Below are 56005 nucleotides of genomic sequence, written 5' to 3' on the forward strand. Positions count from 1 at the left end.
TCCCGTGGTGTAGTGGTTAACATGCCTGCCTGTCACGCAGGAGATCGCCGGTTCGACCCCGGTCGGGACCGCCATTTATGTTGGCTCGGTAGCTCAGTCGGTAGAGCAGAGGACTGAAAATCCTCGTGTCGGCGGTTCGATTCCGTCCCGAGCCACCATTTTTTTTATGCCGGCTTAGCTCAATTGGTAGAGCAACTGACTTGTAATCAGTAGGTTGGGGGTTCAAGTCCTCTAGCCGGCATCATTTAGGGGCATAGTTTAAAGGTAGAACTGAGGTCTCCAAAACCTCCAGTGTGGGTTCGATTCCTACTGCCCCTGTAAAGTATATGGGCCTATAGCTCAGCTGGTTAGAGCGCACGCCTGATAAGCGTGAGGTCGATGGTTCGAGTCCATTTAGGCCCACCATAATTATTCCGCAGTAGCTCAGTGGTAGAGCTATCGGCTGTTAACCGATCGGTCGTAGGTTCGAGTCCTACCTGCGGAGCCATGGCCCGTTGGTCAAGTGGTTAAGACACCGCCCTTTCACGGCGGTAACACGGGTTCGAATCCCGTACGGGTCATACAAAAAAGAGTCAGCATTATGCTGGCTCTTTTTTATTTTGTTGATCCTTTTTATCATTTTACTTTCCAGAAATAAATAAAGGAATTTTGGAAAAGCTATGGTATGTATAAAAAGGAGGAAATAAATAATGACACGAGTTAGAGACTTAATGAGTACCCATATTGTACATTGTACACCGCTAGACAATGTATATGAGGCAGCTGTAAAAATGAAGGAAGAATCGGTTGGGTTAATTCCTGTTGTTGAAAATGAGCAGGTTGTTGGGCTTGTTACTGATCGAGATTTAGTTGTTCGAGGGATTGCTGAAAAACATCCTGGATCTAATAAAATTACAAATGTAATGACAACAAATATTATCTCAGTTTCTCCAAATGATTCTATTGAAAAAGCTACAGAGCTAATGGCACAGTATCAAATTAGACGGTTACCAGTAGTTGATAGTGGTCAGCTTATTGGCATGTTAGCACTAGGAGATTTAGCTATAAGGGAATCGGCAGATGATCAAGCTGGATTTGCCTTGAGCGAAATCTCAGAGCGTACAGAGTAAATTGAAACTTTAATTAACCGAGATTTTAATGGTCACTCATAAAGAGCTAAATTATATATAAAGTTCAGATGCATTATTCTAGTATATATGGATAAAACTAATATGTTAGCGTGATGTATCTGAGACATTATATAATAAGGATATGGTTAATAATTTCCACAGTTTTTTAATATTTGTTATTCTTCATTTTTAATAAGAGAAAAGATGATATACTGATAGATATAAGTATTATGAGAGATTTCGAATATAACAATATTAATTTTTAGTGGTACGATAATAAATTAATATTTCCTACATAGATGAAAAGGGAAGGGGAATTATATGAAGGCTGTACAGGGCGATCCAAATTGGAATTTGGTTACAGATACATATATAGAACCAAATAATTTTGCTGAATTATTTTCTTTGCTTGTACCTTGTCACCCAAAAGGTGAGGGGAAAGAACGAACTATATTAGTATGGAAAGAGAAAGAATTTTATAAAGAAGAAAATTTAGCGGCATTTATCGTATATGGCATGAATAAAGTAAAGAATTTACCGCAGTTTCATAAAGATGAAATTCCAACTTTAGTGCGTATTCTTCGCTTATGCCAAGAGATTGGTTGGTATGAAGAGGCAAATGCTTTTATGATAGCACAAGGATTAGCTGAGTTTGTTCATACTTCATTGGAATATGAAACATGGGATCTTTTGACGCAATCAGTTGCTTTAAACTATTTAATTATTAAATATCGTATAGGTGAATTGACAGATAGGGATATTGAAATTTGGGATAGAGTTAAATTTAATGAGAAATGTATAACCGATTGTAAACATTTATTATCTCATAAAGAAGTATTGGAATTTACATTCTTTTATATGTGCAAGAAAGCGAAATCATTATCAAAAGAGCAATTAAATAGTGATATGATGAGTTTAGCAATGTATTGTAATACTTTCGTATATGATTTATATACACATGATTTATTACGGAAATATCGTAAGTGTACAGATTTCCTATCATATTATGGACCTAGTCAGGCAGTTTTAGCATGTCAAAGAGCTGTATTATCTCAAATTTCCGATCGCTTAGACCCATTAAAGACAACACATGTAGATGATTATTTATATGTAATGAAAGAAATGATGGAGCATATGACGATAGGAGTAATGGATCGATACGGTCATTTTATTGGAAAGCTACTATCTTATGTGCCATTTTTCGAGATGATACAAGTTCCACAGCATGCATATTATTGTGAAGAATTACTGTATATTTGTAAGGGCATTGAATATAAAGAAGAAACACTACGCAATTATATATTTATACAATTACATGATTGTTTACCATCATTCTTTAGGCTATTTCTTAAAAATAAGCGTTACGCAACGATTCATGATATTCTTTTCTATTGGTGCGATGACGAACAACGAATGAGCTTAGAGAAAAAATATAATCTGAGCTTTATTTATGAAAAATATGCTTGTGGATAAACAATATTTTCGATATGAAAAATTAATATAAATTAAAAAGGATCTCCAGTTTATGTGAGATCCTTTTTTGTTAGTAAAACAAGGAGAAAGTGATTAAAACAAGAAACAACATTCCATATAGGAGAAGTTGTGCAGTATAACTTCCTTGTATACCAAAAAAAGTATTGGCTTTCTTATACAAAAGCAATATGTATTTTATTGGAGTATCTTTGAAAGATTGGTACACAGTGTCTCCTCTTTCTAAGCTTCTTGTTCTTGTTTTTGTTTTTGGTTATAAGGGACATTAATATATCTAGCTACAAATAATAAAACAGCCATAAAGAATACTGGAAATACAGTAGATAAATAAAAGCCATTACTAATTATATTTGTTATGAGAGCACTCAAAAGAAATATAGCGTTATAAATATGGGCAATTTTTTGTTTTAGTTGCACTTGAAATGATTCCATCATAATTTCTAATGCAACAAAAGCAATAATAATAGATAAAAATACAATGTTTGTATTGTAAATGATTAAACAACAGATTAAACCTAAAAAGGCTGCGTATTCAATTATAAGAGGTATATTGCGCGGCATACAATTTACCTAACTAAATATGGCAGTGGATTTACTGCATTTGTTTTTTCAAAATTCCATTCTCCATTATGTAATTCAAAATGAAGATGTTGCCCGTATGAATGACCTGTGTTGCCCATATGACCTACTAATTGTCCAGCTTGTACTTGATCACCAGTTTGTACAGTGCGATCCTTCATATGAGCATAAACAGTTGTATATAATTTCCCATTGATTTGATGCGCAATGAACACAACATTGCCATAGCTAGCTGAATAATAAGATTTCACAACTTTACCTGCAGCAGCAGCTTGGATAGAGACGTTCCCTGGAGCAGCAATATCTATACCATAATGCATTTGTTCCCAGCGTATATCAAAGGTTGAGCTAATTCTTCCTTGAGCAGGGAATTTGAAAGCAGCTGGAATAGATGAAGGCTGATCTGTTTTAGTCTGTGGTTGATTTTGTACTACATAGTGTTTTGCTACATATCCGTATCCTGTGCCAAAACGAATTTTATACCAAGTTCCTACAGTTTCTACTACTTGTACTTGTGTACCGTTTTGTAATGAACCGAGTAGAGCGCTACTTGTACTAGTGTTGCTACGTACATTCAGATTAGGTGTTGCAACAGTATATTTTGTATTATTTTGAACGGTGATTCCTTTTACTAAGGGTTGTGAACCATTAGAGATGAATGCTTTTTGTACGTAACCCGTTTGGCCATTATGTGATATTTTATACCATTCGCCTTGATCTTCTTGAACGGTAATAAACTTGCCATTTGGTAATACATCTAAAATGGAAGATTCTAAATTAGGTTCAGAGCGAACGTTTAATGCATTAGCATTGACGATGTATTGATCATTAGATTGAAGTTTGTTTTTTAGTAAAATAGCACCTTTTTGTACATAACCTACTTTATTATGAACAGATACTTTATACCAACCATTAGTTGTTTCAAGGATGTTCACTTTTGTATTAAAGCGAATTGTATCAATTGATGTGCTCTTTACGTTATCTTCTGTATGTAATGCTACTTGATCGACTTTGACATACCCAGTTTTAACATTAGATAATTGTTCAGCGTTTGCTTTTTGTACATTTGTTTCACCCATAGAAGGAAGTAAAGAAGCAATCGCTACAGTAGTTGCTGTTAAAGCAGTAGCTTTCATATTCATGGAATAGAGACCTCCTCTAGTTGTATAGTTGTAATTTTATTATAGTATAAAGATATAATATAGTGGGTGTATTCACATAAATGTAATATGAAATCAATATAAAAATAAATTTTTTGAGGATAATGATTCCTTTTTAAACAATTAATTGGAGTTTTATTTTCTAAAATAGAATGTATGTATTGTATAACTTTAATTTTTTGTTGATAATTAAGAAAATTAAAATAGTTGATGATGTCTTATTAGGGTGTTATACTGACAGTGATAATTTTATAGTTTGCTAGGAGAGCTGGTGTTGCCAGCTGAGAGTAGGCCGTAAGCCTTTGATCCTTTTTATTACCTGATCTAGATTATGCTAGCGTAGGGAAGCAATTCGGACACTAACAATGAGTCCCCGTTTCTTTGCGTATAGAAACGGGGCTTTTTTATTTGAAAATTTCATATTGAAACCACTAGGGGTGCTTGATTTGCTGAGAGAGGAATAATCCTTAACCCTTATAACACCTGATCTAGGTAATACTAGCGAAGGGAAGTGGAACATCGAATAAATGTATAATTTTATTTGCTGTAACCACTTCTTATATATAGAAGTGGTTTTTTATTTAGATACATATATTGAAAGGGGATAGAGAAATGAAATTTTGCGATAGATTATTAGAAACTGTGCAACCGGTTTGGGAGATGAGTCATAATCATCCGTTTGTAGTGGGTATGGGAGATGGCACGTTAGAAAAAGATAAATTTCAGTATTATATTATTCAAGATTATTTATATCTGCTAGATTATGCAAAATTATATGCGATTGGTGTTGTAAAAGCAACGAATCCACAAGTAATGGGAAAGTTCGCTGAACAAATTGATGGAATATTAAATGGCGAAATGACAATCCATAAACAATATGCAAAAAGACTTGGAATTTCTATAGAGGAGATAGAGTCTGCAAAACCATCTGCTAAAAATTTAGCTTATACAAATTACATGATGTCTGTATCTCAAAATGGCACACTTGCAGAATTAATAGCAGCGCTTCTTCCATGTATGTGGAGCTACTGGGAAATTGGAAAGCGTTTAAATGATATTCCTGGAGCAAGAGATCATGAGTTTTTTGGTGAGTGGATTCAAGGATATAGTTCGGAAGAATACGGTAATCTTTGTATTTGGTTAATAGATTTATTAAATGAAATGGCAGTTGGAAAGTCTGAGAAAGAACTAGATAGATTAGAGGAGATTTTCTTATATTCCAGTCGATTTGAATATTTATTCTGGGATATGTCCTATCGTAAGGAGATGTGGGGATTTGAGGAGCAAGAACATACTACAGTTTCATAATGTTTCTTTTCATTACGATGAGAAACCAATCATCCATGAATTAAATGCTTCTATACATGAGAAAGAGTTTGTCAGTATTATCGGACCGAGTGGATGTGGGAAAAGTACTTTATTTCGCCTTATTACAGGCCTAGAGAAGGTAAGTACTGGAAAGATAGAACTGACAGAAACAAAGCACCATCCTGTAGGATATATGCCGCAAAAAGATATGCTTTTGCCGTGGAGAACAATTATTGAGAATGCTGCTCTGCCGCTAGAGTGCCAAGGTGTACAGAAGAAAGAAGCACAAGTAAAGGCAAAGGAACTGTTATATAAATTTGGTTTACAAGGATATGAGACAAAACATCCGAAAGATTTATCTGGTGGTATGAGGCAACGCGTATCTTTTATCCGAACTTTGTTAACGGGCGGGGAGATATTGTTATTAGATGAACCGTTTAGCGCGTTAGATGCTTTAACGAAGGCCTCTTTGCAAGAATGGCTGTTTGAACAATGGCAAGAGTGGGAAAAAACAATTTTATTCATTACTCATGATGTTGAAGAAGCGTTATTTCTTTCGAACCGAGTTTTAGTAGTGGAACAGCAGCCGATAACGACTTTGACTGAGCGGATTGTACCACTTGATCATAACAGAACACGAAAAGATTTATATAAACCGGAAGTATTAGCGCTGAAAGATGAGCTTCTTAGTATGTTACAAAGGCAGGTACTTGTGTGATGAACCGATTGAAAGAATTAGTTCCTGCTATTACACTTTCTAGTATTTTACTAGCTGTGTGGGAAATAGGAGCAAGAATTGTAGATGAGATGTACATTTTACCGTCACCGTCTGCGATTGTAATGAAGATATGGAAACTAAAAGACATATTATTTACGGTTCATTTACCTGCAACGTTATACGTCGTTTTAATAGGTGTTGTTATTTCTATCGTATTAGGTGTAGGGCTAGCGATGTTAATGAATGCGAGTACATGGATGGAAAGAGCATTTTATCCATTATTAGTTGCTTCACAAACGATTCCGATTACTGCGCTTGCTCCGCTATTTGTTTTATGGTTTGGATACACAATTTGGAGTAAGGTTGTTGTCACAGTTTTAATTACGTTTTTCCCGATTGCGGTCAACACGTATGATGGACTGCGTAGTACGAAAAAAGAATGGGAGGAGCTCTTAGTTACATATGGAGCAACGAAAAGAGATATTTTTCTTAAATTAAAGTTGCCGTCTGCTCTTCCTTATTTTTTCTCAGCTTTAAAAATTGCAGTTCCGCTTAGTGTTATCGGAGCAGCAATTGGAGAATGGCTCGGTGCACAAGCTGGACTTGGATATTTCAGTAAGAGAATGATGACGCAGTTAGATGGAGCTGGCGTATTTGCACCCATTGTATTGTTATCATTATTAGCTATTTTCTTCGTCGTACTTATTTCCATATTAGAAAAGAAATTCATTAGTTGGAGGAAGCATTCATGAAATTTTTAAAGCGCATCTTTGTATTTACATTATTAATTGCAATGATTGCAGGATGCTCGAGTAATTCAGCATCAGACAAAAGTAAAAAAGAGAAAGAAATAACAGTCATGTTAGATTGGTATCCAAATGCGGTACATAGCTTTATCTATGCAGCAATTGAAAAAGGATACTTTAAAGAAGAAGGTGTAAAGGTAAATATTAAATTCCCTTCTAATCCGACTGATCCATTAACATTGGCAGCAGCAGGGAAGGTGACAGTTGGCTTGTATTATCAGCCAGATGTTGTTATGGCAAGAGCAAATGAGCAAATTCCAGTGAAATCAATTGGGGCTGTCGTACGTTCACCATTAAATCATGTCGTATCGCTGAAATCAGCGGGTATTCAATCACCGAAAGATTTAGAAGGAAAAACAGTAGGATATTCTGGAACACCTTTAAGTGAGATGTATTTAAAAACGATGGTAAAAGAAGCTGGTGGTAATCCTGATACAGTGAAAGTAGTTGATGTTGGATTTGATTTAGTACCAGCCTTAATTACGAAAAAAGTGGATGCGATAACAGGGGCATACATTAATCATGAAGTACCGGTTATGCGTCATGAAGGCCATGAACCAGCTTACTTTAATACAGCTGATTACGGAGTACCGAACTATCATGAACTTGTGTTTGTAACAGGTGATAAAACGTTGAAAAAAGATAAAGAAGCGTTGCAAGCTTTCTTACGTGGTACGAAAAAAGGCTATGATTTCATGAAGAAAAACCCAGATGAAGCATTGAATATTTTATTAAATCATCAAGAAAAAGAAAACTTCCCACTTGTGCCAGAAGTTGAAAAGGAAAGTATGAAAATTTTATTAGAGAAGATGGAAATGAAAGATGAGCCATTTTTATCAGATTCAAAAGAATCTTGGGAGAAACAAAATAAATGGCTGAAAGACAAAGGAATGACGAAAGAAACCGTTCCAGCCGATGAACTATTCGAAAATATTTTAAAGTAGGCGAATGAATATGAAAAATGAGCTCCACGTAATCTCAAATGGCCATATGCCATTCGAAGAGTTAGTGAATGTAGCGATGCAAATTGAGAGTGAGATTGATTATTTGCATATTCGTGAGCGTGAGAAGAGTACGAAGGAGTTATATGAAGGTGTGGAAAGTCTTTTAATGGAAGGCTTTCCGGCTTCTAAAATTGTCATAAATGATCGAATTGATATTGCAATTTTATTAAATATTCCTCGTGTTCAACTAGGGTATCGAAGCACAGATGTAAAGTCAGTGAAAGAAAAGTTTTCGTATTTGCATGTCGGTTATTCTGTGCATTCGCTAGATGAAGCGATAGTAGCATTTAAAAATGGAGCGGATTCACTCGTTTATGGTCATGTATTTCCGACAGATTGTAAAAAAGGTGTGCCAGCGAGAGGGCTTGAAGAAATTTCTGACATTGCAAGATGTTTATCTATACCGATTACAGCAATTGGAGGAATTACTCCAGAAAACGCAGTGGATGTCCTTACTAACGGTGTAAGCGGTATAGCAGTTATGTCCGGAATTGTAAGTAGTAGTGACCCGTATAGCAAAGCGAAATCTTATAAGGAATCAATAAGAAAGTGGGCGGAAAAACATGTGTGAGAAGTATGATGTAGCGATTATTGGTGGTGGTGTAATTGGTAGTTCAGTTGCACATTTTCTAGCAGAAAGAGGACATAAAGTAGCGATTGTAGAGAAGCAAAGAATTGCATCGGAAGCTTCAAAAGCAGCTGCTGGTCTACTTGGTGTTCAGGCAGAATGGGATGCGTATGATCCGCTATTTGAACTTGCTAGAGAAAGCCGAGCTATATTTCCACAACTTGCAGCAGTTTTACGTGAAAAGACGGGTATTGATATTGGATATGAAGAAAAAGGAATTTATCGTATTGCTCAAAATGAAGATGAGAAGGAAAGAATTCTTCACATTATGGATTGGCAGCAAAAAACAGGTGAAGATTCCTATTTTCTAACGGGAGACCATGTGCGGGAAAAAGAGCCGTATCTATCCGAATCTATTATAGGAGCAGTATATTATCCGAAAGACGGTCATGTTATTGCACCAGAGCTTACGAAAGCATTCGCACATTCTGCGGCAATGTCAGGTGCTGATATATATGAACAGACAGAAGTGTTTGATATTCGTATTGAAAATAATAAAGTGACTGGAGTTATTACAAGTGAAGGTATTGTCACATGTGAGAAAGTCGTTATTGCAGGAGGTTCATGGAGCACGAAGTTACTCAGTTATTTTCACTACGATTGGGGGACATATCCAGTTAAAGGAGAAGTGGTTGCGGTAAGAAGTAGAAAACAACTTTTAAAAGCACCTATTTTTCAAGAAAGATTTTACATTACTCCAAAGCGCGGTGGACGTTACGTAATTGGGGCAACAATGAAGCACCATACGTTCAATAAAACTGTGCAGCCAGAAAGTATAACTTCTATATTAGAGCGTGCTTATACAATATTGCCAGCTTTAAAAGAAGCAGAATGGGAAAGCACGTGGGCAGGATTAAGACCACAATCGAACCATGAAGCTCCTTATATGGGAGAGCATGAAGAAATAAAAGGTTTATATGCTTGCACGGGCCATTATCGAAACGGTATTTTATTAAGTCCTATTTCTGGCCAATATATGGCGGATTTAATAGAAGGAAAGCAAGAGAATTATTTGCTAGATTCATTGCTTTCTAGAAGAGTTTAGAAAGGGGATGGAAGTTTGAATTTAAAAATTAATGGTAACCAAATTGAAGTGCCAGCGAGTGTAAAAACAGTAGCTGAGCTACTTACACATTTAGAACTAGATAACAGAATTGTTGTAGTAGAGCGTAATAAAGATATTTTACAAAAAGATGATCATACAGATACATCTGTTTTTGATGGAGATCAAATTGAGATTGTAACTTTCGTAGGAGGCGGTTGATTATGTTAAACATTGGACCATTTTCATTTCATTCTAGACTGTTATTAGGAACAGGTAAATTCCCTGATTTTGACGTACAGCAAAAGGCAATTGACGTTTCTGAAGCTGAAATTTTAACGTTTGCAGTACGTCGTATGGATATCTTTGATGCAAAGCAACCTAATTTATTAGAGAAACTTGATGTGAAAAAATATACGTTATTACCAAATACAGCAGGGGCAAAAAACGCTGAAGAGGCTGTTCGTATTGCAAAATTAGCAAAAGCTTCTGGGCTTTGTGACATGATAAAGGTAGAAGTTATTGGTGATGATAGAACGTTATTACCGGATCCGGTAGAAACGTTAAAGGCATCTGAAATGTTACTGGAAGAAGGATTTATCGTACTTCCGTACACATCTGATGATGTTGTATTAGCACGTAAATTACAAGAGCTTGGCGTGCATGCGATTATGCCAGGAGCATCTCCAATCGGATCAGGACTTGGTATTGTAAATCCATTAAATTTGGGCTTCATTATTGAACAAGCGACAGTACCAGTTATCGTTGATGCTGGTATTGGTAGCCCAGCTGATGCGGCATTTGCAATGGAATTAGGAGCAGATGGCGTGTTATTAAATACAGCTGTATCAGGAGCAAAAGATCCTATTAAAATGGCACAGGCAATGAAACTAAGTATTGAAGCAGGACGTTTAGGATTTGAAGCAGGTCGTATTGCACGTAAGCGCTGTGCAACTGCAAGTAGTCCTTTAGAAGGAATGAGCGTAGTTGAATAATCGATATTCTCGCCAAGAACTATTTTCTCCAATTGGAGCAGAAGGGCAGCAAAAGATAAGAGAAAAGCATGTACTTATTATCGGTGCAGGTGCATTAGGTAGTGCAAATGCAGAGATGTTTGTAAGAGCGGGTGTTGGCAAGATAACAATTGTTGACCGTGATTATGTAGATTGGAGTAATTTACAAAGACAACAATTGTATGCAGAGAGCGACGTAAAGAATAATCTCCCAAAAGCTATAGCGGCTAAAAAACGTTTAGAAGAGATTAATAGCGATGTAACAATAAAAGCTCTCGTTCAAGATGTAACAGCTGAAGAGCTAGAAGAACTTGTTACAAACGTTGATGTAATTATTGATGCGACTGATAATTTCGAAACACGCTTTATTGTGAATGATATAGCACAAAAATATTCTATTCCATGGATTTACGGTGCATGTGTAGGTAGTTACGGTCTTTCTTACACAATCCTTCCTAGTAAAACACCATGTTTATCATGTTTATTACAGTCGATTCCGCTTGGCGGGGCAACATGTGATACAGCGGGTATTATATCACCTGCTGTATCTCTTGTCGTTTCTCATCAAGTAACAGAAGCTCTTAAACTGTTAGTAGAAGATTACGAATCACTTCGAGATGGGCTTGTATCGTTTGATATGTGGAAGAATGAGTATTTATGTATGAATGTACAAAAGCTTCGCCAGCATAATTGTCCTTCATGTGGAGAGAATGCATTGTATCCATATTTAAATAAAGAGAACACATCAAAAACAGCGGTTTTATGCGGGCGAAATACAGTTCAAATTAGACCACCTCATAAAGAAGAAATGAATTTTGAACAATATAAAGAGTTGCTGGAAGGTCGCGTGAATGATTTAAATGTAAATCCATATTTACTATCATTTTCTGTTGAAGACAAGAGGTTAGTCGCCTTTAAAGATGGCCGTGTGCTCGTACATGGAACGAAAGATATAAGCGAAGCAAAAACGATTTATCATCGCTATTTTGGATAGAAAAGGATGAGTGGGATGAAAGTGAATAAAGCTTTAACAATTGCAGGGTCTGATAGCGGCGGCGGTGCTGGAATTCAGGCAGATTTAAAAACATTCCAAGAGCTTGGTGTATACGGAATGACGGCTATTACGGCAATTACTGCTCAAAACACGCTTGGCGTTCAAGGGGTATATCCTGTTCCGTTAGAAGGTATTACAGAACAGCTGAATTCAATTGGTACGGATTTAACACCAGATGCAGTGAAACTAGGAATGTTATTTAGTAGTGAAATAATTCAAATTGCTGCAGAACAAATTAAAAAATTTGGCTGGAATAATATTTTGCTAGATCCCGTTATGATCGCAAAAGGCGGTGCATCATTATTACAGCAAGAAGCAGTTCATGCATTAAAAGAATATTTATTACCAGTAGCAACCGTTATAACACCGAATGTTCCAGAAGCAGAAGTGTTAACTGGGATGGAGATTCATAATGTTGAAGATAGTAAGGAAGCTGCAAAAGTATTGCACAAATTAGGTGCTAAATATGTGCTTATGAAGGGCGGACATGCAGAATATCAAGGTAATGAAGTAATTGATTTCCTCTTTGATGGAGAAGAATTTATTGAGTTTAGAAGCGAGCGAATTCCTTCAAAGCAAACGCACGGAAGTGGGTGCACATTTGCTTCAGCGGTTACAGCAGGACTTGCGAAAGGATACTCAATTGAAGATGCTGTTCAAGAAGCAAAACGATTTATTAGTATAGCAATTGAAGAGCCATTGAATATTGGTAGTGGTCATGGACCAACGAATCATTTTGCGTATAAAGTGAATAGAACGCGTGTATAGATAAGTGAAAAGCCAGTTTTATAACTGGCTTTTTTTCTGTTTACTTTTTCAAAATACAGGAGTAATATATCAGCCAGAATATATTTTTTTGTAAACGCTGAGTCCAATTATATGGAGCGGAGGAACCAATTTGTGCAGTGTCACTAGGGGTGAATCTTTCAAATTTGAAAGTAGGGCTACTCTCAAAGCCCGAATCCGACAGCTAACTTCGTAAGCGTCTTGAGAGAGGACGGTGCCATGATGGATACATCACTTCATCGATCTGATTAGTATAGGGGAATATCAATCTATGTTTGATTTCTTTTATACTAAGGAGGATGAGGTACATGGAACTAACACTTATTTGTGTTGGAGAAGAAAGTAAGGTAAATAGTTTAAGAGATCTAGTTGCATTTCAACATGAGTTAGTTATTTTTACAGCAAATGAAGAGGTAGCGGCTGAAGTTAGGAATTGTGGGTTTGATTGGACTTATAGTTGTAGTAAGGAGCAGGATTTTACTAGTATTTGTGAGTGTATTAAGAAGGTCATTTTACTAGGGGATGAGCTTCCAATCGTTAGTTTCTTCACAGAACACATTCGTTTTTCTTTTCAAGCACCTATTACTGTTGTTACAAGGAATAAACGATATCCAGCGAGGCTCTATGAAACAATTGGAGCTAAGTTTGTCGTGTTTACAAATTGTGATAATATTTCTTTTTTATTTTTTGAATAGGGCGGGGGAAGAAATGATGAAGGTACTATTACTTGGAGATATAGCAAATCGTTGGGCAGTATCGGTAGAGCGAGTTCAAGAATTGGTCCAGATTGATCCCCTTTTTCCAGGGCCATATATTATATTACCATCAAAAGATGCTTTGTATTTAGAGATGGATATTACCGAGTATGAGCAGCTACATGCAGAATTGACACAAGTTTATATTCGTGGGAGAAATTTACGTGCATTTTTACGAGGAGAATAAAGGTTGAATAAAAAAGAGCGAATGCTGAGTGCAACAAGCTATGCACTTCATGTCATTCGCTCTTTTTATTTCATATTTAAAAGGTCATTTTTAAGAAAAGAGAAGAGAAATAAAGAAAATAGATGAAATGATAGTAATAAACTCCAATGTAAGCGTTTAAACGAATGTAAATATTATTATTTTCAGAAATTTATCCCTTTACAAGTGAAAAATAGAGGAGTATATTTACTCTCATAAATCATTCATAAAATTTCCAAAAAAACCTAAAATCGCTGAGTTCCAGAAATGGAGCGGGGGAACCAATTTTGTGCATCGTCACTTGGGGTGAATCTTTCAGTTTTGAAAGTAGGGCTACTCTTTAGGCCCGAATCCGACAGCTAACCTCGTAAGCGTTTAGAGAGGAGGTTTACTTTTTGTTGTTCATTTTTTGAACACTGAGTAGAGCTCAGTGTTCTTTTTAATATTTTAATGGTAAATTTTTACAAAAAGAAGAGAGGGATAGTTATGTTAGATGTTGTAATGGTCGGGATTTTTATTTTATTAGTTGCATCGATGGCAAGTCTTGCAAGTTGGTCAGATAAAGTTGTGAAAGAAGGAAAGCAATCATGATGATTGTCTTATCGGTTATTGTCGCAGCAATTACAGTGTATTTAGTGTATGCATTATTAAATCCAGAGAAGTTTTAATTAGGGGGAATCATTCATTATGATTTGGGTTGCAGTCATTATTACAATGCTCTTGTTTATTTTAGTAGCAAAGCCAACGGGGATTTATTTAGAAAAAGCTTTTCAAGGTAGCAAAACGTTAGATAAAGTATTCGGGCCTTTTGAAAAACTTATTTTTAAAATTACGGGTGTAAAAGCATACAATCAAACGTGGAAACAGTACGCATTATCATTAGTTTTATTAAATGGATTTATGATCGTTGTCGTATACTTCATTTTCAGATTACAAGGTGTGCTGCCACTAAATCCAGCGCATATTGAAGGGATGGAGCCTACGCTCGCTTTTAATACAGCAATTAGTTTTATGGCTGATACAAACTTACAGCATTATAGCGGTGAAAATGGTTTATCTTATTTATCACAATTAATCGGAATTACATTTTTAATGTTTGCGGCACCAGCAACGACATTAGCGCTCGTTATGGCTTTTATAAGAGGACTTGCTGGAAAAGAACTTGGTAACTTTTTCGTTGATTTTACGAGAGCGTTAACGAGAGTGTTTCTTCCTATCGCATTTATTGCGGCACTAGTTTTTGTCGCACTTGGTGTACCACAAACGTTAGATGGGGCGGTTACAGCACAAACGATTGAAGGTGCAAAGCAAAGTATTTTACGTGGACCTGTTGCATCATTCGTTTCCATTAAGGAACTTGGAAATAACGGCGGTGGATTTTTCGGAGCAAACTCTACGCATCCTTTCGAAAATCCAGGACAAATGAGTAATATTTTGCAAATGATGCTTATGATGTTATTACCAACAGCACTTCCATTTACGTACGGACGAATGGTCGGAAATAAAAAACAAGGCCGCATCCTTTTCGTGTCACTTTTTATGGTATTTTTACTAGGATTTATAACGATTACGACATCTGAACTAAACGGGAATCCGGCATTAAATGGAATGGGTATCGAACATGTACAAGGAAGTACAGAAGGGAAAGAAGTACGATTTGGAACAGTATTTTCTTCACTATACGCAACAGTAACGACAGCTGCTGAAACAGGCGCTGTTAATACGATGCATGATACGTTAACACCAATTGGTGGTCTAGTTCCCCTCGTAAATATGATGTTAAATACAGTGTATGGCGGAGTTGGAGCAGGCTTTGTAAACATTATTATGTATGCAATTATCGCGGTGTTTATATCTGGGTTAATGGTTGGACGGACACCAGAGTTTTTAGGTAAAAAGATTGAAGGTAAGGAAATGAAATTAATCGCAGTCACGATTTTATTTCATCCATTGCTCATTTTAGGATTTTCGGCATTAGCTCTTTCAACAAATTTAGGAACGGATGCTATTTCTCATTCCGGTTTCCACGGTTTAACACAAGTTGTATATGAATATACATCGTCAGCTGCGAATAATGGATCTGGATTTGAAGGATTAGGAGATAATACACCGTTTTGGAATATTACGACTGGTTTAGTTATGTTTTTAGGACGTTACTTCAGTTTAATTACGATGCTAGCTGTGGCAGCTTCGTTGAAAGAAAAAACGGTAGTGCCAGAAACAGTCGGAACGTTCCGCACAGATAATAGTTTATTTGGTGGTATCTTCATCGGAACAATTGTAATTGTCGGTGCATTAACATTCTTCCCGATGTTAGTACTCGGACCAATTGCAGAATTTCTTACATTGAAGTAATGGAGGGTAAATGATGAGACCGGTAGTAGTAAAAGAAAAACAAGTAAATGAGACACAAATACATGCTGTAGAAGATGAAGTTAGACAAGCGAAAACGATGGATCGTGATATCGTAACACATGCGATGAAACAATCCGTTGCGAAATTGAATCCGAAAGTCATGATAAAGAATCCGATTATGTTCGTTGTGGAAATTGGGTTTATCATTACGTTCATTTTATCTTTTCTTCCAAGCAGTTCTAGTAGTATACCAGGATGGTTTAATATAACAGTTTCTCTTATTCTATTATTTACAGTTTTATTTGCGAATTTTGCAGAAGCATTAGCAGAAGGTCGCGGTAAAGCGCAAGCCGATTCTTTAAAACAGTCGAAGAAAGATGTGTTTGCAAATGTTGTAAAAGAAAATGGAGACATTGTCCAAGTTTCAGCAACTGATCTTAGAAAAGGTGATGTTGTTATCGTAAAACAAGGAGAAATGATTCCGAATGATGGTGAAGTAATCAAAGGATTAGCGTCTGTAGATGAATCTGCAATTACAGGAGAATCAGCTCCTGTAATAAAAGAAGCGGGTGGTGATTTTTGTTCCGTAACAGGTGGAACGATGGTGGTAAGTGATGAAATTACAATTGTTATTACGAGTAATCCTGGTGAATCATTTATCGACAAAATGATTTCTTTAGTAGAAGGAGCTGCTCGTCAAAAAACGCCGAATGAGATTGCTTTAAATACAGTATTAACGAGCTTAAATCTTATCTTCTTGATCGTCGTTGTGACGTTGCCGATTTTTACAAATTATTTAGGTTTTCAAATTGATACAGCTGTACTCGTAGCATTGTTAGTATGTTTAATTCCAACGACAATTGGTGGTTTGCTATCAGCGATTGGTATTGCTGGGATGGACCGGGTGACAAAATTTAACGTGCTAGCGATGTCAGGGAAAGCAGTAGAAGCTGCGGGCGATATTAATACAATTATTTTAGATAAAACAGGTACGATTACTTTTGGAAACCGGATGGCTCATACATTATTGCCTGTAGGAAATGAAACGATTGAGCAAGTTGGAAAGTGGGCTGCTATTAGTTCTGTTTTAGATGAAACGCCAGAAGGTCGATCTGTTATCGAGTATGTGCAGGGAAAATCTATATCATATAATAGAGAACTTGCAGAACAAGGGGAGTTTGTTCCGTTTAAAGCAGAAACGAGAATGAGTGGTGTTGATTTACAAGACGGAACGAAAGTGAGAAAAGGTGCTGTCGGTGCCGTTATTGAATGGGTTGGGTCACAAGGTGGAACAATTCCGAAAGATGTAAATCAAAAAGCAGACTTAATTTCAAAAGAGGGCGGAACACCACTTGTAGTTGCAGTAGATAATCGTATTTATGGTTTAATTTATTTAAAGGATACAGTAAAACCGGGTATGCGTGAGCGTTTTGAACAGTTGCGCCAAATGGGGATTAAAACGGTTATGTGTACAGGTGATAATCCGTTAACAGCAGCAACGATTGCAAAAGAAGCAGGAGTAGATGAATTCGTTGCCGAGTGTAAACCAGAAGATAAAATTGCGGTTATTAAAGCAGAGCAAGATAAAGGGAAACTTGTAGCGATGACAGGTGATGGTACAAATGATGCTCCGGCATTAGCACAGGCTGACGTTGGATTAGCGATGAATAGTGGTACGACAGCTGCGAAAGAAGCAGCGAATATGATTGATTTAGACTCGAATCCAACGAAAATTATTGAGGTTGTAGGAATTGGTAAGCAATTGTTAATGACACGTGGTGCGTTAACGACGTTTAGTATTGCAAATGATATAGCGAAATACTTTGCGATTATTCCAGCGATGTTTACACTTGCAATTCCGCAAATGGAAGCATTGAACATTATGAAATTAACATCACCACTGTCAGCGATTTTATCAGCATTAATATTTAACGCTGTTATTATTCCATTACTCATTCCGTTAGCGATGAAAGGTATCGCATATAAACCGATGAGTTCTAATGCATTGCTTAGCCGAAACTTACTTATTTATGGGCTTGGTGGAGTTATCGTTCCGTTCATTGGAATTAAAGTAATTGATATAATTGTCGGCTTGTTCATATAAGGAAGAGGGGAAAAAGATGGAGAAGAAACAAAGTATACTATCACCAATTATCCGTATTACTTTTACATTTCTAGTGTTGTGCGGACTTGTATACCCGCTTATTGTTACTGGTATTGCACAAGCCGTGATGAAGGATAATGCGGATGGAAGTCTAATATATAATGATAAAAATGAAGTGATTGGTTCTAAATTAATCGGGCAAAACTTCACGGATCCACGTTATTTTCAAGGGCGTGTTTCTAGTATTGAATATAAGGCAGAAGCATCTGGTTCAAATAACTATGCACCATCTAATCCAGATTTAGAGAAACGAGTAGAGAAAAGTATTGAAGAGTGGAAGAAACAAAATCCGAGCGTTCCAGTTACAGAGGTACCGATTGATTTAGTGACAAATTCAGGTTCAGGGCTTGATCCTGACATTAGTCCGAAGGCAGCTTCTGTGCAGGTGGATCGCATATCGAAATTAACGAATATTCCGAAAGAAAAACTTAATCAATTGATTAAAGATCAAACAGAAGGTGCTGCGCTTGGTTTATTTGGAGAAGATCGAGTGAACGTCTTAAAGCTAAATTTGGCATTACAGGAATTAATGAAATAGTAACAACGCTACCTCAATCTAACGGATTGAGGTAGCGTTGTTTCGAATGAAAGGTAGTGTTTATTTTGTATGCAGATGATTATGAACCGAAGTTTCAAAGGCGAACGCCAGAGGAATATTTAGAATATATTCGTCAGCAAAATCGCGGAAAGTTAAAGCTATATGTAGGAGCAGCTCCAGGCGTAGGAAAAAGTTATAAAATGCTCTTTGATGCAAGGGAAATGAAAAAAGATGGAATTGATATTGTAATTGGTTTAATTGAAACGCATGGAAGAAAAGAGACGGAAGAAGCAATTGCTGATTTAGAAAAAGTTCCTTTGAAAGAAATACAGTATAAAGGAAAGGTATTTTATGAGCTTGATGTGGAAGGAATAAAAAAACGCGCGCCGCAAGTAGTCGTAGTGGATGAACTTGCACATAGTAATGTTCCTGGTTCTAAGCATAAAAAACGTTATATGGATGTGCAGGAATTGTTAGAGGCTGGTATATCGGTATTATCAGCTTTTAATATTCAACATTTAGAAAGTGTTCATGATATTGTAGCTCAAATTACGAATGTAAAAGTAAGAGAACGAATTCCAGATTTTATTTTACAAAAAGCAAATGAAATTCAGCTCGTTGATGCAACGCCCGAGGTATTAAGGAAGAGACTAATAGACGGAAAGATATATAAAGAAGAAAAAATTCAGCAAAGTTTACAAAATTTCTTTACGCTTAATAATTTAGGGGCACTTAGGGAATTATCACTTCGCGAGGTTGCCGATGATATGGACGAGAAAATTAGCCAAACAGTAATAGAACCAATTGGCGTAAAAGAAAAAATTCTTGTTTGTGTACAATACAGTTCAACAGCGGAGAAATTAATAAGACGGGGATGGCGCATGGCTGATCGGTTAAACGCTGAATTGTACGTATTAAACGTTGAGAGGGAAAATATAGATTCTATTTCAGCTGGAAAAAAGCAGACGATTGAAGAGTGGAAGTTGCTAACGAATCAATTTGATGCAAGTTTTGTATTAGAAGAAGCAAAGGGAAGAAAGCCAGCAGATGTTATTATTGAAGTGGCAAAAAGATTACAGGTGACGCAAATTTTACTTGGACAATCGGCTAGAAGAAGGTGGGAAGAAATACGAAAAGGCTCTATTGTAAATGAAATTATGAGACAAACAAAGTATATTGATATTCATATTGTTGCGGATCAAAGAGGATAAATAGAGCCGACCTTTTTGGGGGCTCTATTTTGCTTTTTGTACAGAATGAAAACTTAGCATTTTCATTGCATATAAGATTACAAGTAAAAACATAATTGCGCCTAGGAAGAAAATCCAAAAGTAATTTTGGTTAAATAAAAGAAATCCACCTATAAGTGGCCCTGTGCCCATACCAAGATAGCGGATGAAGTTGTACATACCGATAGCTGTTGCACGTTCTTGCACGAATTCTTCTGTTAATAAAGTAGTGTGAGTTGGCATAGAAAGTCCCATACTAAAACCGTACAAAGATGTAACGATAATGATGAATGGGATATTGATGTTATATATGAAAGAGAATAAAAAGACACATATAATATTGAAGTAACTCGTAATAAATAAAGTTTGCTTTGTTGTGAGGCGTTTTTGCAAAAACTTGTAGCAAAAACTTCCTAGCATGATAGAAAGAGACATTGGTACAAACATAAGACCAATTTCACTTGCAGCTAGATGAAATGAATTTGCTAAAATGCTCGGTAAAAAAACGAGAAAGCAAAAGTAAATACAAAATTGAATGAAGCCAATAAGAGTAATAGAAAATCCAGTTTTATTTTTTAAGATAAGAGAGTAATTCTTTTGTGCTTTAGACTGCTTAAATACATTTGGCTTTGTTTCTGGAAGTAGTGAAATGTTTATAATTAATAAGATAATGCCAAGTGTAGATAAAAAGAGAAATACAGATAAGTGACCATTTATACTGCCAAGAAATCCACCTATGAGAGGAGCCATTGCAGGTGCGAGGGCAAGTAACATTTGGTATAGGCTCATCGCTTCTCCGCGTTCTTTTCCTTCAAATAAATCGCCGATAATCGTTGCTGAAACTACAGGTATAGCCGCTATTCCTATAGCTTGAACAGCTCTAAAAAAGAGAAATAAATAAATGTTTGCCGAAAAAGCACATCCGATTGAACCAATTGTACTAATGATTAAACTAGGGATAAGGACAGATTTTCTCCCTTTTGTATCAATTAAAGGTCCATATACGAGCTGCATAATTGCAAGAATGAATGTGAAAAGTGAAACTGTTACATTTACAAGATAAAGAGAAGTGTGAAAAGAATTTTGAATCATCGGTAAGATAGGTGTGTAAATATTTTGAGCGAAGGAACCGAGTAAGGCACTAATACAGACAACATATAAAATGAAAGTTAGTTTAGATTTTTTCATCTTGTTAACCTCCTTGTATTTTTGGTTTCCTTGGAAACTAAATTTATTTTAACATGATTTTCTCACTTGTAAAGATGAAAAAATAATTTTAAAATGGTATATAGTTAAATTGTTTCTTCGGAAACTTAGGAGGCGAACGGATTGAAGCATGCAACGAAGCAAATGGAAATACTGTCGGACATTCGTACACTTTTGCATAAAAAAGAAGAACATTTAAAACGACAAAACGAGAAGTTTCTTTATGAGACAGGTGTAAGTAGTATGTCTTTATCTGAGTTACATGTAATCGAATGTATCGGAAAAAATGGTTTGATGAATGTAACGGCAATTACGACAGAAATGGGCATGACGAAGGGAGCAATCTCTAAAATTTGTACGAAGTTGTTTCAAAAGCAATTCGTTGAGAAGATGCAAATGTTAGATAATCAAAAAGAAATCTTCTTCAGCTTAACGGAAAGCGGCAATGAAATATATAAAGCTCATGAAAAATTGCATAAGCAAGCTGAAGAAAAGTGGTTGTTACTTTTAGATGGATATACGAAAGAAGAGCAAGACTTTATTCAAAGGTTTATAAAGGATGTCTCCGATCATTTGGAAATATAATTGGAAGAAAAAACTCCTTTTTCTCAAGTCTTTTAAATATAATTTCTGAAAGAACTCATATATAATAGAAAAAGATACTTAACATGGTGAATAGTTAAAGAGTCAATATATATAGAGGAGAGAGTAACATGCTTGAAAATACGGGGTTAGTATTAGAAGGCGGCGGTATGCGTGGTGTATATACGGGGGGGATATTAGAATACTTTATGGAACAAGATTTATATTTTCCATATGTAATCGGTGTATCAGCTGGTGCTTGTCATGCAGCGTCGTATCTTTCCAGACAAAGAAATAGAAATAAAACGGTCAATATTGATTATGCATCACATCCGAAATATTTGTCGTATAAAAACTTATGGAGAAAACGTCAGCTATTTGATATGGATTTCATTTTTCATGAAATTCCAGAAAAGCATGTTCCGTTTGATTTTGAAACATACTTTAATAGCCCAGAACGTTTCCTTGTAGGAACGACGGATTGTGAAACAGGACAATCTGTTTATTTTGAGAAAGAAGGAACGAATGATGATGCACTAAATTTATTACAAGCGTCTAGTTCATTGCCTTTCATTGCACCAGTAGTAAATTATCGTGGTAAGCAGTTATTAGATGGCGGGATTTCTGATCCAATTCCAGTTCGTAAGGCACAGGAAGATGGATTTAAAAAATCAGTCGTTATTTTAACGAGAAATCATGGTTACGCGAAGAAAAAATCAAAATTCGGATGGATTGCAGGAAAAGCTTATAAAAAATATCCGAATCTTGTTAACACGATGTTGAATCGTTATGAAGTGTATAATGAAACACTTCACTATATTGAAAAAGAAGAGCAAGCTGGTAATGTATTTGTTATTCGCCCAGAAGTGCCGCTTCAAGTAGATCGTATGGAAAAAGATACAGCAAAACTACAAAATTTATACGAGCAAGGCTATGAAGATGCAAAGAGACAATTTGCAGATTTGCAGGCGTTTTTGCAAAAATAAATATTAGGCTGTGGAGATGGAGTTCTCTGCAGTCTTTTTATTATTGGTTTCAATACCGAATGTTGGTTATACACGTTTTTAGATTATGGTATAATATGGATAAAAGTATGTGGAGAGGTGATACATATGGAAAATGTATATAAAGGGCTTAGACATACTGGATTTATCATGATGCTTATTTTTGGGGGTGTATTTTTACTTCGCTGGTTTATTCATGATGAAATGTTATTAGATCAACTTATTGGTTTTAGTGTGGGCATAGTAATGGTTATTTCATCAGTGTTCATTCAAAAGTATAGTAAAGAATTACAGGTAGAAGAGAAGTATTAAAAGGTTATAAGCTCCTTCATATTTTGGAGGTGCCTTTATAGTTTGAATGATTGTTATAAAAGAAAAGTAGAGCATCGGATTTCGATGCTCTACTTTTTTAATGTGGTAAGAATATCAATTGATAAGCAAACAAAATTCCAAATACATATACAAGTGGGTGAACAGCAAGGAATTTACCTTTTGCCACTTTCATAAGTGGGTATGAAATAAATCCAAGTGCGATACCTGTTGCGATACTTGATGTAAGCGGCATGCTTAAGATTACTAAGAATGCTGGGAATGCTTCATCAAATGAGTCCCAATCGATGTGGCGAACTGAACCCATCATAAGACTACCAACAATAATTAATGATGGTGCAGTAATAGCTGATACACCAGAAACAGCACTTACTAATGGTCCGAAGAATGCTGCTAGTGCGAACAGAACAGCTACTGTAACAGTTGTTAAACCAGTACGACCACCAGCTGCAACACCAGCAGATGATTCAATGTAAGCTGTTGATGGTGTTGTTCCGAACATAGAACCGATTGTTGCTGAAAATGAGTCAGATAGAAGAGCTCGTCCAGCTTTCGGGAGTTTTCCGTCTTTCATAAATCCACCTTGTTGAGCTACCCCAAGTAATGTACCTGTTGTATCAAATAATGTAACAAGGAAGAATGAAAATACAACGCCGTACAATCCGTAGTTAATTACATCAGATACAGCAGTAATTGGATTTGAAACGATAATTCCTTCTGGTAATCCAGGCATTGATGTAACACCGTTTGAGAATGTTAACTGTCCTGTGAAGAAAGCGATAATACCAGTTAATAGCATACCAATAAATAGTGCGCCATTTACATTTAAAGACATAAGAACAATAGTAATTCCAAGCCCAGCCAATGCTAGTAGAACTGGAGCAGAGTGAAGATCACCAAGTCCAACTAAGTTTGCATCATTTTTTGTAACGATACCTGTTAAACGTAAACCGATAAAGGCGATGAAAAGACCGATACCAGCAGTAATTGCATGTTTTAAGTTTTCAGGAATTGCTTCCATTAATTTTGTACGGAAAGATGTGAATGATAACAAAATTAAAATCATACCTGCTACGAATACAGCAGAGAATGCAATTGCGAAAGTCATGCCTTCATGCGCTTTTACAACAGAGTAAGAGAAGTAAGCATTTAATCCCATACCTGGCGCGATTGCGATTGGTAAGTTTGTAAAGATTGCCATAAATAATGTTCCGACAACAGCAGCGATAATTGTTGCTGTAAATGCTTGTTCAAATGGAACACCTGCATCCCCAAGGATGACTGGGTTTACGACAATGATATATGCCATTGTTAAGAAGGTAATAATACCTGCCATAATTTCAGTTTTAATAGAAGTTTTATGTTTTGAAAGGTTAAACATATAAACATCCTTTCTGTTTACGAATAATTTTCACAACAGTTATATATAATATTCGTTTTTAAACTATTTTGCAATAGTTTTGTATAAAAAGTTTACAACAATTCATATTTTGTGTCTTAAATTCGAATATTAATCGTAACTTGATGTGTGAATTTCAGTTTTTATTATGCACATTATAAGGAAAAGGAGTTGAAAGAAGCTATGCCACAGCAAAAAAACTTTGTAACAATGCCAGCGCAACATCAAAATAAACTGCCTGGTATTGAATCATTAATGAATCCACTTCCGCAGTTTGAAGATTCAAATTATAAAGGTAGCGAAAAGTTAAAAGGAAAGAATGTATTAATTACAGGGGGAGATAGTGGGATTGGACGAGCTGTTTCCATCGCTTTTGCGAAAGAGGGAGCAAATATTGCGATTGCTTATTTAGATGAGGAAGAAGATGCTAATGAGACGAAGCAATATGTTGAGAAAGAAGGTGTAAAGTGTGTATTGTTGCCGGGTGATTTAAGTGATGAACAGCATTGTAAAGAGGTTGTTCAAGAGACCGTCCAGCAGCTAGGTAGTTTACAGGTTTTAGTAAATAATGTCGCGCAGCAATATCCGCAGCAAGGGCTAGAGTATATTACAGCAGAACAGCTAGAAAAAACATTTCGTATTAATATTTTTTCTTATTTTCACGTTACGAAAGCAGCCCTTTCTCATTTGAAGAAAGGGGATGTCATTATAAATACGGCATCTATCGTTGCATATGAAGGAAATGAAACGTTAATTGATTATTCCGCAACGAAAGGAGCAATCGTAGCTTTTACAAGATCACTTTCTCAATCGTTAGTCCAAAAAGGGATTCGGGTAAATGGTGTTGCACCAGGACCGATTTGGACACCGCTTATTCCATCGAGCTTTGATGAGAAGAAAGTCTCTCAGTTTGGGAGCAATGTCCCGATGCAACGGCCTGGTCAACCATATGAGTTAGCGCCGGCATACGTATATTTAGCGTCTGGTGATTCTTCTTATGTTACTGGACAAATGATACATGTAAATGGGGGCGTTATTGTAAATGGATAGTTTTCATTTATAAGAGCAAAGTAAAGCTAATTACAATTATTATGGTGAGCGCTAGGGGGGATATAGGTGAAAAGGGTATGTTTCGTTTTACTATTATTTTTCTTCCTACCGGTTAGTGCTTTTGCTGATACAGATCATTTAATATTAGTGAATCTTACGACAAACCAGTTGTCTTTTTTTGAGAATGGAAATTACACAAAAACATTTCCAGTAACGACTGGAAGAGATCGTACACCTACGCCTGAAGGTAATTTTTGTATTATAACGAAATTTAAAAATAAAGAATACCATCGAAAAAAAATAGCTGGGGGTGCACCGAATAACCCTCTCGGTACGAGATGGCTTGGACTAGATAAGAATGAATATGCGATTCACGGGACGAACCGGGAATGGACGATTGGAAGTAGGGAATCAAATGGCTGTATTCGTATGCATGACAGGGATATACAATGGTTATATGACCGAGTACAATTACAAACAAAAGTAATCATTTCTCGTTTTCATACGAGCCCCGAATATGAAGCGAATAAGCTTGGTTATCGCGTTGTGAGCTGGAATGGTCGAAAAATAGAAAAAGAACAAATTGGAATACTTACGTTAGTAGACCGCGCGGATATATATTGGCAAGAACCAAATGGACAGTTAACAAAGGTAAAAACTGTATTGCCAAATGAAAGATATCCAGTGTACTCAAAACGAAAAGATGGAATATATTATATAGGAAACAATTCGTATATTATAGATGAAACAGGAGAGAAAATTCGTTACGAGCAAATTCCTTCTTCGATTTTAAGTAATATATATAAACGGAAATACAATGTTCCGTAATGGCTACCGTATTATAGACGGTAGCTTATTTATACTTGGAGTTTAACTGCAACTATTGTATTTTGCTGAATATAATACAGTACAGATAGGGGGCGGTTATATTATGAAAAGTGAATTTGCGTTTAAAGTTTTCTTAGTAACGACCTGTTTATTTATCGTGTATTTATATGCGTTTCTCGTCTTTTCTTTTTATGTTCCATATGTTGATTTAATATTGTTCTTTGGATTTATTTGGGCGTTTGTGAAAGCGAGGGAAGGAGAGAAGAGTATATATCGGCGCATTACCTTATGCGGGACGGCCGTTCTCGTTATTTTGTACTTTTTTATTATGCATGATTTTTGGAGAGGAATGTAAAAAAGCATACGATTAATCGTATGCTTTTATATCTGTTAATGATGGAAGAGAGGCAATTGCACCGTAATTTGTACATGTGATAGCGCCTACTTTATTTGCAAAGGAGATAAACGCTGTTAAGTCTTTGAAATGATACGAAAGTGTATGTTCACTTTGGGCAATCTGATATAACATTGCTCCAACGAAAGCATCACCAGCACCAGTTGTATCGACTTGTTGAATGGAAATAGAAGAGACAATGGTTTGACCTTCATTTGTCGCAAGAAGGGTACCGTCTTTTCCAAGTGTAATAGCTACTACTTTTGCGCCATAATTTAATAATTTGAGTGCCGCTTGTTGTAAATCACTCTCTTTAGAGAGCATAGTAGCTTCCTCTTGACTTACTTTTACGAAGTGTGCATGTTTTATAAAGGTTAGACAATCTTGAGAGAATTGTTCTGTATTTGTAATGAGTGCACTTCGATAATTTGGATCAAAAGAAATAAAATGGCCGTTATCTTTCGCATATTGTAACAACTGAAAATACGTTTCTTTTAATGGGCTTGATAGTAAAGCTGTCGCTGAACCGAAATGTATTAAATCATTCGTTTGTATTTTTGATAAATCAATGCTATTGAATTGATATTCACCATCTGCACCACGCATAAAAGTAAAATCACGTTCGCCATCTTGATCGATGGATACGAATGCAAGTGTTGTTTGTTTATCTTTTATGAGCATGGATGTATCGACTTGCGCACGCTGTAAAGTTTGTTCAAGAAACTCACCAAATGGGTCGTTTCCTACTTGCCCCATAAATGTAGCGTGTCCACCTAATTTTGTAATCGCAGCAGCAACGTTAGCGGGTGCTCCACCAGCTTTTTTTTCGAAATCTGAACCGTTTACTAAAGAAACGTTAGTATTTCGGCACACAAAATCAATTAATAGTTCACCTATACAAAAGACATTTCGCATACAATCCCTCTTTTCAGCTTATATTGTGTGATGGTAAAGTTTAGTTTTGCATCTGAAAAGATTGCGATATGATGTTTCATGTCTTTTCGAGGAAAAACTCGGGACGTAAAGACTGTTGAACCATCGTATAAGAAAATTTCCACGATGCTTTTATCTACAAATATTTGTAGTTCTATCGTATCTTGAATATCGATTTTTTTACAGCGTTCAAATCCATATTCTCCGCCAAATTGATGGTAGAAGTTGCCCCTGTCTATAGAAATAGTACCTTGTTCCCGATTAAATGTAATGGGGAAACATTCCTCCTCATTGTGGAAGAGAGAAAGACCAAAACGCTTTGCATCTTCTGTTTTAAGTGTAACAATTAATTCATAGGAGTCTTCATCATCAAGCGTTGATAATACATTTAATCCAGCTGTTATATCTCCTGAAATGTGTTTTTTTGTTGTTCGTAGTTTTGTTAATTCTGAAACTGGTTTTTGTTTTAAAATGTTATCTTCTAATGTTAATTCACGTGGAAGTGTTAGGCAATGAGCCCACATATAATCATCAGAAGGATATGTGATTTCACTTGATCCTGCCCAAGCAAACAATAGGCGACGACTAGTAGAGTCTTCTAAAGTTTGAGGGGCATAAAAATCGAATCCTTTATCAGCTTCGTAATAGGAATCAACATGGAAATATAAATTTTTAATATCGAAATGGCCTATAGCATAAACGACATTGTATACATTGTGAAAGTTTTCTCCGTCTTTTTCAATTCCTTGCGGTGAAAAGAGAAGTACATCTTTCCCTGATAATTGGAAGTAATCGGGGCATTCCCACATAAATCCGAATTCTTTTAAATTTGTTGTAATTTCGCCTTGGAAATGCCAATTGTATAGGTCTTGTGATTTGTATAGTAATAGAGTTCCTGTTTTATTTTCACGTTGGGCACCGAGTAACATATAGTACATATCATTATGTTTCCAGACTTTTGGATCACGTACATGTTTTGTATATCCGTCAGGAATTATATCAATAACAGGATTATTACTATATTTCGTCATCGTATATTGTGAATCCATTGTTGCCATACATTGTTTTGCATCACGGGAATCATCAGGATTTTTTATATTCCCTGTATAAATTAAATGAAGAAGGCCATCTTTTACGATAGCACTACCAGAATATGCACCGTGTGATTCATAGCTTTCAGTAGGGATGATGGCTACAGGCATACGCTCCCAGTTAATAAGGTCTTTTGACTTCACATGCCCCCAATGCTTCATTCCATGAATGGGACCAAATGGATACCACTGATAAAAAACGTGATATTCATCATTGTAGTATGATACACCGTTAGGATCATTCATTAATCCAAATGTTGGGTGAATATGATAAATTGGTTTCCATGAATCTTGGTTTGCAATTTCATATAAAGAATGTAATTCGTCTTTATTAGATTGCAGTATTGTTTTATATTTTGACATAGGTTTTCACCCCGTTATTATTTACTTTCTTTATATAAAATGAATGTGGCAACAAAAGCAGTGATAACTGCAATAGCGAAACCAATTATATAGTGAATCATGTTCATCATGCCAAGAGGTGCAACAATTGTAAGCATCGGAATACCTGTTAAACCGTATGCATTAGCCGCCACTTGCATCCAAACAACGTAAGCGCCTCCAATTGCGCCGCCAATAGCTGCTGCAATAAATGGTTTACCAAGTTTTAAATTGACACCAAAAATAGCTGGTTCTGTAATTCCTAAAAATGCTGAAGCTGCTGCTGGAATTGCAATTTCTTTCGTTTTTTTGTTTTTTGTTTTGAAATAGACAGCTAAAGTAGCACCGCCCTGTGCAACGTTCGCCATTGACCAAATAGGGAGTAAGAAATTGACACCGATATCTTTATTTGCGAGTAAGCCCGCTTCAATAGCGTGGAAGCTATGATGTAAGCCAGTAAGAACGATTGTTGAATACAATCCACCGAATATAAGTCCAGCTACTGGTCCTGCAAATTGATAAATTGTATTTAAAAGGTACGTAATGCCGTCACCGATTTTATATCCAATTGGTCCGATAATAATAAGTGATAAAAAGCCAGTTATAATAATTGTTAAGAATGGTGTAACTAATAAATCTAAAGAGTTCGGAACACGTTTTCGAAGTTCTTTTTCAATTGTACTCATAACATACACACATAATAAAATAGGTAAAACAGTACCTTGATAGCCAATCATATCAATATCCATACCAAGGAAATGTAAAACAGTGGGTTTTGCATTTGAAAGAGTCCAAGGATTTGTTAAGTTTGGGTGAGTTAATATACCACCAACAACTGCACCTAAGAAAATGTTTCCACCAAATTCTTTAGCGGCACTAACTCCAATTAAAATAGGTAAAATGATGAAAGCTGCACTTGAGAACATATCAAGTAATTGGATAAGTGAGTGATCTCCAGGAACTAATTTAAACGCTTTCAACATTCCGAGTAGACCCATAAGTAAACCGCTTGCGACGATAGCTGGAATAATTGGAACAAAAATATTAGATAGTGTCTTTGCTAGGCGGGCGATAGGATTCATTTTTTTCTTAGGTATATCGTTTGATGTTGTAGAATCTAGTTCGGCTATTCCAATTAGTTTTGAGAATTCATCATATACTTTGTTTACTATGCCAGTTCCAAAAATAATTTGATATTGCTCGGTCGTTGCAAAAGCACCTTTTACTCCATTGATGTTTTCGATTTCTGCAGAGTTTATTTTCGTATCATCCTTTAATATAAGACGAAGGCGAGTCGCACAATGTGTGGCACGAACAATGTTTTCCTTTCCACCAATGTTCTGTATTACTTGAGTTGCAATTTGCTTCATATCCATAAAAATTCCCCCTTACTATAAATTTTCTTTTTATGGAACCGGTTCCGTAATAAGTTAAAATAAAAAACAGGGAAATGATGTTGAAAATCCTGTTTTTAAAATGTGGAACCGGTTTTAATTTTATTATAGAGCGCCTTTATATTTTGTCAACGCTTTCTTGGATTTTTAATGTATAACGAGAGTGTAATATTTTTGGTATAGTTTTGTTTTCAACAAGCTGTGAAAGAGAAGTGGCAGCAAGCTTTCCAGCATACTCATAGTCAAACGCAATTGTCGTTAAACTAGGGTGTACCATTTCTGAAATATCATATCCACCGAATCCTGTTACAGAAATATCACCTGGTACAGAAAGGGAGTGGGAGTGAATGACTTTCATTGCGCCAAGAGCGATGTTATCTGTAGCACATACGATAAGAGTTGGGCGATTATTATCTAAAATATGTTGTACTTGTTTCATGGCATCTTCTATGCGGAAAGTTGTTTCGTAATATGAAACGTTGCAAGTCGGTTCTAAATTTTCAATTGCTTTTTGAAAACCATTTTTTCGATTTATTCCAACAGAAATATCAGATTTTTCTATCCCTAAATAGGCAATATGTCGATGGCCTTGCGATAAAACGTATGCCCCTAACTCATAAGCTGCATCATAATCATCGTGAACGAGGCAATATTGATCTTTATATTCTTGCCCGACGAATAAAATAGGGATGTTTGAATTAGCCATAATTTTTTGATGTTCATTCGTTAATGTTTTTGTTAATAAAATAATGCCAGCTACCTTTTGTTTTATAAAGTTTTCAATTGCTTGTATTTCAGTTTCGGTTGTTTGATTTGCATTTGCTACAAGCATTTGATAGTTATTTTCCTGTAATGTTTTATCGATCCCGATAAGTGTTTTCATTGTAGCAAAGGAGTCTAATCGGGGGATGATGACACCAATTAAATTTGTTGTTTTTGCTTTTAAACTTTGAGCAAATGTATTGGGAGAGAAATTTGTTTCCTGAATAATACCTTCGATTTTAAGTTTTGTTTTATCACTTACATATCCGCCGTTTAAGTAACGAGAGACTGTGCTTTTTGCAACTCCAGCCAATTTGGCGATATCTGCAATTGTTTTAGCCATAGTATTTCACCTTCGTATTCATAAAAATGTTAACTTTATTATAGGGAGAATTAGAGATGACGTAAACAAGAAGAGAGAAAGAAAAAACCACCTCACGTATATGAGGTGGAATAATTGTTAATATCTAGGCTTAAATGTATGACAACAAGTCTCTACACTCGTTGCTACAGAACTTTCTAGCGTCTCGTTTGTTAAAACAGCAGCTGTATATGAATCATTTTCAGTTTGACCAGTTTCATCTGCATCAGGCTGAACGATGATTGCACTTGCTTGACAAAAGTTACCTTGTCCCCAAAAAGAACAGTTGGAAACAGAACATCTTACTTCTGGCATAAAACCCCCTCCTTATACATTAGTGTGGGATTTTACGCCCATTTCATGTGTAGAAGGAGTTTCCTTTTCTTATTACTTTTTCGTTTGTTCAAGCCATTCTTTTAATTTGTCTTTCGGCTGTTCACCGCTAATACGGCTCACTTCTTTGCCATCTTTAAAATGAATGATTGTTGGTGTACCTTGAATTTTATATTCATCCCAAGGAACATCTAATTTTTCAATATCCATAACTTTCATATCAACGTTCAAGTCTTTAGCCATTGGCACTACGACAGGAGATAATTTTTGGCAATGAACGCAAGATGTTTGATAAAAGTATACTGTTTCTTCTTTTTTCTCTTTTAAGTTCTTTTGAAGATCTGAAAGAGAGATTTTATTTGTGTAGTAGTCAGGACCATCTGTTTGACTACCAGTAGCATTATCAATTTTTTGGCTAGTTGAAGCTTTTTTTTCTTCCATTTGTGTTACAGCGAAAATTGCCGCAAACAAGGCGATAATAATACCACCAAATATAAGCATTTTTTTCATTCTTTCATCTCCTTATTTGTTTTTGATGACAATAAAGCTACAAACAGCGATTGTAATAAAGCCGATAAGTGCTAAAAACGGGATTGTCACAAAGCCGAACCAGTTTATGTATTCTCCCGTACATGGTACACGTCCACAAGCTGCCCCAGCAGCTGAAAATGCTGCGACTTTTTGAATTGCATAGTGATATAAAGAAATACAAGCACCAATAGTTGCGATTGGTAAAGAATAAGTTGCGATGCGATAGTCTTTCTTTGCTACAGCGATACCGAGCCATAAAACGAATGGATACATAAAAATACGTTGATACCAACAAAGAACACAAGGCTCAAATTTCATGATTTCGGAAAAATAAAGACTTCCCAGTGTAGCGATAAAAGAAGCTCCCCATGCGGTAAGTAAAGCATATTCTTGCTTTTTTTCTCGTCCCATATTTTATACCTCTCTTATAATAGTTACATACTAAATTATAGTATGAAGTGGTATGGAAAAGAAAGAAAAAATATGTTTATCAATAAAAGTTTTATAAGGAGAAACTTTTATTGATATAAACATTTTAAAAAAGCGCCATTCTCCGGAAGAGAATAGCGCTATATTTTACATTTGAATTTGTTCTACTTCTTCTACATGCGACTTTTGGGATGCATGGTCAATATATTGAAATAGGAGCTGCAATTGTTTATCAACTTCTGGTAGTTCCTTGCTGTATTGATAAGCGTGTAAAAAATGCTCAATACGCTTAGAAAATAATTGATCGTTCGTTTGAACCATGAGAACGAGTAATTTATCCCAATTACAGCAATACGTGTAATAGAGAGCTTTATCATAGTCGTTATATGTTTGCACTGTGTACCCTCCTTACCGAGAGTTATATATAGTGTGTGATAAGTAAGGGGAAATACACTTGAAAGAATTTGTTAAGAAAAAAAGTGAATGAAAAGAAAAAACGAGGAGTTTCCTCGTTTTTTAAGCTTTTGGCATTGGCGTAGGTGTTGGTTTGCCATAGCCTTCTTTATATTTATTATCGATATAGTTACGAATTTCTAGCGTTGATTTTCCTTTTTGTTTCATGGAAGCAGATTCAACTGCGATTTCTAGGCAATTGACGCAAGTCGTTGCGTGGGAATCCCAAACAACTTCACCATTCTTTTTAATTTCACGAATAAAGCAGTTTTTATTATTTTTATGTCCTACACTTTCGCCGCAACCACAATAGCATGGAATCCAATCTAATAGCTCTGCATTTTGTCCAGCGACAGTGTAGATATCTTTCATTTGTGGATCAAGCTTATCTAGGAAGGTAGGAAGTGTGTCGACTCCTTTTGTTTTCTCTTGAATGTCAGCTTGCTGAGTGTGCGATGCGTGGTCATGTTCTTCTTTTTTTGATTCAGAAGATTTTTGGTCATTTGTACCAGTACTTCCGCATCCAGCAAGAATTAAGCTCAGTACTGCAAGTAAAGAAAATACATACTTTTTCATTCGCTTGTCCCCTTTACAAATGTATTAATCAAATTGTATCAGAGATTACGGTGTATCGGTTGAAGATTTTTTTGACTGATTTTTGAAGCGCCATCTTAGCGAATGGAATAGAAATAAAAGTGGGATATAAGCGTATACAATATACAATCCCGCTTGAGATAGTACAGTATTTAATGCGTTGATACTTTCCCGATTTTTAAAAAATAAAGAAGCTGTAAAAACGATGAAAATAAAAAATGGTAGTGTAAATTTAAATGAAATATGAAAGGAACGCTTCATCGTTTGACATGATGACCAAATAGTTAAACAAAGATTCGGCAAAATTATTAAAAACCAAACAAAAATAATAATATATTCGAACCGTTGAATAAAAGGAACTTTAATTATTTTTAACATCGTTAAAGTAGGCCAAATAGTGTGATTCAATTGTCCTTCACTATAATACATAAATGATACAATAGCTAAAACTACATAAATTAGAGTGCTAAAAACAATCCCTGCGTGAGCCCATCTTTTTAAAGATTTTCCTTTTTCAATAAAGGGATAGAAGATAAGAATTGTTTCAAATCCGAGAAATTCTAATGCAGATTGTTTTGCTGACACAAGTATGTCGAAAGGGGAATGTGTAAAAATAGGTAAAATATTACGAAAATGTGCATACTTCATCGGATAGACTAAAAAGAATACAACGAACATAGGAAGAACAATACCCCAAAAACATATCCCTGTCACAGAACGGAAGCCACCTTTTATAATGTAGTAAGTGACTAACAAAAACATAAGCGTAAGTTTCCATAACTTAATGGTAGGAAAGATCCAAACTTGTATTACTTCCATATATGTACGAAGAACAGTAAGGCAAAATAATAAGCAATAGAGAGTGAAAATTACAGAAAATATAGAGCCAATCCATTTTCCAAAGGTTGTTGTATGAATGCTAATTAAATCTCCGTCTTTTTCAAGCATTTTTAACATACAAAACAGTACAATATGAGTTGCAATACCTGCAATAATAAGAGAAATCCAAGCATCATAACCTGCATTTTTCAAAATTACACGTTGATATCCGAGAATTCCTATTCCGATTTGGAGAGAATGCAATAAAATAAATGCAAAATATGGAGAGACAGTTTTTGTTTTATTCATTGTATTCATTGCTCATTTCACCTCACTATTCCCCGATTCCAGATTGTACAATATTAAGATCTAAATTTATATCCACCGCTACGTTTTGATACATATTTCGAATTTGTTTTATATTCCATTTTCTCGTATGGCTTCTAATTTCATCTCGTATTCCTAAAGGATCAATTTTCTTTTCTTGAAATTGTTTTATTAAATCTTCACAGTCTTTTTCAACATTTCGTTCAATTTGTTTTTTTATATAGTTGATATTTGTTTTTTTTCTTAGATCAATCCAATTTGGAGAGTTTTTAATTAATCCATTTAATTTTAAATGGATTTTTACTTTTGGTATGTCGCCAGTTTGATCTATATCATACTTATTTTCCCCAGCTAAGTTTTGTATAACAACCATACCTTTATGTTTATCCTTTGTTATCGCTGCTTCGTAACGTCCATTTTTCGTAGGGTTAATAAGTAATTTTGCTAAAACAGAATGTCTTTTATCCGTATACATAACGACTTTATCGCCTTTTAAAAAAGCAAGTCCTTTGACAGCGACGGAATGATTATCGTCCATTTTAAGATAAGGGACATAGGCATCACATACAGAAGAGTAGTAATTATATAAAAAAATGTCTAATGCGGTTTGTGGAATGTTCTCATTTCGGATATTTTGTTCAAGTAAATCAGCAATGTATAAAGATCCATTTTTTTTTCCGTAATTTAAAAGTTTCTCAGCTGATCCATCTACAATTGCTAGTTGTACATCGCGCCCGATATTTGGGTCACGTTGTAAGTTAGTAATAATCTCTCCCATTCCGCGTTCTCCTAGAGCCTTTCCAAATAGGACGACACGCATTTGACCTACAACGACATTGTGAGGTGATTTTGCATTTAATCGTGAAGCGATTGTCTCAAGTGAACGGGCAGATGTTGATTGAGTTTCTGGTTTAGACTTTACACCATGTGTGTACTCTGGGAAGAGAATAGTTCCTTGGAATCTTTTGTTTTTTGTGATGTCAAATCCAGCGACATGAATAATACGCTGCGTATCCACTATATACGTTTGTGTACAGCCAGTTTGTAAAATGAAGAAGATAATGATAATAAGGTGCAATAAAATTTTCTTCATTCATTCTCACCATCACGTTTTTGCTTCGATTTGTTTGGATTGTAGCGCCATTTTGATTTTGGTCTAAGAAAAGAAGGTCTTTGTGCCGTTTGACTAAATGGTAATCGAAGAAAACCTTCTGCTGTACCTAAACCACGAAATGGATATAAAGGTAACAAATAAGGTGATCCAAGCGATTTTAATTTAATTAAATGAGCTAAAATAAATACAAATCCGACAGCGAGGCCTAATCCTCCGAATGCACCGGCTAAAAGAATAAGCGGAAAGCGTAACAACCGGATAGTAGAAGACATCTTTACTGTTGGTGTTGTGAAAGATGCAAGAGCGGATAAAGCAACTGCAATTAATAAAATTGTACTTGTCAAAGCTGCCTCCACGGATGCTTGGCCAATTACAATCCCCCCAACAATCCCGATTGTTTGTCCGACTTTTGTCGGTAAACGCGCTCCAGCTTCACGGAGCAATTCAATTGTAATTTCTAAAAAGAGTGCTTCTAGAATAGGAGGGAAAGGTACGTTAGCTCTCGAGAAAATAATAGGACCTAGTAAATCGGCAGGGATCATTTGATAATGATATGTTAAAGCCGCTGTATAAATAGCGGAGGAAAAAAGAGAAAATATAGCTCCGAAAAAACGAATAATACGAAAGAACGATCCAATCATCCACGGTAAATAATAATCTTCTGGTGAAATGAAAAAATCCAGTAACGTTGTTGGTCCTGATAAAGCATATGGAGAGCCATCTGTTAAGATTAAAACTTCCCCATTAATTAATGCAAATACAGCTCGATCTAATCGTTCTGTAGGTAATAGAACAGGAAAAGGTGAATTGCTATTATCACTAATAAATTGCTCAATCATAGTTGAATCAAATGGGACATCAAAGTCAATGTCTTCTAGCCGTTGAATTGCGGTGTTGACAAATTGTTCATTTGTAATTCCTTCTATATAAGCAACTGCTACTTTCGTTTTTGATATAGATCCGACGGTAACTTCTTTAAAAATGAGTTGCTCTGTTACGATATTTCGGCGCAATAAGTGGATATTTGTATCAAGATTTTCAACGAAACCGATTTTAGGCCCGATTACACTATACTCATTTTCTGTATCGTTATATAATCGTTTTCCTAAAACAGTACTTTCGGCACGAATTAAAGCATATTGATCAGGATTCGCATTGTTTTTTAATCGTATTAAAATATATCCACCTAATAATTTTTCACGAATATCATCAATAGAAGGGGAGGTAATAATGTCTTCAATAGAGATGATATTACATAAATCAGAGATGTTTTGAATTTGTTCCGATTCCTTTTTTATAGGAGTTAAAATGAATTGTTTAATAATAAGTGCTTCCACGACAGATTTATAATAAAACAAGCACAACGTTTCATCTTTAAGTATGTTATAAGAGACAAAATCGCTTGATTCTTTCATGGTTTGTATAAATTCTGGAATAGAACAAAGTGTTTTTGTATTAGTCTTTTTTGATTTCTTAGATGATAAACCGAACATTTTCTCACCCCTAACATACGTCATTTACTTGTGTTAGTTTTTGGGAAAGACGGAAATTTATACTTCAAAGTTGAAAGTTTATAAAGAAAAGGAAGAGTAGTGAATACCTCTTCCTTTTTAGCGTGTTAATTTGTTTTCTTTTCTTTAATAGACTTCACTAATTTCAACATTTCCGCTCTTATATCTTCTCTTTTTACATTTAATTTTTCGGCAATTTGTTTAATGTCCATTCCATCTTTTTTCATTTTTAATACATCATCAAGAGGGGTATTGCTTTTTTGAGAGATGATTGTTAACACAGTAAGATGACGCAATTTGATGTTATATTCTTTCATTTTTTGTTTTAGCTGATCCGGTGTGGATTTTTGCATAGTTGCTAACTGTTGTAGCAGTGCTTGCTTTGTTTCTTTACTCATATGATGCTTTTTCAGGTTACTTGGATCTACACCGAAATGCTCGGCTGTTTTCTCCCAAGATTTATTTTGCTTATAGTAAGATAAAACACCTTTTATTTCTTGTTTACTGATTCTTGCAATATGAGCAGCTTTCCAAATTTCATGTTTGTTATAGCCGAGTTTTTCTAGCGACTGCATTTCTTCTTCTGAAATTGGTTTATGGTGATGCATTGTTACTTCTTTTGGTGTGGCAGCGGACGTAGGGAAGGTGGATATCCCACATAATAATGCTGCCATAGTCATACTTACCGCGATTTTTTTGTACATGTAAACTCCTCCTAGATGGATAGTGTGGAAAACTGTACACATATCATTTCCATAAAATGTGAAATACTTGTGAACAAGTTAAGTTTTTTTATTCACAGCATGGAATGACGTTTTTAGAAGTTTTCCAACATAAAACATTGATTAATAGTAAAAAACTAAGGTATAATCGAAATTGAAAATCAATATCAATACTGACGATAAACTTATACATATAGATAAAAATAAGGGAGAGATAAATATGACTACATATACTTCCATCGCTAATGTGATTAAAGAAAGGCGCTCTGTTCGTACATTTACAGACAAAGCAGTAGAAAAAGATTTATTAATTGAACTATTAAATGATGCAACATGGGCACCAAATCATAAGCACCGTGAACCATGGAATTGTAAACTATACATCGGAGAAGGCCGCAAGAAATTAGTAGATGCAGTATTAAACTCTTTCACAGAAGAAGAAAGAGCGAAACGCGGTAAAATTTTATCAGATCGTTTTTTAAGCACGCCTGCACAAATCGTTGTATATATAAATGAAGATCCGCGTCAAATTCAACGTGATGAAGATTATGCTGCAACATGTGCATTCATGCAAAACTTCCAACTTCTTGCTTGGGAACGCGGATTAGGTTGCGTTTGGAAATCAGGCGGATTAAACTACAATCCATTATTTATAGAAGGAATCGGTTTAACAAGAGGCCAACGTATCGTTGGAATTCTTCATATCGGCTATTTCGATAAAGCACCAGAAGGAAAAGCTCGTACTCCAATTATGGAGAAGATGGAGATTATTGAAGGTTAATAGATGAGACATTCTCGTTTTTACGAGGGTGTCTTTTTATTATGCAATCAATCCTCATGAAAGCTTGTTCTTCATCATACACTTTCTTAAGGGAAAGTGTAAGGAGGGAAAATAATGAGAGCAAGTGACGATAAAGCACTGCAATATGCGATTGCGGAAATTACGGAAATTGCGACTGGATTTGGGCTTGATTTTTATCCGATGCGTTATGAAATATGTCCAGCGGAAATTATTTATACATTTGGTGCATATGGGATGCCGACAAGGTTTTCACATTGGAGTTTTGGAAAACAATTTTTCAGAATGAAATTACAATACGATTTAGGACTTAGTAAAATATACGAACTCGTTATTAACTCTGATCCATGTTACGCCTTTTTATTAGATACGAACTCTTTAATTCAAAACAAATTAATTGTAGCGCACGTTTTAGCGCACTGTGATTTCTTTAAAAATAATATTCGTTTTTCAAATACGAAGCGAGATATGGTAGAAAGTATGTCAGCGACAGCTGAACGGGTGAAAGCATATGAGCATAAGTACGGAAAAGAAGAAGTAGAAACATTTTTAGATGCCGTACTTGCCATTCAAGAGCACATTGACCCGTCGCTCATGCGTCCCAAACTTGCGTGGAGTATTGATGATTTAGAAGAAGTAGAAAAGAAAAAGGTATCACAATACGATGATCTATGGAATTTAGATGATCGAAACAAAAAGAGAGAACGATCCAATATACGCAAAAAGAAGAAGATCCCACCGCAACCAGAGAAAGACCTGCTCCTCTTTATTGAAGAATATAGCCGTGAACTAGAAGATTGGCAGCGTGATATATTAACGATGATGCGTGAAGAAATGTTATATTTCTGGCCGCAGCTTGAAACGAAAATCATGAACGAAGGCTGGGCATCCTACTGGCATCAACGCATACTTCGCGAAATGGACTTAACCTCTGATGAAGCAATTGAATTTGCGAAATTAAATGCAGGTGTTGTACAGCCATCAAAAACAAGCATTAATCCATACTACCTCGGTATTAAAATGTTTGAAGATATTGAAGAACGTTACAACAATCCAACAGAAGAAATGAAACGACGAGGCGTAAAACCAGGATCTGGCCGTGACAAAATGTTTGAAGTACGCGAAATTGAATGGGACGTATCGTTCCTAAGAAACTACTTAAATAAAGATCTTGTTATGCGAGAAGATATGTACTTATTCCAGCGCCAAGGAAAAGAATATAAAGTAATAGATAAAGAATGGGAAAATGTGCGTGATCAACTCGTAAATATGCGGACAAATGGTGGGTTCCCGTATTTAGTAGTAGAAGATGGAGACTACTTAAAGAACGGAGAATTATACATTAAACATAGTTACGAAGGAATCGAGCTCGATTTAAAATACTTAGAAAAAGTATTGCCATATCTTCATCAGCTATGGGGAAGAACGGTGCATATGGAGTCCATCGTGGAGAGTAAGGGCGTTGTGTTTTCTTATGATGGGAAGATGGTGCATCGGAAGTATGTGTGAGGGGAAGAACGGACATAGGATACTGTGTCCGTTCTTTTTATTTGGAACCAAGTTAAATATGCTATTCTTGAAAAAAGGGAGTTATATAGAGAAATGGAGCGATTAAAATGAGCAAAGTAGGGGTATGTAAGGTTGATATTACGCCGCCTGTAGGTATTGATTTTGTCGGATATCATAGAGAGACAGGAATAAATAATATTGAAGAGCGTATTTATGGGACAGTTTTTGTATTTGAAAAAGATGAACTGAAAACTGTGTTTATAAGTATTGATAATATTGGGATGTTAGTAGAAGATACGAATATGATTCGTGGGCGAGTAGCAAGTAGGCTTCATGTGCCATTTGAGCGAATAACTGTTGTTTATACACATACACACTCTGGGCCGGAAACAGTCGGTGATCATCCTTTAGTAAAGTCGTATAAAACGATTTTAGTAAATAATGTAGTGCATGGTGCTGTTACTGCTAATAAAAACTTGAAGCGATGTGAAGTTGGCTGGAGTGTTACGACAGGTGATATTGGGGTTAATCGAAGAGAGAGAACATCTGATGGAAAAGCGAAGATGGGAACAAATATAGATGGTGTTGTAGATAAACGAATTGGTATGTTAGCAATAAGAGATGCTGAAACGAAGGAGTTATCTGGGGTTTTAGTATTTTGTACTGCGCATCCGAATGTTTTAAAAGGTGATAGTGATGAATTATCAGCGGATTATCCTGGAATGACGAGAGAGATTCTAGAGCAGATAGTGAACGGCCCTGTTATTATCGTTCAAGGTGCCGCTGGAAATGTGAATGCGAAATATCGCGGTTCAAGGGAAGCGTTAAAACAAATGGCTTACATACTTAGTGGACATGTATTAACGATGTTACCAACAGTTACATATAGTCCAATTGTAAAATTAAGGACAGTTTCGAGTATGATGCAAATGAAGTTGAAGGATATTCCTGAATTTGATGAGATACGAAGCATGGCTCGATTAGCCGAGAAGCAGTGGGGCGTGAATACGGACGAATGGCTTACTATCGTATTAGAGAAATATAGGCAAGGTATTCGGCGGTTAAGTATTGATTTAGAAGTGCAATTGTTTCAAGTTAATGATGGTATGTTTTCAGGTTTACCGATGGAACCTTTTTCGGAAACGGCATTAGAAGTGAAAGAGAATCTTCAAAATGAATTAGCTTTCTTTGGTGGATATACGAATGGATATATTGGTTATTTACCAACTAAGGAAGAATTCTCATATGGTGGGTATGAAGTGGAATTAAGCCCTGTTGTGTATGGACCGGTTACGAATTTATTGATGCCACCGGAGGAGAATACTGCGGAGTTGGTTGTGAAGAGAGTTATGGAATTATATAACGTGTAAAAAATATAGTCAGTAGAATAAAATTTAAAGAAATTCATGATTTTTAATACACCTATAGAAAAACGAATCCATTTTGAAAAATATGAATCAAAGTGGATTCGTTTTTTGTTTACCAGACAGGTCGTATATTTGATGATAATTTCTCTGTATTTTCTTTAGTAACGAATGTTGTTAAATCCTCTTTCAGCATTTGCATTCGTTCTGTACCTATGTTTTCAATCCATCGCTGTTCTATTTCAGCTACTATTTCTTCTTTTGCTCTCATTACTGACAAACCACGTTCGGTTAAAACGATGATTTTACCTCTTTTATCAGTAGGATGTGTTTTGCGTGTAACGTAGCCATTACTCTCAAGAGAATCCACCATTTTACTTACAGCTTGTTTGGAAATCCCCAAATACTCAGCTAGCTCTATACCAGTTGCCCCATTAGGAAGGATGCGTTTGAACATAAAACCATGTGCTGGCCTAATATCTTCAAATCCTAATTCACTTAATTTGTCATGTAGCTCAGTGATTAATGTGCTAAATGATAATGATAAAAGCGATGTAAGATCTAACTCGTTGAATGTTTGATCCATGTATATAACCTCCGCGTTTGTAGTCAATTAAGTTGACTATATATAATACCTATTGTACTATGTATAATATAGTCAATCAAATTGACTATATTATGTTGGTAGAACAAATAATGATTTATATAATATAGAATCAATGGAGGTTTCACATGGTTAATATCGTGAAAATTAGAGGAAGTGTATTTGCACCGTATGCATCGCTGGAACCTATTAAGGACCCTGCAACAGGAAGAGTGTTTGAATATGCTGGAGATGCACGTGAGTTTACACCACAAGCTGTGAACACAAAGCGTTCAAGGTTAGAACAAGAAGTAAATATTGATTTTTATAAAAGAGAAATTTTCACATATGCAGATGCTTGTATCGTCACCGTGAAGATTACAAATCCAGATGGCTCAATTGAGTATCAAAAGGGAGAAACAAGTACAGAAAACATTGTATGTACAAATATTGTATGGAGTGAAGATGAAGTTTCATTTGAAATGAGAGCAAGTGCAAGTAATCCTTTAAACGCAGCAGCACCTGCAGCTGATTATTTTTTGACTATACGAGCTAATGAAAGTGGTACTGTGAATATTGAAGGTGTACATGATGGTTTCCCTTGCTATGAATTTTATAAACAAGTAGATTTTGGTTCGTTTGAATTGATATACAAACATGATTTCAGAAAAACGGATGATACCCCAGCAGCACTAGCTGGAGAGATGGAATATAGCTTTAAAACGATAATCTAGCTGTAAATATAGCGCTATTTTTCAGAAGGAAGTAGCAAGCGTAAAAGAGAAAGCTATTTATTATGATAGCGAGATTGTGGGCTGTTTTACTCAAGATTATGCCGTATCTAAAATAAAATTATAGAGGTGTTTCTTATGACTAATATCGTGAAAATTAGAGCCAGTGTATTTATTCCAATGTCTTGGACTGAGGCTAAGAAGGATATGGAAACAGGAAAAGTAATTCAATTCGAAGGTGATTCACGTGAATTCACACCGTATGCGGTAAATGCGATGCGCTCTAGAGTTGAGCAAGAGGTAGTAGTGGATTTTTATAAAGAAGAAGTGTTTTCATATGCGAACACGGGTATTACGACAGAGAAGGTTACGAATCCAGATGGTTCTGTGAATAAAAGAACAGGAAAAGCGAGTACTGAAAATATTGTGTGCACGAATATCGTATGGAATCCTGGTGGTGTGCAATTTAAAATGAGTGCGAGTGCAAGTAATCCATTAAATATATATGCACCTCCTGTAGATTATTTATTACATGTATGTGTGAAAAAGGATGGTAGTATTGATATTCAAGGAGAGCATGATGGATTCCCTTGTTTTGAATTTTATAAGCAAGTAGATTTCGATTCATTTGAAAAAATATATACACATGATTTTAGAGAAACTGGTGATACAGCTGCAGCACTAGGCGGGAACATGGAGTATAGTTTTACAAAGAGATTATAGGAAGTATGAAAATGGAACGATGGATTGCTTCATTCGTAAAGAACTTGAAGATATCTAAGTTCTTTTTTATTTGTTTCAAATTTGTGAAAGAAAGACATATTGATTGAAATTAAATTTTTTATACTCTATCATATACCCATACAGGTATAGGTTTTTGTGGTACATGAGAAAATTAAATAATATGGAGGTTTAAAATATGTCCAGAAAAATAGTTGTAGTAGGCGGAGTTGCCGGCGGGGCATCAGTAGCTGCAAGGCTTCGTCGTTTAAGTGAGGAAGATGAAATTATTATGGTTGAACGCGGTGAATACATTTCATTTGCAAACTGTGGATTGCCATATTATATTGGCGGTGTCATTACAGAAAGACAAAAATTATTAGTACAAACTGTTGAAAGGATGTCAAAGCGTTTTAATTTAGATATACGTGTATTGAGTGAAGTGGTAAAGATTAATAAAGAAGAGAAAACAATTACTATAAAGAATGTAACTACAGGTAAAACATATAACGAGGAATATGATGTTTTAATTCTTTCACCAGGGGCAAAACCAATTGTTCCACCTATTCCAGGTATTGAAGAAGCGAAGGCGTTGTTTACGTTACGAAATGTACCTGATACAGATCGTATAAAAGCGTATATTGATGAGAAGAAACCACGCCATGCGACGGTTGTTGGTGGTGGATTTATTGGAGTGGAAATGGTTGAGAATTTAAGAGAACGTGAGATTGAAGTTACTCTTGTAGAGATGGCGAATCAAGTGATGCCACCAATCGATTATGAAATGGCAGTATATGTACATGAGCATATGAAGGTGCACAATGTTGAGCTTGTTTTTGAAGATGGTGTAGATGCATTAGAAGAGAGCGGGACTGTTGTACGTTTAAAAAATGGTTCAATTATAGAGACAGATATGATTATTTTAGCAATTGGTGTACAACCAGAGAGTAGTTTAGCGAAAGATGCAGGATTAGCATTAGGAGTTAGAGGAACGATAAAGGTAAATGAGAAATTTCAAACATCTGACCCATATGTATATGCAATTGGTGATGCGATTGAAGTGAAAGATTTTGTTACAGAAACAGAAACGATGATTCCTTTAGCGTGGCCAGCTAATCGTCAAGGTCGCATGTTAGCAGATATTATTCATGGTCATACGGAGTCTTTATATAAAGGTACGATGGGAACTTCTGTGGCTAAAGTTTTTGATTTAACAGTTGCTTCGACTGGAGTAAATGAGAAAATATTAAAACGATTAAATATACCCTATGAGGTAGTACATGTACAGGCAAATTCTCATGCGGGATACTATCCGAATGCTACGCCAGTGCTAATAAAATTAATCTTTAATAAAGAAAGCGGAAAAATTTACGGAGCACAGGCTTTAGGGCGTGATGGAGTAGATAAGCGTATCGATGTTATTGCAACGGCAATGAAGGCAAATTTAACTGTAATCGATTTACCAGATTTAGAATTATCATATGCCCCGCCGTATTCTTCTGCAAAAGATCCAGTAAACATGGTGGGATATGCTGCAAGTAATATAGTAGATGGTTTTGTGGACACAGTGCAATGGCATGAAATAGATCACATTGTTGAAAATGGTGGGTACCTTATTGATGTTCGAGAACCTAATGAACTAAAACAGGGAATGATTAAAGGCTCTATTAATATTCCGTTAGATGAATTACGTGATCGATTGGATGAAGTACCAATGGACAAAGAAATTTATATCACTTGCCAACTTGGTATGAGAGGGTATGTTGCAGCGCGTATGTTAATGGAAAAGGGATATAAGGTAAAGAATGTAGATGGTGGTTTTAAGTTGTATGGGACAGTATTGCCAGAACGTGTTGTATATTGATATTTTTCATCTTCTACTTCAAGATTTAGTGGAAGATGAAAATCTATAGATTAAGGTTTTATTTTTTGGTTTGCGAACATATAAGACAAAAATTAAAAATAGGGGTTTACAAAATACCCTATAGGGTATAATATATTGTCATAGGTTATAAATGGTGACATAATGGTAATGAGGTGATTATAGAATGGAATATAATCAAGATATGAAAAATAGATTGAAACGTATTGAAGGTCAAGTTCGTGGTGTGCTTCGTATGATGGAAGAAGGAAAAGATTGCCGAGAAGTTATTACACAGTTAACGGCATCTCGTTCTGCCCTTGATCGTACAATTGGGCTCGTTGTTGGAACGAATTTAGAGCAATGTTTGCGTGAACAGTTTGAAAGTGGTAATGGTTCAAATGAAGAGTTAATTAAAGAAGCTGTTCAATTACTTGTAAAAAGCCGATAATCTGTCAAACATAATTGTTGACAGATTTTCAAAAACGTTTTAATATACCCCTGCAGGTATATGTATATGGATTGTGGAGGAATCGATTATGAGTATAAAAGTGGATATGAGTTTAGATTGTAAAGGTTTGGCTTGTCCGATGCCTATTGTGAAAACGAAGAAGGCGATAGAAGGATTGGCACCAGGGCAAGTGATTGAAGTTAAGGCAACAGATAAAGGATCTACGGTAGATATAAAAAGTTGGGCGAGTAAAGTAGGACATCAATATATCGGGACGAAACAAGAGGGGGATGTATTGGTGCATTATGTTAGGAAAGCAAACGAGCATGAAGTGAATGAAGTTGTGAAATATCCTCATACAATTACGAATGCAGAATTACAGTCTATATTGTCTCATGGAGAAGAGAGCATTGTATTAGATGTTCGCGAAGCAGCGGAATTTGCTTTTGGCCATATTCCATCCGCCATTTCGGTACCATTAGGTGAATTAGACAGCGCAGTGTTAGATGAGACGAAGCAAATTTATGTTATTTGCCGAACTGGTAATCGCAGTGATATAGCTTGCCAAATGTTGAATGAGAAAGGTTATTTAAATGTGAAAAATGTCATTCCAGGTATGGTAGAGTGGCAAGGGAATATAGAGAAGTAAATTTTTTTGAACGAAAATATACCTATGGGGGTAATTAAATGAATGTTAAACCGTTACAAGCAAAAGATGTGGCAGAGAAAGTTTTATTCGGAGAGTTATTTATTTTAGATGTTCGCAATGAGACGGATTATGAAGATTGGAAAATTGAAGGGAAACAAGTTTCTTCTATTAATAGACCTTACTTTGATTTGTTAGATGGTGTAGATCATATTGTAAGTGAATTACCTAAAGATAAAGATGTTTTAGTAGTATGTGCAAAAGAAGGGTCTTCTATATTTGTAGCAGAGCAATTAACAGAGGCGGGATTACAAAATATTTATTATTTAGCTGGTGGTATGAAAGCTTGGAGTGAATATGTGAAGCCGTTAAAAGTAGGGGATGTACAGGGCGGAGGAAGTATATATCAATTTAATCGTCTTGGAAAAGGCTGTTTATCTTATATGGTTGTTTCTAACGGTGAAGCAGCAGTTATTGATGCAGTAAGAACGGTTGAAGCATATGAGGAGTTTGCGAAAGAGCATGGCGTTACGATTACGAATGTAATGGATACACATTTACATGCAGACCATATTTCCGGAGGACGTAAGTTAGCTGAAAAGGTAGGTGGTACGTATTGGTTACCGCCAAAAGATGCCGAGGAAGTCGTTTTCTCATATGAACCACTTGTAGAAGGATCTGTTATTACGGTGGGGGGTACAAAAATTGAAATTGACGCGTTATACTCACCAGGGCATACGATTGGAAGTACGTCATTCATTGTAGATGATTCTTATTTATTATCAGGTGATATTTTATTTGTAGATTCAATTGGGCGTCCTGACCTTGCTGGTAAGGCTGAAGATTGGGTGAGTGATTTACGAAATACGTTATATACGCTGTATAAGGAACTGTCTCAAGATTTAATTGTTTTACCAGCTCATTATTCAAAAATAAGTGAAATGGATGAAAGAGGCATTGTGAGTGCGAGCTTACAAGAGCTATTTAAAGAGAATGTAGGGTTAAATATTGTTGATGAAATAGAGTTTCGTAAAACTGTGACAGAGAACTTACCGCCACAACCAAATGCATATGAAGAAATTCGTCAAACGAATATGGGGAAAATTCATCCGAGTGTGGAAGAAGAGCGTGAAATGGAGATTGGCCCAAATCGTTGTGCAGTGCATGAGTCATTATAAAAATAACAAATTGGAGGAATTGATGATGAATATAAAACAAGTATTAGATGCGAAAGGTTTAGCATGTCCAATGCCGATTGTAAGAACAAAGAGAGCAATGGATACTCTACAAACTGGAGAAGTGTTAGAAATACACGTAACGGATAAAGGGTCAGTTAAGGATATTCCAGCGTGGGCAAATAAAAGTGGTCATGACATCGTAAAGCATGTAGAAGAAGCTGATGTGCTGAAGTTTTGGATTAAGAAGGCGTAGGAAAAAAATATTGTTATAAATGCAGAGAGGTTGGTTATATGAACACAATATTAAGTACGCTTTTCATTGTACTTGCTGCATGGTTTGTTATTTCACGATTTTTACCAGTGAAAGGTGTGCAAAATATCAGTGGAAAAGAATTAAAGAATATAGTGGAAAAAAAGGGGAAACAACTTATCGATGTTCGTACAGTAGGTGAATATAGAGGAAATCATATGAAAGGATTTCAGAATATCCCGTTAAATGAGTTAGCTAGTAGAGCAAGTCAGTTAGATAAAAATAAGGAAGTAATCGTTATTTGCCAAAGTGGAATGAGAAGTAAGCAAGCTGCAAAGATGTTGAAAAAACTAGGGTTTCAGCAAGTAATAAACGTTTCGGGTGGTATGAATGCTTTGTGAGGAGGGACTTTAAAATGAAAGAAATGACAGCAAAAGAATTAGAAGAAAAATTGTTACGTAAAGAAGCAGTAAATATCGTAGATGTCCGTGAAGTAGAAGAAGTAGCAGAAGGGAGAATTCCAGAAGCATGTAATATTCCGCTAAGGCTATTAGAGTTTCGAATGCATGAGTTGGATAAAAAGAAAGAGTATATTATCGTTTGTCGCTCTGGCGGAAGAAGTGGAAGAGCAGTTCAGTTTCTAGAGAGCTACGGTTTTCAAGCAATCAATATGGTAGGTGGTATGTTAGCGTGGGAAGGTAAAGTCATATAGTGAAGTAAGTGATTTGGGCCTTTTTATAAATAAATAAATACCCCTATAGGTAATTGGAGGGAGAACAATATGGAACAACAGAAGAAAACAACAATCGTTTTATTTAGCGGGGATTACGATAAAGCAATGGCTGCTTATATTATTGCAAATGGCGCAGCGGCGTATGATCAAGAGGTAACTATTTTTCATACTTTCTGGGGATTAAATGCTTTAAGGAAAGATGAACATGTGAATGTAAAGAAAACATTTATAGAAAAAGTATTTGGAAAAATGATGCCACGCGGTGCTGATAAGATGGGATTATCCAAAATGAATTTTGCTGGCATGGGGCCGAAGATGATTAAAGGCATTATGAAAAAACATAACGCAATGCCTTTGCCAGATTTAATTGATTTGGCGAAAGAACAAGGAATTAAACTTGTAGCTTGTCAAATGACAGTAGATTTATTAGGGTTAAAAGAGGAAGAGATTATGGAAGGGGTAGAGTTTGCAGGTGTAGGGGCATATTTAGCAGATGCTTCGGATGGGAATGTAAACTTATTCATTTAAATCACCTTCTTTTTAGAAGGCGGGGGATGTAAGATGAGCTTAGTCGTATTACTTTTTATAATTGGGTTTATAGGATCGTTTATATCAGGAATGGTTGGGATTGGTGGCGCGATTATTAATTATCCGATGATCTTATACATTCCAGTATTGCTAGGATTTACTGGCTATACGTCACATGAAGTGAGCGGTATTACAGCGGTACAAGTATTCTTTGCAACTTTTGCAGGCGCGTGGGCATACCAGAAAAGTAATGACATGAATAAAACGTTAGTTATGTATATGGGAGCTAGTATATTAATAGGAAGCTTCATAGGGAGTTTCGGTGCTAACATATTAGAGGAACATACAGTCAATGTTGTTTATGCAGCATTAGCTACAATTGCAGCTATTATGATGTTTGTACCGAAACAAAATAATAGTGGAGATGTGAAGTATAATAAATGGTTAGCAAGCTTGTTAGCGTTCGTTGTAGGGGGAGCTTCAGGCATTATAGGAGCTGGAGGTTCGTTCCTTTTAGTTCCCATTATGCTAGTTATTTTAAAATTACCACTGCGCATGACGATCGCGACATCTATCGCTATTACGTTTATTTCCTCAATAGGGATTACTACAGGAAAAGTGATTACTGGGCAAGTAGTTATCATTCCAGCTCTAATTATTGCGGTTGCCAGTATATTTGCTGCGCCACTTGGAGCACGAGTCGGGAAGAGGTTAAATCAAAAAGTACTGCAATATGTATTGTCCACTTTAATTGTAGGCACTGCTGTTAAAATGTGGATCGATATGATATCAAAATAAAAGGATGGTGCTGCTTACAGCCCATCCTTTTATTTATTGTCCGTAAACCTAACGGATTATAGTTTTACTTTATGCCCAAATAACTTTCATTAAGTTTTTATATTCGTCATTTGCTAATTTATATAGCATTCTCGTATGTTCAAAGACAAGTGCTGGATTAAAGTTTGGTTCTGAGAATGCAAGAGATGCTGAAATATCAATTGCATTTTGCTTGTTTAATGTGAATTTTGCAAAGCGATAAGATGTGTTTAATTCATTAATAACATGTAAAATATCATTTGTTGATGTTGCATCAGGCACGTGAGCAACATTGAAGCAGTATATATCCACCGTAGGATGTTCGTTTTGGAAAGCAGCGATAAGTTGAATTTTTGCGCCAGCTTCTGTCTCTAATCCTACTGAAAAATGAACAGAGCCATCATTTTCATCTATATTTTCTTCCATGTATATATCGTTGGATTTTAAGTAGTCTTTAAAATCTGAGATGTTATGTTTTACTGCAGCTTTCATATGTATGAGCCCCCTGATAATTGGAATAGATTGCTACTATTTATTATAATTTAAAAATATTAAAAAAGATAGTTAGAAAGTTCTGATTTTTGATTCTGAAGAAATAAAAAGAAGCAGTACTCTACCTCCATAGAGTACTGCTTCTTTACTATTCATTGTCGTTAGACGATGTTTCTGTATCTTCACTGCTATTTTTGTTCTTATTTTTCACTTCATTGTTACTTGATTCGCGTTCACTTGAATTTTCAGACTTAGATTCTTTTGTCTTTTTCGAATCAGAGTCTGAGTCAGACTTTGTATATGCAGGTAGCCCAAGATGAGTACGAAGTTCATTTGTAACATTAGCTAATTCTTTTTTATCTGGATTGTAGTAGTAAGTTCGACCACCACCAGCAGATTTGCTACATGTATCGTCACCTTTTGCCATATAGCAATCATCACCTTGGATTTGTAATTTCTCAATTTCCGAATCCGATCCATATTTATAGAATGAAAGCATATCATCAAATGTTAAGTTTGTAACGAATTGTCCGTTAATATCATCAATGATGTTGCCAACTTTTGTTACAGAACCAACACTTGTTAGTTTCTTTAAAATAGCCTCGATAACGAGTTGTTGACGTTGTCCACGCATTGCATCACTATCGATGTGTCTTGTTCTAGCAAGAGCAAGAGCTTCTTCGCCATTTAACTTTTGAACACCTTTTTCTAGGTGAATTGCCTCAGCATTATCATTGCTATCTTGCTCAGTAAATTCAACTGGTACATCAACTTCAACACCGCCCAAGTCATCGACGATTTTTATAAATGATTTAAAGTTGAATTTTACAAAATAATCGACAGGAACATTCATTAATTTTTCAACTGCATCAATGCTTGCTTGTGGTCCACCATTTTTTCCGTTTTTAGCAGAACCGAATGCATGAGCGTGTGTAATTTTATCTTTTTTCTTTTCTATTGGAATATAAGTATATGTGTCACGTGGGATACTTAATAGTTTAACAGTTTTGCTATCTTTATTAAATGTTGCAAGTAAAAGCGCGTCTGTTCTTATAGCTTCACCATATTCTTTTCCACGGACATCGCTTTCATCAACACCCATTATTAAAACAGAGACATTGTTTGTAATAGGTTTTACAGCCTTATCACGTAAATCAGATTTATCACCGCGTGCTAAATCGTGTGCGGCATTTCGAACAGCAGAAGATGCTTTATTTACTAAAAACCAAGTATAACCGCCGCCTATTAATAAAACGAATAGTATAGCGCTTATAATAATTTTTATTTTTTTCTTATTTTTTTTCGGTTTACTGCGTGTATTTTCTTGCAAAGATGGGTTTTGCTCCATTTCTTGTACTCCTTCATTTGGATTGAAATACGACACTCATATCCACTTATTATAATGAAATTTAGCGAAAAAAAACATTACAAATCATTTACATTTCGTAAAAATTCAATTTATTTATAAAAAGTCAGATTTTCTATATATTATTTTGTAGATGTAGAATAAGTATAAGGGCTATTAGTAGAAATGAAAATATATATTATGAGAAAGCGATAGGGAAGTAAGATTTGTTGAAATATAGCCAAGAAGAAATGAGTAAGCTTACTTATTTCTTCTATATAATAAAGAAGAATTTGACGGATAAAGGAGAGAGCATAATGAATCATACATCATTCCGAGCAATCGTTGTGAACGAAACGGAAAATCATCAGTTTGTAAGAAAAGTTGTTGAGAGAGAAGTAAGTAGTTTACCTGAGGGAGACGTACTCATACAAGTTCATTATTCTTCATTAAATTATAAAGATGCCCTTTCAGCTACTGGTAATAAAGGTGTTACGAGAACGTATCCTCATACGCCAGGAATTGATGCCGCAGGAGAAGTTGTGAGTAGTGAAGATAACTGCTTTAAGGTAGGAGATCAAGTTATTGTAACGGGATATGACTTAGGTATGAATACCTCTGGTGGTTTCGGAGAATATATTCGCGTGCCATCATCTTGGGTCGTGCCTTTACCAGAAGGAATGTCATTAAAGGAAAGTATGATGTATGGGACAGCAGGTTTTACTGCGGCTTTGTCGGTATATAAGCTTATTGGAGCAGGAATCAAGCCTAGTATGGGAGATGTTTTAGTAACGGGTGCTACAGGCGGCGTAGGGAGTGTAGCTGTTAGTATATTAAGTAAGTTAGGGTTTAACGTAGTAGGAGCGACAGGGAAAATGGAAGAGGAAGAAATGCTACTACGTCTAGGAGCGAAAAAAGTGATTCATCGCGCGGAATTGAATGATGAATCAGGAAGACCGATGTTAAAAGGGATATACGCGGGAGTTATCGATACTGTAGGTGGACATATGTTAGAAACAGCTTTAAAAACAGTAAAGTATGGTGGTTGTGTAACGACATGCGGTAATGTGGCAGGCCAGGAACTACAAACCACGGTATATCCGTTTATTTTACGAGGTATAAGCCTTTTAGGGATAGATTCCGTGCAATGCCCAGTAGATGTGAGAAGAGATGTCTGGACGCTTTTAGCGAAAGAATGGGGAAATAAAGAATTACTATCTTATACAGAAGAATGTACATTAGAAGAATTAGAGAAGAAGTTTGCACTTATATTGCAAGGAAAGTTAAAAGGAAGAACAGTTGTTAAAATATAATAAGAAAGAGACGCTTAAGTTAGCGTCTCTTTCTTATTATAATGATTGTTTTAAATTGATTTTTCCTTGTTCGCCTAAAACACCGTCAGCGATATTTACAGCGTGATCGCCAATGCGCTCTAAGTTACTTACCATATCGACGAAGATGATACTTGCATCACCTGAACAGCTGCGTTCGTTTAGACGTAATACGTGACGTTTACGAAGAACACGTTCCATTTGATCGATTTTGCGTTCTTTTGCAATAACAGTTTGAGCTAGTTCAGTATCGAAGTTTGTTAAAGCTTCAACTGCGTCTTGCAGTGTTGAAATCGTTAATTCTAGCATTTCGTTTAATTCAGCTAATGCTTCATCTGATAGTGAAACACGGTTTGAAATTTGGAAATCTACAAGTTCTACAAGGTTTTCTACATGATCACCGACACGTTCAATATCTCCAACAACACCTGCTAAAACAGAATGTTTTTCAGAATCCGTAGGTGAAAGTGGCTTTTCTGATAGTAAAACTAAATACTCGGTAATTTTTTTATCTAAATTGTTAATAGCTCCTTCTAATTGAGTAGCCATGTTTGCGTGTTTTTTGTCTTGTGTATTTAAAAATTGATTTGCTTCTTTTAATCCATGTAATGAGAACTCAGCCATACGGATAATCTCTTTTTGAGCTTCAGTTAAAGCGATGGCTGGAGATTGTTCAATAAAGATTGGATTTAAATGTTGCGGTTTGAAATTAATAGCAGAATCTTCGCCGCGAATAATTTTTGTTACAATCCATGCTAATACTGCAATGAATGGGAACTGAATGATTGTATTTGTTACGTTAAATGTTCCGTGTGCAAATGCAATGGTCATTTCTGGATTCAAGTTTAATGATGTTTGGAAATATTGAATTAAACTTGTAAATGGTACTAATAAAATTGTAAAGATAATGGTACCGATAATATTAAAGATAACGTGAACTAATGCTGCACGTCTTGCTGCAATTGAAGTACCGATTGCTGCTAATACTGCTGTAATTGTCGTACCGATGTTATCACCGAATAATACAGGAAGAGATGCTTGTAAATCGATTGCACCTTGACCGAATAGTTCTTGTAAAATACCGATTGTTGCACTTGAGCTCTGTACAATTAAAGTGAAGACTGTACCGACAACAATTCCTAAAATTGGATTATCACTCATGCTAATCATTAAATCTTGGAATGACTCTAAAGAACGAAGAGGTTTCATACCTGCGCTCATTAATTCTAAACCGAAGAATAGCATACCAAAACCGAATACAACTTGACCTACAGAATGTACTTTTTTATTTTTAAAGAAGAATAGTAAGATTGCTCCAACTGCCATAACTGGGAGAGCATATTCTCCGATTTTAATTCCGATAATAAATGCAGTAACTGTCGTACCGATGTTTGCACCCATAATAACACCGATTGCTTGTCTTAATGTCATAAATCCAGCACTTACAAGTCCGACTGTTAAAGCGGTTGTTCCTGAACTTGATTGGATTAATACGGTAACTAACATACCTGCTAGTACACCCATAAGTGGGTTTGTTGTAAAACGATCTAGAATATCTCGAAGACGATCTCCAGCTGCTTGTTGCAGTCCATCGCCCATGTATTTAATCCCGAATAAGAAAATACCTAATCCACCAATGAATTGGAAGATCATTTCTTGAACATTATATTCCACGCATTCCACTCCTTAAATTTCATGTACGCTGTAATTATTAACTGAACCTTGAGTCACTGTAAACGGTTTGCTAGTAAAATTTACACTAAATTTACAAAGAGATGAAAAGTTTACAATTCTTTAAAGAAACAGCTGTATTTTATTGGTTTTTGTATTTCGTAAATAGTGTTTTTGTAAATAAATCACACTTTTTAGAATAGTATTATTCAATTGTATATCAAGGGAATTGTCTACAAGTTCATTGTATATTTTTTGAGGAAAGTTAAAAAAATATGTAGGGAAATGCATGTAGTTTTATAACGTCAACATAAGGTTTAATATTTATTAAGTAGTCTTTTTTGCAAGAAAAAAAGCCGCTAAATTATCCAGCAGCTTTTTCTGTATTTTTATCTCCGTGTTTTTGTTTTCTTATACTTGTAATGTAAATGAAGAGAAAAGCAATAAGTAATAGCGAAGAATAACGATATACAGTCGCATAGTTTGTAAAATGTGCAATGAATCC

Annotated in this window: 64 protein-coding genes, 6 tRNA genes and 4 riboswitches (1 of these 74 cut by a window edge); of the genes, 48 read left to right on the forward strand and 22 right to left on the reverse strand. The window is 35.7% G+C overall.

The window, feature by feature from the left end; genetic code table 11:
* Positions 1–82 precede the first annotated feature (82 nt).
* The 8 genes from ACQRBL_RS03720 to ACQRBL_RS03755 all read left to right on the forward strand — a co-directional run bounded on the left by ACQRBL_RS03720 (position 83) and on the right by ACQRBL_RS03755 (position 2582).
* Positions 83–158 (forward strand) — tRNA-Phe (locus ACQRBL_RS03720).
* A gap of 10 nt (positions 159–168) precedes the next feature.
* Positions 169–241: transfer RNA gene (locus tag ACQRBL_RS03725), tRNA-Thr, on the forward strand.
* A gap of 6 nt (positions 242–247) precedes the next feature.
* Positions 248–318, forward strand: a tRNA-Trp gene (locus tag ACQRBL_RS03730).
* Positions 319–328: 10 nt separating this feature from the next.
* Positions 329–405 (forward strand) — tRNA-Ile (locus ACQRBL_RS03735).
* 7 nt (positions 406–412) lie between these two features.
* A tRNA-Asn gene (locus tag ACQRBL_RS03740) sits at positions 413–487 on the forward strand.
* Between the two features lies 1 nt (position 488).
* Positions 489–560 (forward strand) — tRNA-Glu (locus tag ACQRBL_RS03745).
* Positions 561–689: 129 nt separating this feature from the next.
* A complete protein-coding gene (locus ACQRBL_RS03750) occupies positions 690–1109 on the forward strand; it encodes a CBS domain-containing protein (RefSeq protein ID WP_000199012.1) in 420 nt (139 codons plus the stop codon).
* Positions 1110–1430: 321 nt separating this feature from the next.
* Entirely contained in the window at positions 1431–2582 is a 1152-nt protein-coding gene (locus ACQRBL_RS03755) for a DUF3965 domain-containing protein (RefSeq protein WP_411996088.1), read from the forward strand.
* Between the two features lie 240 nt (positions 2583–2822).
* Here ACQRBL_RS03755 and ACQRBL_RS03760 read toward each other — a convergent pair whose 3' ends face one another.
* Positions 2823–3161, reverse strand: coding sequence for a hypothetical protein (locus ACQRBL_RS03760; RefSeq protein WP_001137818.1), 339 nt, complete (start codon positions 3159–3161; stop codon positions 2823–2825).
* A gap of 5 nt (positions 3162–3166) precedes the next feature.
* Positions 3167–4321 carry an SH3 domain-containing protein gene (locus tag ACQRBL_RS03765; protein ID WP_065482251.1) on the reverse strand — a complete coding sequence of 385 codons (1155 nt, stop codon included), beginning with the start codon at positions 4319–4321 and terminating at the stop codon, positions 3167–3169.
* Positions 4322–4590: 269 nt separating this feature from the next.
* Positions 4591–4702: riboswitch (TPP riboswitch) on the forward strand.
* Positions 4703–4762: 60 nt separating this feature from the next.
* Positions 4763–4866: riboswitch (TPP riboswitch) on the forward strand.
* An 85-nt stretch (positions 4867–4951) separates the two neighbouring features.
* Between ACQRBL_RS03765 and tenA the strand changes: the two genes are divergently transcribed.
* The 19 genes from tenA to kdpDN all read left to right on the forward strand — a co-directional run bounded on the left by tenA (position 4952) and on the right by kdpDN (position 19926).
* A complete protein-coding gene (tenA, locus tag ACQRBL_RS03770) occupies positions 4952–5647 on the forward strand; it encodes a thiaminase II (protein ID WP_000666826.1) in 696 nt (231 codons plus the stop codon).
* Positions 5616–6365, forward strand: coding sequence for an ABC transporter ATP-binding protein (locus ACQRBL_RS03775; RefSeq protein ID WP_001256790.1), 750 nt, complete (start codon positions 5616–5618; stop codon positions 6363–6365). The genes tenA and ACQRBL_RS03775 overlap by 32 nt, the downstream gene beginning before the upstream one ends.
* Positions 6365–7117, forward strand: a complete 753-nt coding sequence (locus tag ACQRBL_RS03780; RefSeq protein WP_001080857.1) for an ABC transporter permease — start codon at positions 6365–6367, stop codon at positions 7115–7117. The genes ACQRBL_RS03775 and ACQRBL_RS03780 overlap by 1 nt, the downstream gene beginning before the upstream one ends.
* A complete protein-coding gene (locus tag ACQRBL_RS03785; RefSeq protein ID WP_411996089.1) occupies positions 7114–8115 on the forward strand; it encodes an ABC transporter substrate-binding protein in 1002 nt (333 codons plus the stop codon). Before ACQRBL_RS03780 ends, ACQRBL_RS03785 begins: the two co-directional genes overlap by 4 nt.
* A gap of 10 nt (positions 8116–8125) precedes the next feature.
* Positions 8126–8746, forward strand: coding sequence for a thiazole tautomerase TenI (gene tenI, locus ACQRBL_RS03790; RefSeq protein WP_000787167.1), 621 nt, complete (start codon positions 8126–8128; stop codon positions 8744–8746).
* Complete coding sequence (gene thiO / locus ACQRBL_RS03795) at positions 8739–9848, forward strand: glycine oxidase ThiO (RefSeq protein ID WP_000333302.1); 1110 nt, start codon at positions 8739–8741, stop codon at positions 9846–9848. The genes tenI and thiO overlap by 8 nt, the downstream gene beginning before the upstream one ends.
* Before the next feature lie 15 nt (positions 9849–9863).
* Positions 9864–10067, forward strand: coding sequence for a sulfur carrier protein ThiS (thiS, locus tag ACQRBL_RS03800; RefSeq protein ID WP_001049502.1), 204 nt, complete (start codon positions 9864–9866; stop codon positions 10065–10067).
* 2 nt (positions 10068–10069) lie between these two features.
* Positions 10070–10840 carry a thiazole synthase gene (gene thiG / locus ACQRBL_RS03805; RefSeq protein ID WP_000931980.1) on the forward strand — a complete coding sequence of 257 codons (771 nt, stop codon included), beginning with the start codon at positions 10070–10072 and terminating at the stop codon, positions 10838–10840.
* Complete coding sequence (gene thiF, locus ACQRBL_RS03810) at positions 10833–11852, forward strand: thiazole biosynthesis adenylyltransferase ThiF (protein ID WP_023521206.1); 1020 nt, start codon at positions 10833–10835, stop codon at positions 11850–11852. Before thiG ends, thiF begins: the two co-directional genes overlap by 8 nt.
* A gap of 15 nt (positions 11853–11867) precedes the next feature.
* Entirely contained in the window at positions 11868–12680 is an 813-nt protein-coding gene (thiD, locus tag ACQRBL_RS03815; protein ID WP_411996090.1) for a bifunctional hydroxymethylpyrimidine kinase/phosphomethylpyrimidine kinase, read from the forward strand.
* 85 nt (positions 12681–12765) lie between these two features.
* A riboswitch (cyclic di-AMP (ydaO/yuaA leader) is annotated at positions 12766–12913 on the forward strand.
* Between the two features lie 93 nt (positions 12914–13006).
* On the forward strand, positions 13007–13393 hold the full coding sequence (locus tag ACQRBL_RS03820) for a hypothetical protein (protein WP_000424087.1): 387 nt from the start codon (positions 13007–13009) through the stop codon (positions 13391–13393).
* A gap of 13 nt (positions 13394–13406) precedes the next feature.
* Positions 13407–13640, forward strand: coding sequence for a hypothetical protein (locus tag ACQRBL_RS03825; protein ID WP_002025339.1), 234 nt, complete (start codon positions 13407–13409; stop codon positions 13638–13640).
* A gap of 3 nt (positions 13641–13643) precedes the next feature.
* Positions 13644–13766, forward strand: a complete 123-nt coding sequence (locus ACQRBL_RS03830) for a hypothetical protein (protein ID WP_001034421.1) — start codon at positions 13644–13646, stop codon at positions 13764–13766.
* A 134-nt stretch (positions 13767–13900) separates the two neighbouring features.
* Positions 13901–14046: riboswitch (cyclic di-AMP (ydaO/yuaA leader) on the forward strand.
* A 98-nt stretch (positions 14047–14144) separates the two neighbouring features.
* Positions 14145–14249, forward strand: coding sequence for a SipW-dependent-type signal peptide-containing protein (locus ACQRBL_RS03835; RefSeq protein WP_000887894.1), 105 nt, complete (start codon positions 14145–14147; stop codon positions 14247–14249).
* Positions 14249–14326 carry a K(+)-transporting ATPase subunit F gene (gene kdpF / locus ACQRBL_RS03840; protein WP_223153441.1) on the forward strand — a complete coding sequence of 26 codons (78 nt, stop codon included), beginning with the start codon at positions 14249–14251 and terminating at the stop codon, positions 14324–14326. The genes ACQRBL_RS03835 and kdpF overlap by 1 nt, the downstream gene beginning before the upstream one ends.
* A 19-nt stretch (positions 14327–14345) precedes the next feature.
* On the forward strand, positions 14346–16013 hold the full coding sequence (kdpA, locus tag ACQRBL_RS03845) for a potassium-transporting ATPase subunit KdpA (protein ID WP_000638330.1): 1668 nt from the start codon (positions 14346–14348) through the stop codon (positions 16011–16013).
* Between the two features lie 13 nt (positions 16014–16026).
* The gene (kdpB, locus tag ACQRBL_RS03850) at positions 16027–18117 is read left to right on the forward strand and encodes a potassium-transporting ATPase subunit KdpB (protein WP_141538370.1); all 2091 of its coding nucleotides are present in this window, start codon (positions 16027–16029) and stop codon (positions 18115–18117) included.
* Between the two features lie 16 nt (positions 18118–18133).
* Entirely contained in the window at positions 18134–18715 is a 582-nt protein-coding gene (gene kdpC, locus ACQRBL_RS03855; RefSeq protein WP_000412606.1) for a K(+)-transporting ATPase subunit C, read from the forward strand.
* 56 nt (positions 18716–18771) lie between these two features.
* Positions 18772–19926, forward strand: a complete 1155-nt coding sequence (kdpDN, locus tag ACQRBL_RS03860; protein WP_411996091.1) for a KdpD-like non-kinase potassium sensor — start codon at positions 18772–18774, stop codon at positions 19924–19926.
* Positions 19927–19950: 24 nt separating this feature from the next.
* On the opposite strand, the gene ACQRBL_RS03865 is transcribed toward kdpDN, so the two are convergent.
* On the reverse strand, positions 19951–21132 hold the full coding sequence (locus ACQRBL_RS03865) for an MFS transporter (protein WP_411996092.1): 1182 nt from the start codon (positions 21130–21132) through the stop codon (positions 19951–19953).
* Positions 21133–21273: 141 nt separating this feature from the next.
* Between ACQRBL_RS03865 and ACQRBL_RS03870 the strand changes: the two genes are divergently transcribed.
* The 3 genes from ACQRBL_RS03870 (at position 21274) to ACQRBL_RS03880 (ending at position 23048) form a co-directional block, all read left to right on the forward strand.
* Positions 21274–21735, forward strand: coding sequence for a MarR family transcriptional regulator (locus ACQRBL_RS03870; protein ID WP_000679682.1), 462 nt, complete (start codon positions 21274–21276; stop codon positions 21733–21735).
* 128 nt (positions 21736–21863) lie between these two features.
* Positions 21864–22718: a patatin-like phospholipase family protein gene (locus ACQRBL_RS03875; protein ID WP_411996093.1), complete on the forward strand. Its 855-nt coding sequence runs from the start codon at positions 21864–21866 to the stop codon at positions 22716–22718.
* A gap of 126 nt (positions 22719–22844) precedes the next feature.
* A complete protein-coding gene (locus tag ACQRBL_RS03880) occupies positions 22845–23048 on the forward strand; it encodes a hypothetical protein (protein WP_000432810.1) in 204 nt (67 codons plus the stop codon).
* Positions 23049–23145: 97 nt separating this feature from the next.
* Here the strand turns inward: ACQRBL_RS03880 and ACQRBL_RS03885 are convergent, their stop codons facing one another.
* The gene (locus ACQRBL_RS03885) at positions 23146–24447 is read right to left on the reverse strand and encodes an NCS2 family permease (protein ID WP_411996094.1); all 1302 of its coding nucleotides are present in this window, start codon (positions 24445–24447) and stop codon (positions 23146–23148) included.
* 201 nt (positions 24448–24648) lie between these two features.
* Here ACQRBL_RS03885 and ACQRBL_RS03890 point away from each other — a divergent pair, with 201 nt between their 5' ends.
* The 3 genes from ACQRBL_RS03890 (at position 24649) to ACQRBL_RS03900 (ending at position 26698) form a co-directional block, all read left to right on the forward strand.
* Positions 24649–25515 (forward strand): SDR family oxidoreductase, encoded by an 867-nt coding sequence (locus tag ACQRBL_RS03890; RefSeq protein ID WP_411996095.1) that lies wholly within the window; start codon positions 24649–24651, stop codon positions 25513–25515.
* Positions 25516–25581: 66 nt separating this feature from the next.
* Complete coding sequence (locus ACQRBL_RS03895; protein ID WP_000831960.1) at positions 25582–26343, forward strand: L,D-transpeptidase; 762 nt, start codon at positions 25582–25584, stop codon at positions 26341–26343.
* Between the two features lie 103 nt (positions 26344–26446).
* Positions 26447–26698 (forward strand): hypothetical protein, encoded by a 252-nt coding sequence (locus ACQRBL_RS03900; protein ID WP_000834195.1) that lies wholly within the window; start codon positions 26447–26449, stop codon positions 26696–26698.
* A 12-nt stretch (positions 26699–26710) separates the two neighbouring features.
* Here ACQRBL_RS03900 and ACQRBL_RS03905 read toward each other — a convergent pair whose 3' ends face one another.
* The 13 genes from ACQRBL_RS03905 to ACQRBL_RS03965 form a co-directional block, all read right to left on the reverse strand.
* Entirely contained in the window at positions 26711–27652 is a 942-nt protein-coding gene (locus ACQRBL_RS03905) for a carbohydrate kinase family protein (RefSeq protein WP_001246642.1), read from the reverse strand.
* On the reverse strand, positions 27631–29124 hold the full coding sequence (gene scrB, locus ACQRBL_RS03910; RefSeq protein ID WP_000049753.1) for a beta-fructofuranosidase: 1494 nt from the start codon (positions 29122–29124) through the stop codon (positions 27631–27633). Before scrB ends, ACQRBL_RS03905 begins: the two co-directional genes overlap by 22 nt.
* 17 nt (positions 29125–29141) lie before the next feature.
* Entirely contained in the window at positions 29142–30518 is a 1377-nt protein-coding gene (locus ACQRBL_RS03915) for a sucrose-specific PTS transporter subunit IIBC (RefSeq protein WP_000367322.1), read from the reverse strand.
* A 136-nt stretch (positions 30519–30654) separates the two neighbouring features.
* Positions 30655–31641: a LacI family DNA-binding transcriptional regulator gene (locus tag ACQRBL_RS03920; protein WP_001140397.1), complete on the reverse strand. Its 987-nt coding sequence runs from the start codon at positions 31639–31641 to the stop codon at positions 30655–30657.
* A gap of 117 nt (positions 31642–31758) precedes the next feature.
* The gene (locus tag ACQRBL_RS03925) at positions 31759–31974 is read right to left on the reverse strand and encodes a DUF1540 domain-containing protein (RefSeq protein ID WP_001115482.1); all 216 of its coding nucleotides are present in this window, start codon (positions 31972–31974) and stop codon (positions 31759–31761) included.
* A gap of 72 nt (positions 31975–32046) precedes the next feature.
* On the reverse strand, positions 32047–32502 hold the full coding sequence (locus ACQRBL_RS03930; RefSeq protein ID WP_000738432.1) for a thioredoxin family protein: 456 nt from the start codon (positions 32500–32502) through the stop codon (positions 32047–32049).
* A 12-nt stretch (positions 32503–32514) separates the two neighbouring features.
* Positions 32515–32934, reverse strand: a complete 420-nt coding sequence (locus ACQRBL_RS03935; protein WP_000532267.1) for a disulfide oxidoreductase — start codon at positions 32932–32934, stop codon at positions 32515–32517.
* A gap of 165 nt (positions 32935–33099) precedes the next feature.
* The gene (locus tag ACQRBL_RS03940; RefSeq protein ID WP_001195459.1) at positions 33100–33348 is read right to left on the reverse strand and encodes a YhdB family protein; all 249 of its coding nucleotides are present in this window, start codon (positions 33346–33348) and stop codon (positions 33100–33102) included.
* 120 nt (positions 33349–33468) lie between these two features.
* Positions 33469–33981 carry a PCYCGC domain-containing protein gene (locus tag ACQRBL_RS03945; RefSeq protein WP_000761026.1) on the reverse strand — a complete coding sequence of 171 codons (513 nt, stop codon included), beginning with the start codon at positions 33979–33981 and terminating at the stop codon, positions 33469–33471.
* Positions 33982–34026: 45 nt separating this feature from the next.
* Positions 34027–35136 carry a GerAB/ArcD/ProY family transporter gene (locus tag ACQRBL_RS03950; RefSeq protein WP_001095035.1) on the reverse strand — a complete coding sequence of 370 codons (1110 nt, stop codon included), beginning with the start codon at positions 35134–35136 and terminating at the stop codon, positions 34027–34029.
* 16 nt (positions 35137–35152) lie between these two features.
* The gene (locus tag ACQRBL_RS03955; protein WP_097821446.1) at positions 35153–36238 is read right to left on the reverse strand and encodes a Ger(x)C family spore germination protein; all 1086 of its coding nucleotides are present in this window, start codon (positions 36236–36238) and stop codon (positions 35153–35155) included.
* Positions 36235–37752 carry a spore germination protein gene (locus tag ACQRBL_RS03960; RefSeq protein WP_000467487.1) on the reverse strand — a complete coding sequence of 506 codons (1518 nt, stop codon included), beginning with the start codon at positions 37750–37752 and terminating at the stop codon, positions 36235–36237. The genes ACQRBL_RS03955 and ACQRBL_RS03960 overlap by 4 nt, the downstream gene beginning before the upstream one ends.
* 125 nt (positions 37753–37877) lie before the next feature.
* Entirely contained in the window at positions 37878–38474 is a 597-nt protein-coding gene (locus ACQRBL_RS03965; RefSeq protein ID WP_142306936.1) for a hypothetical protein, read from the reverse strand.
* 238 nt (positions 38475–38712) lie between these two features.
* Between ACQRBL_RS03965 and ACQRBL_RS03970 the strand changes: the two genes are divergently transcribed.
* The 3 genes from ACQRBL_RS03970 (at position 38713) to ACQRBL_RS03980 (ending at position 42170) form a co-directional block, all read left to right on the forward strand.
* A complete protein-coding gene (locus ACQRBL_RS03970; protein ID WP_000214818.1) occupies positions 38713–39273 on the forward strand; it encodes a nitroreductase family protein in 561 nt (186 codons plus the stop codon).
* A gap of 114 nt (positions 39274–39387) precedes the next feature.
* Positions 39388–40800, forward strand: a complete 1413-nt coding sequence (spoVR, locus tag ACQRBL_RS03975) for a stage V sporulation protein SpoVR (protein ID WP_001202719.1) — start codon at positions 39388–39390, stop codon at positions 40798–40800.
* Between the two features lie 107 nt (positions 40801–40907).
* Positions 40908–42170: a neutral/alkaline non-lysosomal ceramidase N-terminal domain-containing protein gene (locus ACQRBL_RS03980; protein ID WP_411996096.1), complete on the forward strand. Its 1263-nt coding sequence runs from the start codon at positions 40908–40910 to the stop codon at positions 42168–42170.
* A 109-nt stretch (positions 42171–42279) separates the two neighbouring features.
* Here ACQRBL_RS03980 and ACQRBL_RS03985 read toward each other — a convergent pair whose 3' ends face one another.
* The gene (locus ACQRBL_RS03985) at positions 42280–42750 is read right to left on the reverse strand and encodes a MarR family winged helix-turn-helix transcriptional regulator (RefSeq protein WP_000372892.1); all 471 of its coding nucleotides are present in this window, start codon (positions 42748–42750) and stop codon (positions 42280–42282) included.
* Between the two features lie 146 nt (positions 42751–42896).
* Between ACQRBL_RS03985 and ACQRBL_RS03990 the strand changes: the two genes are divergently transcribed.
* The 11 genes from ACQRBL_RS03990 (at position 42897) to ACQRBL_RS04040 (ending at position 50643) form a co-directional block, all read left to right on the forward strand.
* The gene (locus tag ACQRBL_RS03990) at positions 42897–43481 is read left to right on the forward strand and encodes a DUF3238 domain-containing protein (RefSeq protein WP_000247262.1); all 585 of its coding nucleotides are present in this window, start codon (positions 42897–42899) and stop codon (positions 43479–43481) included.
* A 135-nt stretch (positions 43482–43616) separates the two neighbouring features.
* Entirely contained in the window at positions 43617–44201 is a 585-nt protein-coding gene (locus tag ACQRBL_RS03995) for a DUF3238 domain-containing protein (protein WP_000182102.1), read from the forward strand.
* Between the two features lie 196 nt (positions 44202–44397).
* Positions 44398–46062, forward strand: a complete 1665-nt coding sequence (cdr, locus tag ACQRBL_RS04000) for a CoA-disulfide reductase (protein ID WP_065482277.1) — start codon at positions 44398–44400, stop codon at positions 46060–46062.
* Positions 46063–46246: 184 nt separating this feature from the next.
* A complete protein-coding gene (locus tag ACQRBL_RS04005; RefSeq protein ID WP_000456206.1) occupies positions 46247–46510 on the forward strand; it encodes a metal-sensitive transcriptional regulator in 264 nt (87 codons plus the stop codon).
* A gap of 88 nt (positions 46511–46598) precedes the next feature.
* Positions 46599–47159 (forward strand): sulfurtransferase TusA family protein, encoded by a 561-nt coding sequence (locus ACQRBL_RS04010; protein ID WP_000023953.1) that lies wholly within the window; start codon positions 46599–46601, stop codon positions 47157–47159.
* 38 nt (positions 47160–47197) lie between these two features.
* Positions 47198–48334 (forward strand): MBL fold metallo-hydrolase, encoded by a 1137-nt coding sequence (locus ACQRBL_RS04015; RefSeq protein ID WP_001101341.1) that lies wholly within the window; start codon positions 47198–47200, stop codon positions 48332–48334.
* Between the two features lie 22 nt (positions 48335–48356).
* Positions 48357–48587 (forward strand): sulfurtransferase TusA family protein, encoded by a 231-nt coding sequence (locus ACQRBL_RS04020; protein ID WP_014481958.1) that lies wholly within the window; start codon positions 48357–48359, stop codon positions 48585–48587.
* Between the two features lie 38 nt (positions 48588–48625).
* Positions 48626–48985 carry a rhodanese-like domain-containing protein gene (locus tag ACQRBL_RS04025; RefSeq protein WP_001092322.1) on the forward strand — a complete coding sequence of 120 codons (360 nt, stop codon included), beginning with the start codon at positions 48626–48628 and terminating at the stop codon, positions 48983–48985.
* A gap of 14 nt (positions 48986–48999) precedes the next feature.
* Positions 49000–49296: a rhodanese-like domain-containing protein gene (locus tag ACQRBL_RS04030; RefSeq protein ID WP_000661802.1), complete on the forward strand. Its 297-nt coding sequence runs from the start codon at positions 49000–49002 to the stop codon at positions 49294–49296.
* A 69-nt stretch (positions 49297–49365) separates the two neighbouring features.
* Positions 49366–49845 carry a DsrE/DsrF/DrsH-like family protein gene (locus ACQRBL_RS04035; RefSeq protein ID WP_000437741.1) on the forward strand — a complete coding sequence of 160 codons (480 nt, stop codon included), beginning with the start codon at positions 49366–49368 and terminating at the stop codon, positions 49843–49845.
* A 33-nt stretch (positions 49846–49878) separates the two neighbouring features.
* Positions 49879–50643 carry a sulfite exporter TauE/SafE family protein gene (locus tag ACQRBL_RS04040; RefSeq protein WP_098564098.1) on the forward strand — a complete coding sequence of 255 codons (765 nt, stop codon included), beginning with the start codon at positions 49879–49881 and terminating at the stop codon, positions 50641–50643.
* A gap of 69 nt (positions 50644–50712) precedes the next feature.
* Here the strand turns inward: ACQRBL_RS04040 and ACQRBL_RS04045 are convergent, their stop codons facing one another.
* A complete protein-coding gene (locus ACQRBL_RS04045; RefSeq protein WP_000642361.1) occupies positions 50713–51153 on the reverse strand; it encodes a hypothetical protein in 441 nt (146 codons plus the stop codon).
* A gap of 148 nt (positions 51154–51301) precedes the next feature.
* Positions 51302–52501: an LCP family protein gene (locus tag ACQRBL_RS04050; RefSeq protein ID WP_000437406.1), complete on the reverse strand. Its 1200-nt coding sequence runs from the start codon at positions 52499–52501 to the stop codon at positions 51302–51304.
* 314 nt (positions 52502–52815) lie between these two features.
* Between ACQRBL_RS04050 and ACQRBL_RS04055 the strand changes: the two genes are divergently transcribed.
* Complete coding sequence (locus ACQRBL_RS04055) at positions 52816–53811, forward strand: YhdH/YhfP family quinone oxidoreductase (RefSeq protein ID WP_001016969.1); 996 nt, start codon at positions 52816–52818, stop codon at positions 53809–53811.
* A gap of 36 nt (positions 53812–53847) precedes the next feature.
* On the opposite strand, the gene ACQRBL_RS04060 is transcribed toward ACQRBL_RS04055, so the two are convergent.
* Positions 53848–55503 (reverse strand): Na/Pi cotransporter family protein, encoded by a 1656-nt coding sequence (locus tag ACQRBL_RS04060; protein ID WP_023521221.1) that lies wholly within the window; start codon positions 55501–55503, stop codon positions 53848–53850.
* Positions 55504–55864: 361 nt separating this feature from the next.
* On the reverse strand, positions 55865–56005 hold the 3' end of the coding sequence (locus ACQRBL_RS04065; RefSeq protein ID WP_411996097.1) for an MFS transporter. Its footprint extends 1083 nt past the window's final position; 141 of the gene's 1224 nt are visible here — the last part of the coding sequence; its start codon lies off the right edge, out of view; the stop codon is at positions 55865–55867.

Origin of the sequence: Bacillus sp. AF62 (assembly GCF_050312695.1) — a bacterium.
GTDB classification, from domain to species: Bacteria; Bacillota; Bacilli; order Bacillales; family Bacillaceae_G; genus Bacillus_A; species Bacillus_A cereus.

What these genes read in the sequence shown, in the direction of transcription:
- ACQRBL_RS03950 (WP_001095035.1), bottom strand. Translation starts at nt 35,136, where the DNA reads ATGAATACAATGAATAAAACAAAAACTGTCTCTCCATATTTTGCATTT.
- ACQRBL_RS04055 (WP_001016969.1), top strand. Translation starts at nt 52,816, where the DNA reads ATGAATCATACATCATTCCGAGCAATCGTTGTGAACGAAACGGAAAAT.
- ACQRBL_RS03890 (WP_411996095.1), top strand. Translation starts at nt 24,649, where the DNA reads ATGCCACAGCAAAAAAACTTTGTAACAATGCCAGCGCAACATCAAAAT.
- ACQRBL_RS04035 (WP_000437741.1), top strand. Translation starts at nt 49,366, where the DNA reads ATGGAACAACAGAAGAAAACAACAATCGTTTTATTTAGCGGGGATTAC.
- ACQRBL_RS03920 (WP_001140397.1), bottom strand. Translation starts at nt 31,641, where the DNA reads ATGGCTAAAACAATTGCAGATATCGCCAAATTGGCTGGAGTTGCAAAA.
- ACQRBL_RS03835 (WP_000887894.1), top strand. Translation starts at nt 14,145, where the DNA reads ATGTTAGATGTTGTAATGGTCGGGATTTTTATTTTATTAGTTGCATCG.
- ACQRBL_RS03970 (WP_000214818.1), top strand. Translation starts at nt 38,713, where the DNA reads ATGACTACATATACTTCCATCGCTAATGTGATTAAAGAAAGGCGCTCT.
- kdpF (WP_223153441.1), top strand. Translation starts at nt 14,249, where the DNA reads ATGATTGTCTTATCGGTTATTGTCGCAGCAATTACAGTGTATTTAGTG.
- ACQRBL_RS03785 (WP_411996089.1), top strand. Translation starts at nt 7,114, where the DNA reads ATGAAATTTTTAAAGCGCATCTTTGTATTTACATTATTAATTGCAATG.
- ACQRBL_RS04030 (WP_000661802.1), top strand. Translation starts at nt 49,000, where the DNA reads ATGAAAGAAATGACAGCAAAAGAATTAGAAGAAAAATTGTTACGTAAA.
- kdpC (WP_000412606.1), top strand. Translation starts at nt 18,134, where the DNA reads ATGGAGAAGAAACAAAGTATACTATCACCAATTATCCGTATTACTTTT.
- ACQRBL_RS04020 (WP_014481958.1), top strand. Translation starts at nt 48,357, where the DNA reads ATGATGAATATAAAACAAGTATTAGATGCGAAAGGTTTAGCATGTCCA.
- ACQRBL_RS03925 (WP_001115482.1), bottom strand. Translation starts at nt 31,974, where the DNA reads ATGCCAGAAGTAAGATGTTCTGTTTCCAACTGTTCTTTTTGGGGACAA.
- thiO (WP_000333302.1), top strand. Translation starts at nt 8,739, where the DNA reads ATGTGTGAGAAGTATGATGTAGCGATTATTGGTGGTGGTGTAATTGGT.
- tenA (WP_000666826.1), top strand. Translation starts at nt 4,952, where the DNA reads ATGAAATTTTGCGATAGATTATTAGAAACTGTGCAACCGGTTTGGGAG.
- ACQRBL_RS04010 (WP_000023953.1), top strand. Translation starts at nt 46,599, where the DNA reads ATGAGTATAAAAGTGGATATGAGTTTAGATTGTAAAGGTTTGGCTTGT.
- ACQRBL_RS03960 (WP_000467487.1), bottom strand. Translation starts at nt 37,752, where the DNA reads ATGTTCGGTTTATCATCTAAGAAATCAAAAAAGACTAATACAAAAACA.
- ACQRBL_RS04050 (WP_000437406.1), bottom strand. Translation starts at nt 52,501, where the DNA reads ATGGAGCAAAACCCATCTTTGCAAGAAAATACACGCAGTAAACCGAAA.
- kdpA (WP_000638330.1), top strand. Translation starts at nt 14,346, where the DNA reads ATGATTTGGGTTGCAGTCATTATTACAATGCTCTTGTTTATTTTAGTA.
- ACQRBL_RS03915 (WP_000367322.1), bottom strand. Translation starts at nt 30,518, where the DNA reads ATGGATATGAAGCAAATTGCAACTCAAGTAATACAGAACATTGGTGGA.
- ACQRBL_RS03905 (WP_001246642.1), bottom strand. Translation starts at nt 27,652, where the DNA reads ATGCGAAATGTCTTTTGTATAGGTGAACTATTAATTGATTTTGTGTGC.
- ACQRBL_RS04025 (WP_001092322.1), top strand. Translation starts at nt 48,626, where the DNA reads ATGAACACAATATTAAGTACGCTTTTCATTGTACTTGCTGCATGGTTT.
- ACQRBL_RS03955 (WP_097821446.1), bottom strand. Translation starts at nt 36,238, where the DNA reads ATGAAGAAAATTTTATTGCACCTTATTATCATTATCTTCTTCATTTTA.
- ACQRBL_RS03885 (WP_411996094.1), bottom strand. Translation starts at nt 24,447, where the DNA reads ATGTTTAACCTTTCAAAACATAAAACTTCTATTAAAACTGAAATTATG.
- thiG (WP_000931980.1), top strand. Translation starts at nt 10,070, where the DNA reads ATGTTAAACATTGGACCATTTTCATTTCATTCTAGACTGTTATTAGGA.
- ACQRBL_RS03825 (WP_002025339.1), top strand. Translation starts at nt 13,407, where the DNA reads ATGATGAAGGTACTATTACTTGGAGATATAGCAAATCGTTGGGCAGTA.
- ACQRBL_RS03865 (WP_411996092.1), bottom strand. Translation starts at nt 21,132, where the DNA reads ATGAAAAAATCTAAACTAACTTTCATTTTATATGTTGTCTGTATTAGT.
- ACQRBL_RS03980 (WP_411996096.1), top strand. Translation starts at nt 40,908, where the DNA reads ATGAGCAAAGTAGGGGTATGTAAGGTTGATATTACGCCGCCTGTAGGT.
- kdpB (WP_141538370.1), top strand. Translation starts at nt 16,027, where the DNA reads ATGAGACCGGTAGTAGTAAAAGAAAAACAAGTAAATGAGACACAAATA.
- ACQRBL_RS03780 (WP_001080857.1), top strand. Translation starts at nt 6,365, where the DNA reads ATGAACCGATTGAAAGAATTAGTTCCTGCTATTACACTTTCTAGTATT.
- ACQRBL_RS03930 (WP_000738432.1), bottom strand. Translation starts at nt 32,502, where the DNA reads ATGAAAAAAATGCTTATATTTGGTGGTATTATTATCGCCTTGTTTGCG.
- scrB (WP_000049753.1), bottom strand. Translation starts at nt 29,124, where the DNA reads ATGTCAAAATATAAAACAATACTGCAATCTAATAAAGACGAATTACAT.
- ACQRBL_RS03985 (WP_000372892.1), bottom strand. Translation starts at nt 42,750, where the DNA reads ATGGATCAAACATTCAACGAGTTAGATCTTACATCGCTTTTATCATTA.
- ACQRBL_RS03760 (WP_001137818.1), bottom strand. Translation starts at nt 3,161, where the DNA reads ATGCCGCGCAATATACCTCTTATAATTGAATACGCAGCCTTTTTAGGT.
- ACQRBL_RS03935 (WP_000532267.1), bottom strand. Translation starts at nt 32,934, where the DNA reads ATGGGACGAGAAAAAAAGCAAGAATATGCTTTACTTACCGCATGGGGA.
- ACQRBL_RS04040 (WP_098564098.1), top strand. Translation starts at nt 49,879, where the DNA reads ATGAGCTTAGTCGTATTACTTTTTATAATTGGGTTTATAGGATCGTTT.
- ACQRBL_RS03880 (WP_000432810.1), top strand. Translation starts at nt 22,845, where the DNA reads ATGGAAAATGTATATAAAGGGCTTAGACATACTGGATTTATCATGATG.
- ACQRBL_RS03945 (WP_000761026.1), bottom strand. Translation starts at nt 33,981, where the DNA reads ATGAAAAAGTATGTATTTTCTTTACTTGCAGTACTGAGCTTAATTCTT.
- ACQRBL_RS03990 (WP_000247262.1), top strand. Translation starts at nt 42,897, where the DNA reads ATGGTTAATATCGTGAAAATTAGAGGAAGTGTATTTGCACCGTATGCA.
- ACQRBL_RS03750 (WP_000199012.1), top strand. Translation starts at nt 690, where the DNA reads ATGACACGAGTTAGAGACTTAATGAGTACCCATATTGTACATTGTACA.
- ACQRBL_RS03900 (WP_000834195.1), top strand. Translation starts at nt 26,447, where the DNA reads ATGAAAAGTGAATTTGCGTTTAAAGTTTTCTTAGTAACGACCTGTTTA.
- ACQRBL_RS03820 (WP_000424087.1), top strand. Translation starts at nt 13,007, where the DNA reads ATGGAACTAACACTTATTTGTGTTGGAGAAGAAAGTAAGGTAAATAGT.
- thiD (WP_411996090.1), top strand. Translation starts at nt 11,868, where the DNA reads ATGAAAGTGAATAAAGCTTTAACAATTGCAGGGTCTGATAGCGGCGGC.
- ACQRBL_RS04015 (WP_001101341.1), top strand. Translation starts at nt 47,198, where the DNA reads ATGAATGTTAAACCGTTACAAGCAAAAGATGTGGCAGAGAAAGTTTTA.
- cdr (WP_065482277.1), top strand. Translation starts at nt 44,398, where the DNA reads ATGTCCAGAAAAATAGTTGTAGTAGGCGGAGTTGCCGGCGGGGCATCA.
- tenI (WP_000787167.1), top strand. Translation starts at nt 8,126, where the DNA reads ATGAAAAATGAGCTCCACGTAATCTCAAATGGCCATATGCCATTCGAA.
- ACQRBL_RS03965 (WP_142306936.1), bottom strand. Translation starts at nt 38,474, where the DNA reads ATGTACAAAAAAATCGCGGTAAGTATGACTATGGCAGCATTATTATGT.
- ACQRBL_RS04005 (WP_000456206.1), top strand. Translation starts at nt 46,247, where the DNA reads ATGGAATATAATCAAGATATGAAAAATAGATTGAAACGTATTGAAGGT.
- ACQRBL_RS03875 (WP_411996093.1), top strand. Translation starts at nt 21,864, where the DNA reads ATGCTTGAAAATACGGGGTTAGTATTAGAAGGCGGCGGTATGCGTGGT.
- ACQRBL_RS03765 (WP_065482251.1), bottom strand. Translation starts at nt 4,321, where the DNA reads ATGAATATGAAAGCTACTGCTTTAACAGCAACTACTGTAGCGATTGCT.
- ACQRBL_RS04045 (WP_000642361.1), bottom strand. Translation starts at nt 51,153, where the DNA reads ATGAAAGCTGCAGTAAAACATAACATCTCAGATTTTAAAGACTACTTA.
- spoVR (WP_001202719.1), top strand. Translation starts at nt 39,388, where the DNA reads ATGAGAGCAAGTGACGATAAAGCACTGCAATATGCGATTGCGGAAATT.
- ACQRBL_RS03755 (WP_411996088.1), top strand. Translation starts at nt 1,431, where the DNA reads ATGAAGGCTGTACAGGGCGATCCAAATTGGAATTTGGTTACAGATACA.
- ACQRBL_RS03995 (WP_000182102.1), top strand. Translation starts at nt 43,617, where the DNA reads ATGACTAATATCGTGAAAATTAGAGCCAGTGTATTTATTCCAATGTCT.